General features: G+C 73.4%; 53 protein-coding genes and 1 riboswitch (1 of these 54 only partly in view). Of the genes, 16 read left to right on the top strand and 37 right to left on the bottom strand.

The annotated features are described in order from the left end of the window. The 4 genes in view from AB7F12_RS10420 to AB7F12_RS10405 are tightly spaced (at most 59 nt apart) and all read right to left on the bottom strand, a layout consistent with a single transcriptional unit that may run on beyond the window. On the bottom strand, window positions 1-323 hold the 5' portion of the coding sequence (locus AB7F12_RS10420; protein WP_428499774.1) for a MarR family transcriptional regulator. It extends 319 nt beyond the left edge of the window; only the first 323 of its 642 coding nucleotides appear in the window; it begins with the start codon at window positions 321-323; its stop codon lies off the left edge, out of view. A gap of 40 nt (window positions 324-363) precedes the next feature. Continuing rightward, a complete protein-coding gene (locus AB7F12_RS10415) occupies window positions 364-1,011 on the bottom strand; it encodes a histidine phosphatase family protein (protein WP_428499775.1) in 648 nt (215 codons plus the stop codon). Next, complete coding sequence (locus tag AB7F12_RS10410) at window positions 1,011-2,576, bottom strand: AMP-binding protein (protein WP_428517079.1); 1,566 nt, start codon at window positions 2,574-2,576, stop codon at window positions 1,011-1,013. The genes AB7F12_RS10415 and AB7F12_RS10410 overlap by 1 nt, the downstream gene beginning before the upstream one ends. 59 nt (window positions 2,577-2,635) lie before the next feature. Beyond that, the gene (locus AB7F12_RS10405) at window positions 2,636-3,442 is read right to left on the bottom strand and encodes an SDR family oxidoreductase (RefSeq protein WP_428499777.1); all 807 of its coding nucleotides are present in this window, start codon (window positions 3,440-3,442) and stop codon (window positions 2,636-2,638) included. A 171-nt stretch (window positions 3,443-3,613) separates the two neighbouring features. Between AB7F12_RS10405 and AB7F12_RS10400 the strand changes: the two genes are divergently transcribed. The 3 genes from AB7F12_RS10400 (at window position 3,614) to AB7F12_RS10390 (ending at window position 8,284) form a co-directional block, all read left to right on the top strand. Continuing rightward, window positions 3,614-4,843 (top strand): cytochrome P450, encoded by a 1,230-nt coding sequence (locus AB7F12_RS10400; protein ID WP_428499778.1) that lies wholly within the window; start codon window positions 3,614-3,616, stop codon window positions 4,841-4,843. A gap of 775 nt (window positions 4,844-5,618) precedes the next feature. Then, window positions 5,619-6,347 carry a TetR/AcrR family transcriptional regulator gene (locus tag AB7F12_RS10395; RefSeq protein ID WP_428499779.1) on the top strand — a complete coding sequence of 243 codons (729 nt, stop codon included), beginning with the start codon at window positions 5,619-5,621 and terminating at the stop codon, window positions 6,345-6,347. A 197-nt stretch (window positions 6,348-6,544) separates the two neighbouring features. Beyond that, window positions 6,545-8,284 carry a PEP-utilizing enzyme gene (locus tag AB7F12_RS10390; protein ID WP_428499780.1) on the top strand — a complete coding sequence of 580 codons (1,740 nt, stop codon included), beginning with the start codon at window positions 6,545-6,547 and terminating at the stop codon, window positions 8,282-8,284. A gap of 144 nt (window positions 8,285-8,428) precedes the next feature. Here the strand turns inward: AB7F12_RS10390 and AB7F12_RS10385 are convergent, their stop codons facing one another. Together AB7F12_RS10385 and AB7F12_RS10380 are read right to left on the bottom strand one after the other, a co-directional pair. Next, entirely contained in the window at window positions 8,429-9,271 is an 843-nt protein-coding gene (locus AB7F12_RS10385) for an SDR family oxidoreductase (protein WP_428499781.1), read from the bottom strand. 97 nt (window positions 9,272-9,368) lie between these two features. Continuing rightward, window positions 9,369-10,769 carry a 4-hydroxyphenylacetate 3-hydroxylase N-terminal domain-containing protein gene (locus tag AB7F12_RS10380; protein WP_428499782.1) on the bottom strand — a complete coding sequence of 467 codons (1,401 nt, stop codon included), beginning with the start codon at window positions 10,767-10,769 and terminating at the stop codon, window positions 9,369-9,371. Window positions 10,770-11,256: 487 nt separating this feature from the next. Continuing rightward, a riboswitch (SAM riboswitch) is annotated at window positions 11,257-11,351 on the top strand. A gap of 274 nt (window positions 11,352-11,625) precedes the next feature. Between AB7F12_RS10380 and AB7F12_RS10375 the strand changes: the two genes are divergently transcribed. The 3 genes from AB7F12_RS10375 to AB7F12_RS10365 are packed head-to-tail and all read left to right on the top strand — an operon-like array spanning window position 11,626 to window position 15,127. Next, window positions 11,626-12,585 (top strand): ABC transporter permease, encoded by a 960-nt coding sequence (locus AB7F12_RS10375; RefSeq protein WP_428499783.1) that lies wholly within the window; start codon window positions 11,626-11,628, stop codon window positions 12,583-12,585. Next, the gene (locus tag AB7F12_RS10370; protein ID WP_428499784.1) at window positions 12,582-13,472 is read left to right on the top strand and encodes an ABC transporter permease; all 891 of its coding nucleotides are present in this window, start codon (window positions 12,582-12,584) and stop codon (window positions 13,470-13,472) included. Before AB7F12_RS10375 ends, AB7F12_RS10370 begins: the two co-directional genes overlap by 4 nt. Next, the gene (locus tag AB7F12_RS10365; RefSeq protein WP_428517906.1) at window positions 13,469-15,127 is read left to right on the top strand and encodes a dipeptide ABC transporter ATP-binding protein; all 1,659 of its coding nucleotides are present in this window, start codon (window positions 13,469-13,471) and stop codon (window positions 15,125-15,127) included. The genes AB7F12_RS10370 and AB7F12_RS10365 overlap by 4 nt, the downstream gene beginning before the upstream one ends. 79 nt (window positions 15,128-15,206) lie before the next feature. Here the strand turns inward: AB7F12_RS10365 and AB7F12_RS10360 are convergent, their stop codons facing one another. From AB7F12_RS10360 to AB7F12_RS10315, 10 genes are all read right to left on the bottom strand, one after another. After that, window positions 15,207-15,884 carry a GNAT family N-acetyltransferase gene (locus AB7F12_RS10360; RefSeq protein WP_428499786.1) on the bottom strand — a complete coding sequence of 226 codons (678 nt, stop codon included), beginning with the start codon at window positions 15,882-15,884 and terminating at the stop codon, window positions 15,207-15,209. Window positions 15,885-16,072: 188 nt separating this feature from the next. After that, entirely contained in the window at window positions 16,073-16,843 is a 771-nt protein-coding gene (locus AB7F12_RS10355) for an SDR family NAD(P)-dependent oxidoreductase (protein ID WP_428499787.1), read from the bottom strand. Then, complete coding sequence (locus AB7F12_RS10350; protein WP_428499788.1) at window positions 16,836-17,081, bottom strand: hypothetical protein; 246 nt, start codon at window positions 17,079-17,081, stop codon at window positions 16,836-16,838. The genes AB7F12_RS10355 and AB7F12_RS10350 overlap by 8 nt, the downstream gene beginning before the upstream one ends. After that, complete coding sequence (locus AB7F12_RS10345; protein ID WP_428499789.1) at window positions 17,078-19,063, bottom strand: hydantoinase B/oxoprolinase family protein; 1,986 nt, start codon at window positions 19,061-19,063, stop codon at window positions 17,078-17,080. Before AB7F12_RS10345 ends, AB7F12_RS10350 begins: the two co-directional genes overlap by 4 nt. Then, complete coding sequence (locus AB7F12_RS10340; protein WP_428499790.1) at window positions 19,060-21,105, bottom strand: hydantoinase/oxoprolinase family protein; 2,046 nt, start codon at window positions 21,103-21,105, stop codon at window positions 19,060-19,062. The genes AB7F12_RS10345 and AB7F12_RS10340 overlap by 4 nt, the downstream gene beginning before the upstream one ends. Before the next feature lie 130 nt (window positions 21,106-21,235). Continuing rightward, complete coding sequence (locus tag AB7F12_RS10335; protein ID WP_428499791.1) at window positions 21,236-22,963, bottom strand: helix-turn-helix domain-containing protein; 1,728 nt, start codon at window positions 22,961-22,963, stop codon at window positions 21,236-21,238. A 70-nt stretch (window positions 22,964-23,033) separates the two neighbouring features. Further along, window positions 23,034-24,038 (bottom strand): PDR/VanB family oxidoreductase, encoded by a 1,005-nt coding sequence (locus tag AB7F12_RS10330; RefSeq protein ID WP_428499792.1) that lies wholly within the window; start codon window positions 24,036-24,038, stop codon window positions 23,034-23,036. Between the two features lie 71 nt (window positions 24,039-24,109). Continuing rightward, complete coding sequence (locus AB7F12_RS10325; RefSeq protein ID WP_428499793.1) at window positions 24,110-25,534, bottom strand: phenylacetate--CoA ligase family protein; 1,425 nt, start codon at window positions 25,532-25,534, stop codon at window positions 24,110-24,112. 42 nt (window positions 25,535-25,576) lie between these two features. Then, the gene (locus tag AB7F12_RS10320) at window positions 25,577-26,398 is read right to left on the bottom strand and encodes an SDR family NAD(P)-dependent oxidoreductase (RefSeq protein WP_428499794.1); all 822 of its coding nucleotides are present in this window, start codon (window positions 26,396-26,398) and stop codon (window positions 25,577-25,579) included. Window positions 26,399-26,642: 244 nt separating this feature from the next. Next, window positions 26,643-27,752, bottom strand: a complete 1,110-nt coding sequence (locus tag AB7F12_RS10315; protein WP_428517904.1) for an LLM class flavin-dependent oxidoreductase — start codon at window positions 27,750-27,752, stop codon at window positions 26,643-26,645. A gap of 325 nt (window positions 27,753-28,077) precedes the next feature. Between AB7F12_RS10315 and AB7F12_RS10310 the strand changes: the two genes are divergently transcribed. The 5 genes from AB7F12_RS10310 (at window position 28,078) to AB7F12_RS10290 (ending at window position 33,601) form a co-directional block, all read left to right on the top strand. Continuing rightward, window positions 28,078-28,365: a Zn-ribbon domain-containing OB-fold protein gene (locus AB7F12_RS10310; RefSeq protein WP_428502038.1), complete on the top strand. Its 288-nt coding sequence runs from the start codon at window positions 28,078-28,080 to the stop codon at window positions 28,363-28,365. Next, on the top strand, window positions 28,362-29,492 hold the full coding sequence (locus AB7F12_RS10305; RefSeq protein ID WP_428502039.1) for a thiolase family protein: 1,131 nt from the start codon (window positions 28,362-28,364) through the stop codon (window positions 29,490-29,492). Before AB7F12_RS10310 ends, AB7F12_RS10305 begins: the two co-directional genes overlap by 4 nt. Then, a complete protein-coding gene (locus tag AB7F12_RS10300) occupies window positions 29,489-30,733 on the top strand; it encodes a cytochrome P450 (RefSeq protein WP_428502040.1) in 1,245 nt (414 codons plus the stop codon). Before AB7F12_RS10305 ends, AB7F12_RS10300 begins: the two co-directional genes overlap by 4 nt. 194 nt (window positions 30,734-30,927) lie before the next feature. Then, window positions 30,928-31,563: a TetR/AcrR family transcriptional regulator gene (locus AB7F12_RS10295; RefSeq protein WP_428502041.1), complete on the top strand. Its 636-nt coding sequence runs from the start codon at window positions 30,928-30,930 to the stop codon at window positions 31,561-31,563. Between the two features lie 508 nt (window positions 31,564-32,071). Then, window positions 32,072-33,601, top strand: a complete 1,530-nt coding sequence (locus AB7F12_RS10290) for an alpha/beta hydrolase domain-containing protein (RefSeq protein ID WP_428516741.1) — start codon at window positions 32,072-32,074, stop codon at window positions 33,599-33,601. Between the two features lie 145 nt (window positions 33,602-33,746). Here the strand turns inward: AB7F12_RS10290 and AB7F12_RS10285 are convergent, their stop codons facing one another. After that, window positions 33,747-35,480: an IlvD/Edd family dehydratase gene (locus AB7F12_RS10285; protein WP_428502044.1), complete on the bottom strand. Its 1,734-nt coding sequence runs from the start codon at window positions 35,478-35,480 to the stop codon at window positions 33,747-33,749. 465 nt (window positions 35,481-35,945) lie between these two features. On the opposite strand from AB7F12_RS10285, the gene AB7F12_RS10280 reads away from it, so the two are divergent. Both AB7F12_RS10280 and AB7F12_RS10275 read left to right on the top strand, forming a co-directional pair. Further along, the gene (locus AB7F12_RS10280; protein WP_428502045.1) at window positions 35,946-36,305 is read left to right on the top strand and encodes a protocatechuate 3,4-dioxygenase; all 360 of its coding nucleotides are present in this window, start codon (window positions 35,946-35,948) and stop codon (window positions 36,303-36,305) included. Between the two features lie 8 nt (window positions 36,306-36,313). Continuing rightward, window positions 36,314-37,171, top strand: a complete 858-nt coding sequence (locus tag AB7F12_RS10275; protein WP_428502046.1) for a class III extradiol dioxygenase subunit beta — start codon at window positions 36,314-36,316, stop codon at window positions 37,169-37,171. 141 nt (window positions 37,172-37,312) lie between these two features. Here the strand turns inward: AB7F12_RS10275 and AB7F12_RS10270 are convergent, their stop codons facing one another. After that, window positions 37,313-37,690: a hypothetical protein gene (locus tag AB7F12_RS10270; RefSeq protein ID WP_428502047.1), complete on the bottom strand. Its 378-nt coding sequence runs from the start codon at window positions 37,688-37,690 to the stop codon at window positions 37,313-37,315. Between the two features lie 308 nt (window positions 37,691-37,998). Between AB7F12_RS10270 and AB7F12_RS10265 the strand changes: the two genes are divergently transcribed. Next, the gene (locus AB7F12_RS10265; protein WP_428502048.1) at window positions 37,999-38,814 is read left to right on the top strand and encodes a carbon-nitrogen hydrolase family protein; all 816 of its coding nucleotides are present in this window, start codon (window positions 37,999-38,001) and stop codon (window positions 38,812-38,814) included. Here the strand turns inward: AB7F12_RS10265 and add are convergent. From add to AB7F12_RS10245, 4 genes are read right to left on the bottom strand one after another with little or no spacing between them, the layout of a single operon-like run. Beyond that, on the bottom strand, window positions 38,787-39,800 hold the full coding sequence (add, locus tag AB7F12_RS10260; protein WP_428502049.1) for an adenosine deaminase: 1,014 nt from the start codon (window positions 39,798-39,800) through the stop codon (window positions 38,787-38,789). The genes AB7F12_RS10265 and add overlap by 28 nt on opposite strands. Next, window positions 39,797-40,495 (bottom strand): GntR family transcriptional regulator, encoded by a 699-nt coding sequence (locus AB7F12_RS10255; RefSeq protein ID WP_428502050.1) that lies wholly within the window; start codon window positions 40,493-40,495, stop codon window positions 39,797-39,799. Before AB7F12_RS10255 ends, add begins: the two co-directional genes overlap by 4 nt. Before the next feature lie 39 nt (window positions 40,496-40,534). After that, window positions 40,535-41,308, bottom strand: a complete 774-nt coding sequence (locus tag AB7F12_RS10250; RefSeq protein WP_428516743.1) for an MSCRAMM family protein — start codon at window positions 41,306-41,308, stop codon at window positions 40,535-40,537. Beyond that, window positions 41,305-43,038, bottom strand: a complete 1,734-nt coding sequence (locus AB7F12_RS10245; protein WP_428499659.1) for an MFS transporter — start codon at window positions 43,036-43,038, stop codon at window positions 41,305-41,307. The genes AB7F12_RS10250 and AB7F12_RS10245 overlap by 4 nt, the downstream gene beginning before the upstream one ends. Window positions 43,039-43,186: 148 nt before the next feature. On the opposite strand from AB7F12_RS10245, the gene AB7F12_RS10240 reads away from it, so the two are divergent. Beyond that, window positions 43,187-43,852 carry a TetR/AcrR family transcriptional regulator gene (locus AB7F12_RS10240; RefSeq protein WP_428499658.1) on the top strand — a complete coding sequence of 222 codons (666 nt, stop codon included), beginning with the start codon at window positions 43,187-43,189 and terminating at the stop codon, window positions 43,850-43,852. A 182-nt stretch (window positions 43,853-44,034) separates the two neighbouring features. Here the strand turns inward: AB7F12_RS10240 and AB7F12_RS10235 are convergent, their stop codons facing one another. The 10 genes from AB7F12_RS10235 to AB7F12_RS10190 all read right to left on the bottom strand — a co-directional run bounded on the left by AB7F12_RS10235 (window position 44,035) and on the right by AB7F12_RS10190 (window position 54,057). Further along, window positions 44,035-44,388 carry a Rieske (2Fe-2S) protein gene (locus tag AB7F12_RS10235; protein ID WP_428499657.1) on the bottom strand — a complete coding sequence of 118 codons (354 nt, stop codon included), beginning with the start codon at window positions 44,386-44,388 and terminating at the stop codon, window positions 44,035-44,037. Continuing rightward, entirely contained in the window at window positions 44,385-45,218 is an 834-nt protein-coding gene (locus AB7F12_RS10230) for a fumarylacetoacetate hydrolase family protein (protein ID WP_428499656.1), read from the bottom strand. Before AB7F12_RS10230 ends, AB7F12_RS10235 begins: the two co-directional genes overlap by 4 nt. Before the next feature lie 11 nt (window positions 45,219-45,229). Beyond that, a complete protein-coding gene (locus tag AB7F12_RS10225; protein WP_428499655.1) occupies window positions 45,230-46,513 on the bottom strand; it encodes a M24 family metallopeptidase in 1,284 nt (427 codons plus the stop codon). A 42-nt stretch (window positions 46,514-46,555) separates the two neighbouring features. Next, on the bottom strand, window positions 46,556-47,740 hold the full coding sequence (locus tag AB7F12_RS10220; RefSeq protein WP_428499654.1) for an amidohydrolase family protein: 1,185 nt from the start codon (window positions 47,738-47,740) through the stop codon (window positions 46,556-46,558). Between the two features lies 1 nt (window position 47,741). After that, on the bottom strand, window positions 47,742-48,641 hold the full coding sequence (locus AB7F12_RS10215; protein ID WP_428499653.1) for a TIGR03619 family F420-dependent LLM class oxidoreductase: 900 nt from the start codon (window positions 48,639-48,641) through the stop codon (window positions 47,742-47,744). After that, window positions 48,631-49,104, bottom strand: coding sequence for a VOC family protein (locus tag AB7F12_RS10210; protein ID WP_428499652.1), 474 nt, complete (start codon window positions 49,102-49,104; stop codon window positions 48,631-48,633). Before AB7F12_RS10210 ends, AB7F12_RS10215 begins: the two co-directional genes overlap by 11 nt. After that, a complete protein-coding gene (locus AB7F12_RS10205) occupies window positions 49,101-49,916 on the bottom strand; it encodes an ABC transporter ATP-binding protein (protein ID WP_428516745.1) in 816 nt (271 codons plus the stop codon). The genes AB7F12_RS10210 and AB7F12_RS10205 overlap by 4 nt, the downstream gene beginning before the upstream one ends. Before the next feature lie 92 nt (window positions 49,917-50,008). Then, a complete protein-coding gene (locus AB7F12_RS10200; RefSeq protein WP_428499650.1) occupies window positions 50,009-50,872 on the bottom strand; it encodes a branched-chain amino acid ABC transporter permease in 864 nt (287 codons plus the stop codon). Between the two features lie 19 nt (window positions 50,873-50,891). After that, on the bottom strand, window positions 50,892-52,121 hold the full coding sequence (locus AB7F12_RS10195; protein WP_428499649.1) for an ABC transporter substrate-binding protein: 1,230 nt from the start codon (window positions 52,119-52,121) through the stop codon (window positions 50,892-50,894). 67 nt (window positions 52,122-52,188) lie between these two features. Beyond that, window positions 52,189-54,057 carry an ABC transporter permease subunit gene (locus tag AB7F12_RS10190; RefSeq protein ID WP_428499648.1) on the bottom strand — a complete coding sequence of 623 codons (1,869 nt, stop codon included), beginning with the start codon at window positions 54,055-54,057 and terminating at the stop codon, window positions 52,189-52,191. Between the two features lie 218 nt (window positions 54,058-54,275). Here AB7F12_RS10190 and AB7F12_RS10185 point away from each other — a divergent pair, with 218 nt between their 5' ends. Beyond that, window positions 54,276-54,869, top strand: a complete 594-nt coding sequence (locus AB7F12_RS10185; RefSeq protein WP_428499647.1) for a TetR/AcrR family transcriptional regulator — start codon at window positions 54,276-54,278, stop codon at window positions 54,867-54,869. 123 nt (window positions 54,870-54,992) lie between these two features. On the opposite strand, the gene AB7F12_RS10180 is transcribed toward AB7F12_RS10185, so the two are convergent. The 5 genes from AB7F12_RS10180 to AB7F12_RS10160 are packed head-to-tail and all read right to left on the bottom strand — an operon-like array spanning window position 54,993 to window position 56,811. After that, window positions 54,993-55,241, bottom strand: a complete 249-nt coding sequence (locus AB7F12_RS10180) for a ferredoxin (protein ID WP_428499646.1) — start codon at window positions 55,239-55,241, stop codon at window positions 54,993-54,995. Beyond that, a complete protein-coding gene (locus AB7F12_RS10175; protein WP_428499645.1) occupies window positions 55,238-55,672 on the bottom strand; it encodes an NADH-ubiquinone oxidoreductase-F iron-sulfur binding region domain-containing protein in 435 nt (144 codons plus the stop codon). The genes AB7F12_RS10180 and AB7F12_RS10175 overlap by 4 nt, the downstream gene beginning before the upstream one ends. 29 nt (window positions 55,673-55,701) lie before the next feature. Continuing rightward, window positions 55,702-56,160, bottom strand: coding sequence for a hypothetical protein (locus AB7F12_RS10170; protein ID WP_428499644.1), 459 nt, complete (start codon window positions 56,158-56,160; stop codon window positions 55,702-55,704). After that, the gene (locus AB7F12_RS10165; RefSeq protein ID WP_428499643.1) at window positions 56,117-56,440 is read right to left on the bottom strand and encodes a hypothetical protein; all 324 of its coding nucleotides are present in this window, start codon (window positions 56,438-56,440) and stop codon (window positions 56,117-56,119) included. The genes AB7F12_RS10170 and AB7F12_RS10165 overlap by 44 nt, the downstream gene beginning before the upstream one ends. Then, window positions 56,437-56,811 (bottom strand): hypothetical protein, encoded by a 375-nt coding sequence (locus AB7F12_RS10160; RefSeq protein WP_428499642.1) that lies wholly within the window; start codon window positions 56,809-56,811, stop codon window positions 56,437-56,439. The genes AB7F12_RS10165 and AB7F12_RS10160 overlap by 4 nt, the downstream gene beginning before the upstream one ends. Between the last annotated feature and the right edge of the window lie 150 nt (window positions 56,812-56,961).

Below are 56,961 nucleotides of genomic sequence, written 5' to 3'. Positions count from 1 at the left end.
GCCTTGAACGGCTCGTTGAGCCGCAGGAACGCGGAGTCGGCCGCCTCGACGGCGGCGCGCGCGTCGTGGCGGGCCAGCTCGTCGGCCAGCAGCGCGGCGTGCGCGGAACGCCCCTCGGGGGTGAGCATCCACCCACTGATCCGCCCGCTGCGTTCGGCGGCGTGCCCGTCGACGGCCGCGGCGGCCAGCGTCGCGGTCACGGTGGCCCCGTCGAGCCCGGTCGCGCCCCCGACGCGGTCGGGCGCCGCGAACCCCATGAGGCGCAGCGCGTGCAGCACCCGCAGCCGGGAGTCGGTCGCCGTGGTCGTGTCGTCGGTGGTCACCGTCGGCTCCTCGTTCGTCGGGACGTGAAGGTGTCGCGCATCAGCCGTGCCCGCCGTCGCCGACGGGGTCCGGCTCGCCCGCCGCGGCGAGCTGCAGGTGGGTCGTCTCGTTCAGGGTCAGCAGCCGGCGACCGCGCGCGGACGCGACGACCCGGCACACCGACGTGTACTCCGGCTGGAAGAACATGCCGCGCGGCCTGCCCAGCACCCGCCCGAGGAACGAGTTGATCACACCACCGTGGCAGACCACCGCCACCGTCGTCGACCGGTGCCCGTCGATGATCTCGTCGAACACCGCGTCGACCCGGTGGGCGAACGCGTCCGGGTCGAAGGTGTGCGCACCCCACACGCCGGTCTCCAGCGCCCGCCACAGCGCGGCCTGCGACTCGCCGGACTCCGTGAGCTCGAGCGGCACGTAGCTCGGCGCGCCGTGGTCGAACTCGCGCAACCGGTCGTCGACGTGCAGCGGGACGACGAGGCGTGCCGTGATGGCCGCCGCGGTCTGGCGGGCGCGGCGCATCGGGCTGCTGTAGACGACGGCGGGTGCCGTGGCCGGCTGCGCGGCCAGGTAGGCGGCGAGCCGGTCGGCGTCGGCGCGGCCCCGCGGGGTCAGGTGCGGGTCGGCGCCGTCGCCGTCGGCCGCGTGCTGGCGGCGCGGCTGACCGTGCCGGATGAGCAGGAGGTCCATCACGTCGTCCGATCGCGCGGGGGTCGGGATGCGGTGCTCCCCGGCTCCGGCTCCGCAGGCCGGTAGCGCTCGCGGAGGGTCTGGAGCCGGATCTTCCCGGCGTCGCTGCGGGGGAGCGCATCCACGAGATCGACCGAGCGCGGGCACTTGAACCCCGCCAGCCGCTCCCGGCAGAACGTGACGAGCTCGTCGGCGAGCGCAGGCCCCGCGGCCGCCGGGTCCTCGGCGACGACGACGGCCTTCACCTGCTCGCCGAACTCCGGATCGGGGACGCCGAGGACGGCGACGTCGGCCACCGCCGGGTGGGTGACCAGCACGTCCTCGACCTCGCGCGGGTAGACGTTGACGCCGCCGGTGATGATCGTCTGCCCGCGGCGGCCGGTGAGGTGGAGGTAGCCGTCGTCGTCGAGGCGGCCGAGGTCGCCGACCGCGCCCCAGCCGGGGGTGGCGGCGAGGTCGGCCGATCCGTCGGCGGCGCGCACCGGGACCGCCGCGCCCGGTTTCGCGAACCACACCGTGCCGACCTCCCCCGCCGGGAGCAGCCGCCCCGCGTCGTCGGCGATGTGGACGGTCGACCCGACCGGGCGCCCGACCGAACCCGGGTGGGCGAGCCACTCGTGCGGCCCGATCGTGGTGCGCCCGTAGCCCTCGCTGGCGCCGTAGTACTCGTGGACGATGGGGCCCCACCAGTCGAGCATCGCGCGCTTGACCGCGGGCGGGCACGGGGCGGCGGCGTGCACGGCGACGCGGTGCGACGACAGGTCGTACCGGGCGCGCACCTCGGCGGGCAGCCGCAGCAGCCGCACGAACATCGTCGGCACCCACTGGCTGTGGGTGACCCGGTACTGCTCGATCGCGGCGAGCGCCGCCTCCGGGTCGAACCGCTCCATCAGGACGACGGTCCCGCCGAGCTGGTGCAGCGACTGCAGGAAGCCCAGCGGGCCGGCGTGGTAGGCGGGGCCGGGGACGAGCAGGACATTGCCGGTGTCGTCGAACTCCAGCGAGCGCATCAGCCCGGCGGAGCGGACCGGCACCTGCGCGGGGTGCACGTCGCTGGGCGGGACCCGGAACGGCTTGGGCCGGCCCGTCGTGCCGGAGCTGAACAGCAGCCGTCCACCCGCGGTCTCGACGAGCCCGCGATCGCGCGGGGTGGCGGCCAGCGCCTCGTCGTACCCGTCGTCGGTCACCAGCCACAGCACGGTGTCGGGCAGGCCCGCGTCGCGGGCGGCGCTGCGCAGCCCCACCAGCAGATCGGTCGACGTGACGATCACGCGCGGGTCCGCGTCCTGCAGGATCGGCACGAGCTCGGGACCGGTGAGGTGCCGGTTGGCCGCACCCAGGTAGAGGCCACTACGCCAGCACGCCCAGGTGATCTCGCCCCAGCGCACGTCGTTGCCCAGCACGACCAGGACCGTCTCGCCCGGGTCGACGCCGCGGGCACGCAGCAACGTCGCGAGCCGGGCGCTGCGGTCGTCGAGGTCGGCGTAGGTGCGGACCTCACCGCGGGTGGCCTCGATCATCGCCGGGCGCTGGGGAGCCAGCTCGGCCACGGTGCCGGGGTACACGCCACCTCCGGTGGTCGGGTCGGGGGGTTCGGGTCACGACAGAAGAAGCGACGAATGAGTCACAACGCCGGGAGGGGTGCGGCGGCGGCGCGCAATGCGGTCAGGCCGCCGTCGGCGCGCACGTCGGTACCGTCGAGCCACGACGCGTCGGGGGACAGCGCGAAGTCGACGATCGCGGCGATCTCCGCCGGCCGCGCGTGCCTGCCGACGAGCTCGCCCGCCACGTCCAGCGACGGCATCGTCGCCCGGAAGTCGGCGAGGATCGGCGTCTCCACCGGGCCGGGGCTGACGCTGAGCACCCGCACCCCGGCCGGGTGCAGCCGGGCGGCGAGCCGCATCGTGTAGTGGTGCACGAGCTGCTTGGACAGCTGGTAGGCGTCGGGGCCGTCCAGGCCCAGCGCGGCGAGGCCGGCGGCCAACGCGTCGTCGTCGAGACCGAGCAGGTGGGCGGCCTGCGCATCGGTGGCAGTGCCCCGGTAGCCGGCCATCGACGACAGCAGCACGATCGCGCCACCCGGACGGATCGACGGCGCGAGGGCCTCGGCGGACCGCCGCAGGCCCAGGACGTTGACGGCGTACACCGTGTGCGCGGGTGCGGTGCCGGGGACGCCCGCGACGGCGGCGAGCCCGTCGACGTCGCCCGCCGCGGTGACGGTGCCGATCGCGGCGGCGGTCGCGGCCGCGTCGGTCAGGTCGCAGCGCAGGGCCGCGACGCCGGGCGGCACGCCGTCGGTGTCACGGTCGACGCCTATCACCTCGTGCCCGGCGGCCACGAGCCGCGCGGCCAGTGCGGCACCGATGCCCGACGCGGCGCCGGTGACCACGAGCCGTCGCCGTGGCCCGGCGAAGGTGCTGTTCACGTCCATCGTCCCCGTCCCCGTCGGCGGTCCCCGTCCAGCTGCTGTCCGTCGTCACTCTTCCATCCGCCCCGTGAGATGTATAGGCTCAGTCGCAAAATAGGGGGCCTCGGTGTTCGACGGTTGCGGTGCCCCCGAACATTCTCGCGTGCAGCGCGCCCGAACGGACGGAGTCGGTGGATGGTCGCGACGAACACGTGCCCGGTGCCCCACCCCCAGGACGTCGACCTCCTCGACGTCGAGATCTTCGCCGCCGACCACGACGGCGAGGTGTTCCGGCGGCTGCGCGACGAAGCCCCGCTGTTCTGGAACGCGGGCCCCGGCGAGGGCGAAGGCTTCTGGTCGCTGACGCGCTACGCCGACGTCGAGGCCGCCGCCAAGGACGCGGCCCGCTTCGGCAACGCCGACGGCACCCAGATCCCCAGCCGCCGCGCCGAGGGCGACGGCCCGCGCCAGATCCACAACATGGACGCCCCCGACCACGGCCCCATGCGCCGGCTGCTGACCACGACCTTCGCCCCCCGCGCCGTCGAGAAGCTCGCCGGCCGCGTGGAGGAGGTCGCCGCGACGCTGCTCGACGAGGCCCTCGAGCTGGGCGAGTTCGACTTCGTCAAGGTCATCTCGTCCCGGCTGCCGCTGCTGGTGTTCGCGCCCATGCTGGGCGTGCCCGTCGAGGACGCCGACCTGCTGCTGCGCTGGACCAACGAGTCCAGCAGCGAGGACCCCGAGTACTCCGCCGGCCCCGAGACCGCGGCGCGCGCCCGCGAGGAGCTGTTCGCCTACTTCGGTGAGCTCACCGCACAGCGCCGCGGCTGCCCGCGCGACGACGTCGTCAGTACCCTCGTGCAGTCGCAGTTCCGCGGCGCCCCGATCACCCAGGACTGGCTCAACCCCTACTACATGGTGCTGACCGTCGCCGGGAACGAGACGACCCGCAACCTGCTCTCCGGCTCCGTCGACGCACTCGCCCGCCACGACCTGTGGCCGCGCCTACGCGCCGGCGACGACGCACTGCTGCGCAGCGGCATCGAGGAGATGATCCGCTGGACCTCGCCCGTCGTGCACATGCGGCGCACCGCGCTCGCCGACGTCGAGCTGCACGGCACCACCGTCCGCAAGGGGGAGAAGGTCGTCCTGTGGTTCGCCGCGGCCAACCGCGACGAACGCGCCTTCGACGCCCCCGACGAGTTCCGCCTCGACCGCACCCCCAACCGCCACCTCGGCTTCGGCGTCGGCCCACACTTCTGCCTCGGCGCGCACCTCGCCCGGATGGAGACGCGCGTGTTCTACGAACAGATGCTCGCCCGCGACATCCACGTCGAGGTCCTCGGTGAGCCGGACCGCCTGCGCAGCAACTGGTTCCGCGGCATCAAGCGGCTCCCGGTGCGGGTCACCCGGGGCCGCCGATGACGCGGCCGGCGGCGCGGCCCGGCGCGGACCTCGTCCGCGACCGCTCCGAGCACCTCGTCGGCGGCGACTGGGTGCGCTCGCGCGGCGAGCCGTCGCCATCGTCGACCCGGCCACCGGACAGGGCGTCGCACACGGCCCCGCCGGCACCGCCGCCGTCTGCCCGGGTGGGCCGCCACCCCGCTCGACGACCGCATCACTGTGGTCCGCCGCCTCGCCGCCGCCCTCGACGACCACGTCGACGCCCTCACCGGAGTGATCGCCACTGAGGTCGGCATGCCGCCCCACCTGGCCGTCCCGGCGCAGGTCGGACTCCGCGCGGCGGTCCTGCGCACCACCGCCGACCTCGACCGGGCGCGCGTGTCACCAGTGCGGCTGCCGGGCGCTGACGACCCCTCCGGTGCCGGTCGGGCCCGCGGACGTGTCACTAGAGCGGTGGCGGTGCGCTGCCGACACATCCGGTGGTGGTCGACCGCGCGGATATCCCTGGAGCGGTGCCGCGTGCCCTGGCGACACGCTCGGTGGGCGTCGTCCGCGACGTGTCAACAGCGTCGCTGTCGTGCTCTGACGACACGTCCGGCGGGGGTGGGCCCGCGGGCGTGTCATCAGCGCGGCGGCTGCGTTCTGACGACACGCTCGGCCGCGATGGCGCGGACGGCGCGGACGGGAGCGGTGGGGGGCCGGCTGCGGCCCGGCTCGGGGCGGGTGGGCCGCGTGGGCGGGCATCCGCGATATGGTGACGGTCGTTCACAAAGACGCGATCGACAGGGGGCGCGCCATGTCCGATGACGCCGCGTCGGTGCCCGCAGGTTCCGACGACGAACGCCGCCCGGTCCGTCGCGGGAAGAACGTCCGGGGCCTGCGGACCCGCCAGGAGCTGCTCGACGCCGCCCTGAGCTGTTTCTCCGAGTACGGCTATGCCCGCACCCGGATCTCCGACATCGTGTTCCGCGCCGGGGTGTCGCAGGGAAACTTCTACCGGCATTTCCAGAGCAAGAACGAGATCTTCCTCGAGGCGCTGCGGCCGAGCCTCGACGAGCTGCACGCCTCCACGGCCCGGGGTGGGATCGGCGACGGCGTCGACCTGGCCACGATGGTCGCGCTGACCACGTCGTACTTCACCTCCTACGCCCGCAACCGGCACATCCTCAGGGTCATGCGGGAGGCGGCCGCGACCAGCTCGGACGACGGGTTCGCGGAGCTGTGGCTGCGGCAGCGGGGCAGCTACGTGGAGCGGACGTCGCGCTGGCTGCGGCGGCTGCACCAGCAGGGGCGTCTCGCGGAGGCCGATTTCGAGCTGCTGGCCGACGTGCTGGGCTCGGCGATCGAGCAGACCGCCTACGTGCACATCGGCCTGCCGGCGGAGGCGCCGCGGCCGGAGCGGATCCACCAGCTCGCGGCGGCCGTCGCGCAGGTGTGGCACCGCTCGTTGCCGATCGTCGACGTCGACGCCCCCGTTCCGGTCGCGGACGCGGGCCGGGTCGGCGCCGGTCCCGCCGTCGGCTGAGCGCTGCCGTCGCGACCCGTTCGTCACCGCACGGCACCCGTGTGTGGCTTGACACACAGGGATGGGCACGCAATTATGTGACTCGCTCGTCGCAGAAACTGCTGAGGCAGCGCGCTCCGACGACTCGCGGGCCCCGTGCCCGCGCTCCTGGTACGTGCTCGATCCCCGAGCCTCAGTGACGAGGGAGACCGATTCCGGTGACCGATTGGCCGATCTTCGACCGCACCTCGACAACGTTCCCGCTCTACTCGCGGGCCAACGTGGGCGAGATCTTCCCCGACCCGATCTCCCCGCTGAACGCCTCCGCGGGGTTCCAGGCGAACCTCGAACCCGGATGGCGCGACGCGTTCGTCGCGTGCGGGGTCTGGGACCACGACCTGTACGACACCGCGGTCGACCGCAACATCCTCCCGGCGTTCGGCAGCTACCTCTACATCAACATGTCGCTGATGCGGCTGTTCGGCGTGCGGGTGCCCGGCATGGGCGCGGAGGCCGTCGACCTGCAGTACTTCGGTGACATGCCCGGCATCCCGTCCTACGAGAGCGAGAAGCGCGACTTCGACGACGACCCGGCCTTCTCGGCGAAGGCGGGCGTCTGGCTGATGCAGGACGTCCTGCTCGCCGAGGACCTCGCGGCCTACGACGCCGATCGCGCCGAGGTGCTCGCGATCCGGGGGGCACGCCCGGACATCGCCTCGCTCACCGACGCGGAGCTGGCCGATCGGATCACCGCGTTCGCCGATGTGCAGCGCCGGTTCTTCCAGCACCACATCGAGTCCAGTCTGAAGTCCGGTGTCGGGCTGGGCGCGATCGGCCAGCTGGCTGCGGCCATCGGCAAGCCGGAGCTGGGGCTGACGCTGGTCAGCGGGATCGGCGACGTCGACTCAGCGGGCCCGTCGAACGGCATGTGGGCGTTGAGCCGCACGGCCCGCCGTGGCGCGGTCGCGGCCCTGTTCGACCGTGGCGTCGCCGGGCTGTACGAGCGGATCACCGCGAGCAACGATCCCGACGTCGTCGCCTTCCGCGGCGCCCTCGACGAGTTCCTCGCCGAGTGGGACTTCCGTGGCCCGGCCGAGTGGGAGCTGCGGGCCTCGACGTGGTCGCTCCGGCCCGAGCTGGTGCTCCACACCGTGGACCGGATGCGCGGCGTCGGCGACGACGAGGCGCCGGCGGTGAAGAACGCCCAGCGCGCCGACGACCGCGAGGCCGCGACGAAGATCGTCCGCGAGATCGTGGCGGGAAACGCCGAGGCCGCGGGTCAGTTCGAGGTCGCGCTGCGTGCCGCCGCGCTGTGGCTGCGGGGCCGGGAGCGGTCGCGGACCACGTCGGCGATGCTGGTGCACGAGCTGCGTCTGCCCGCACTCGAGCTGGGCCGTCGCGGCGCTGCGGCCGGCCACCTCGACGACGAGAAGCAGATCTTCATGCTGTTCGCCGACGAGCTGCCCGCGTACCTGGCCGAGCCGGGGAAGTTCACCCAGGTCGTGCGCGACCGGGAGAAGACCTACCTGGAGCTGTTCGACTACGAGCCGCCGTTCGTCGTCGTCGGCGAGGCACCGCCGCTGTCGGAGTGGACGCGGCGTGCCGACAAGACGCACACCATCGCCGTGGCGGGGGAGACCATCCAGGGCGTCTCCGGCTGCACCGGGGTCACCCGCGGCCGGGCCCGGGTCCTGCGCGACCCGGACGACCCGTCGGCGCTGGAGCCGGGCGACATCCTGGTCGCGCCGATCACCGACCCGTCCTGGACGCCGCTGTTCGTCGCGGCCTCGGCCGTTGTCGTCGACGTCGGGGCCCCGTTCTCGCACGCGGCGATCGTCAGCCGCGAGCTGGGCATCCCGTGCGTGGTCTCGGCGACCGACGCGACCGGCCGCATCCCCGACGGCGCGATGATCGAGGTCGACGGCACCGCGGCGACCGTGACGATCGTCGAAGTCTGACCCGGTCGTCGCCGGGCCGACGTCGTGGCGGCCGCGACGAGGTCGAGTGCGTCCCGGGTCCGGCCCCGGCCGCGCCGGAACGCGTGCGCCGGTCCGGGGCGACCCGGCCCCGCCCGTCCGAGGCGGGGCGGGGCTACCGGGGGATCAGGAGGAGAGCTCGTCGACGAAGAAGTCCAGCTCGGGGTCGTCGCCGCCGCCGTAGCCGGAGAAGTCGGTGACGCCGGCCTCGCGCAGGACGTCGACGTCGAGGAACACCTCGCCGGTGCGGTCCTGCGGCAGGTCGAGCAGGGCCGTCGCGGCGTCGGCCATGATCCGTGGCTCCCGGCAGCGGGCGACGGTCTCGTCACCGCCGAGGAGGTTCTGCACCGCGGCGGTGCCGATCGCGGTCTCGGGCCACAGGCAGTTGGCGGCGATGCCGTCGGCGGCGAACTCGGCGGCCCAGCCCAGGGTCAGGATGGTCATGCCGATCTTGCTCAGCGCGTAGGCGGGGAACCTGCCCAGCCAGTGCGGGGCGGTGGTGACGGGCGGGGAGAGGGTGACGACCCGGGCCCGGTCCGACGCCCGCAGGTGCGGCAGCGCGGCCCGGAACAGCAGGAACGTGCCGCGGGAGTTGATGTCCTGCATGAGGTCGTATCGCTTGGGTGTCAGGTCGGCGGTGCCGGTGAGGTTGAGCGCCGAGGCGTTGTTGACGACGACGTCGATGCCGCCGAACCGGTCCACGGCCGCCGCGGCGGCACGCTCGACGTCGGCCTCCTCGCGGACGTCGCCGACGACGGCGAGGCCCGCACCGCCGGCGCGCTCGATCTCGTCGACGGCGGTGTGGACGGTGCCGGGCAGGCGCGGATCGGGGGTGTCGGTCTTGGCCAGGATCACGACGTTGGCGCCGCGGGCCGCCGCCGCGACGGCGATGGCGAGTCCGATGCCGCGGCTGCCGCCGGACATGAGGATGGTGCGCCCGGCGAGCGGGTCGGTGGATGTCGAGGTCACGACGTCGTCCTCTCGGGGGAAGTCCGCGCGGGGCTCGACGGGACGCCGGTTCCGATCGTGATCGGACCGGCCTCGGACCGGGCGCGGTGGAAGTCGGTCAGATGCCCGCGAGGCCGCGGACGTAGTCGATCGCCGGCGCCGCGTCGAAGGACCGCGCGATCTGCATCTTCTCCGCCTCCAGCGAACCTTCGGCGTGGGTGGCCAGCACGGACTGGTAGCCGCCGTAGTCGCGGGCGGTGATGTCGGCGACGAGGTTGAGGATGCGCAGCCGCTGCTCGGCGGGTACCGCGGCGGCGTAGTACTTCTCCAGCACGGGCCGGATGCCGGGGCTCTCCCAGTCCCGCACGCCCGGTCCGGTGGCGAGCAGCCCGCCCGCGAGGTCGACCAGTGTGGCTGCGGCCTCGTGGTAGCCGTGGGCGAAGGTGTACTTCGCGATGTTGACCGTGAGCGGGTCGGGCAGCCAGACCCCTTGGGCGCCTTCGCGGGCCCGCAGCGCGGCCAGCTCGGCGAGGCCGCGGACGGTCTCGGCCCAGGCGACGAGCCGCGCGATCTTGTCGCGGACGTGCCCGGCGCGGGTGATGCCGTTGGCGTCCGCGACGAGGTGGGCCGCGCCGACGAGCAGGTCGAGCAGCGGGAGCTTGTAGTTGATCGCGGTGAACCGGTGGTAGTCGACGAACGCGATCGCGAGCGGCCCGGCCAGCTCGGGGCGCCGGTCGAGGAAGACGCGGTCGCGGGGGATGCGGACGTCGTCGAACACGGTGAGCGACTCGAGCAGCTTGTGCCGTGAGGAGATGGGGAAGCCGAACCCGTCGCGTTCGCCCGCGAGGTAGGGGGAGACGTAGAGGTTCAGCCCGGGGGTGTCGACGGGCACGGCGAACGAGACGGCCCAGTCGGCGTCGCTGGGGCCCATCGCGCGGGTGGGCAGGACGACGATCTCGTCGGCGTTGGCGGAGAACGACGTGTGGGTCTTGGCGCCGCGTACGGTGATCGAGTCGGCGTCGCTGTCGACGATGCGCAGGTAGAGGTCGGGGTCGGCCTGCTGCGACGGGCCCAGCGACCGGTCGCCCTTCACGTCGGTCTGTGCGACGGCGAGGGCGAGGTCGTCGCGGCGGCAGCGGTCGAAGTAGGCGCGGGCGTGGGCGAGCCCGTCGCCCTCGGTGGCCCGCAGCAACGCGAACAGTGCGTCGGAGCCCACCTCCTTGAGCACGATCGTGCCGGCCCCGCGGCGCGACACCTCCTCGATGAGCGTGCCCCGCGCGCGCAGGTCGGCCGCGGTGCGGGGGAGGTGGTAGAAGGCGGAGTGGTCGCCGATCTCGGTGTCCTTGCGGACGGCGAGGTCGGGCAGGTCGGCGGCGATGGAGAAGCAGTGCGCGGAGTGGTCGACGGCGGCGCGCAGGTCGGGGTGCGTGGTGACGTCGGGGACCCGCTCGCCCTGGTAGTACACGCGCCTGCCGTCGACGAGACCGTCGCGGTACTCCTGGGCGGTGCGCAGGGACATGGTGCGGAACCTCCGGCTACGGAAACGAGTGGGGTGCGGAACGGCGGGGAACGACGGGCGAGCGGAACGAACGGCCGATCGGCCTGCCGGACCGTGTCCCGGCTCGACGGTCCCCGGTGCAGTGTGAACCCGTCAATGTGGCGCCGGTCTGCTGTTTAGGAAACGTGAACAAGCGCCGGTGGCGGGCCGGTGGTGCCCACGCACGCGGGAGGTCGGGCGCGGGGAGCGGCGCACGGCGCCGTCCCGGGGGGACCGGCTGCGTCCGGGAACCGGGGCGGCACGTGGCCGCGGCCACTCCCGGCGGGCCCGCGGCGTGGACGGGTCGGCCGGCCCGTCGGACACCCACGACGTCCACCTGCGGGAACGGTCCGTCGGGGTGGATGGACCGGACCGGTTCGCCGACCGTTCCACATCGCGGGAGCAGATGTCCGGATTGACAGGAGCCACCTGCCGCTCCGTACTGTCGAATCCCGGCGGGTGACCGTCGGAACCATCCAGAGCGGCCGAGAGACCTGGCTCGACGACGCCGCAGCAACCCCCCGCGACCGCGGGCGAGGGTGCTCATGCCGGGAACGATGGAGGCGGTCATGGGGGCCTACCGGGGCGCATACCGGCTGCACGTCGACCTGTTGCGGGTGACGAGCGCGGCCTGTCCGGCCTGAGCCGGACGACCGCCCCCTCCGCTCACCCTCCCGACCTCCTCGGCGCCGCACGACCGCGGCGCCGGGGACGTGCGGGCATGCCCGAAGGACACACCCCCGATGCGCTCGACCCCCCTCGCCGGTCACCGGCGCCGTTCCGGCGTCACCTTCGACGCGTCGTCGCGCAGCCAGCTCCACGACGCCTGGACGTCGCAGTGACCGTCCCACCCCTGGCCCGGTACCTCGGTCGCCGCGTCCTGCTGGCGGCCGGGGTGCTGTGGGCCACGTTCACGGTCTCGTTCGTGGTGCTCCACCTGCTGCCGGGCGACCCGGTGGCGACGATGGCGAGCGGCGGCCTGGAAGGTGAACCGGTCGGCCCGGCGCAGCTCGCCGAGCTGAGTGCCCGCTACGGGCTCGACGAGCCGTTCGCCGTGCAGTACCTGCACCGTCTCGGCGCGGCGCTGACCGGCGACTTCGGCACGTCGATCCAGAACGGCCAGGGCGTCGCGGCGGCGGTGACGCAGGCCCTGCCGCCGACGCTGGAGATCGCGGTGCTCGGCCTCGGGTTCGCGATCGTGTTCGGTGGCGCGCTGGCCCTGGTCGCCACGTACACGCGGCAGCGGTGGCTGCGGCAGCTCCTGCTCGCGCTGCCGTCGCTCGCGGTGTCGCTGCCGGTGTTCTGGGTCGGGCTGATGCTCGTGCAGATCGTGGCGTTCGGCTGGCGGCTGCTGCCGTCGGGTGGCGTCGCCGGTACGGGCTCGGCCATCCTGCCCGCGGTCACCCTCGGCATCGCGGCGGGCGCGCTCGTCGCCCAGGTGCTGGCCAAGAGCCTGACCCAGGCGCTCGACCAGCCCTACACGACGACCGCCCGGGCCAAGGGTGCCGACCCGGTCGCCGTCCACCTGCGCCACGCGCTGCCCAACGCGGCCGTGCCGGCGCTGACGGTGCTCGGCTTCGTCTCCGGCAACCTGCTCGCGGGCACGGTTGTCGTCGAGACGGTGTTCACCCGGCCCGGCCTGGGCCGGCTCACCGTCACCGCGGTGGGCGCCCAGGACATCCCGCTGGTGCAGGGGATCGTCGTGTTCGCCGCCCTGGTGTTCGTCCTGGTCAACCTGGCTGTCGACCTGGTCCACCCACTGCTCGACCCGAGGATCGCGACGGGGGTGCGCGCGTGAGCGAACTGCTCGTGCGGGAGGCGGCGGGGGCCGGGGCGCCGCCCGCACCGGCCCGCCCGTCAAGGGTCGGCCCCGGCCGGTTCCTGCTGCGCCGCCCCGGCCTCGCCGTGTCCGTGCTGATCGTGCTGACCGTGCTGGTGGCCGCGTTCGCGCCGCAGCTGCTCGCGCCGGGCGACCCGTCGGTGGGTGTCCCCGCGCACAAGCTGCGCCCGCCGGGGCCGGGGCACTGGTTCGGCACCGACCACCTCGGCCGCGACATCTGGACCCGCGTCGTGCACGGGGCGGCGCTGTCGTTGCAGGCCACGGTGATCGCCGTGGCGGTCGCGCTCGTCGCCGGGGGGCTGGTCGGGCTGCTGGCCGGGTTCGTCCGGGGCTGGGTCGACGAGGCACTCATGCGCGTCGTCGACGTCCTGATGGCGATCCCGGCGATCCTGCTGTCGCTGGCGCTGATCACCGCGCTCGGCTACGGGACGGTCAACGTCGCGATCGCGGTCGGCGTCGCGAGCGTCGCCGGCTTCGCCCGCGTCATGCGGACGGAGACGCTGCGCATCCGGCAGTCGGTGTACGTGGAGGCGGCGCGGGCCGTCGGGACCCGGTGGTACGTGACGCTGCGCCGCCACGTCCTGCCCAACGCCGCCGGACCCGTCGCCGTGCTCGCCGTCCTGGAGTTCGGCATGGCGATCCTCGCGATCTCGTCGCTGAGCTTCCTCGGCTTCGGCGCGCCCCCGCCCGCCCCGGAGTGGGGGTCGCTGATCGCGGAGGGCCGCAACTACCTCGCGACGTCGTGGTGGCTGTGCGCCATGCCCGGCCTGACGATCGCGGCGACCGTGCTGTCGGTCAACCGCGTCTCCCGGGCCCTCGACGGCGAGTGGGCGGCGGCCCGGTGACCGGCCCGTTGCTGAGGATCCGAGACCTCGAGGTCGCCTACCGGACCGGCGGGATCGACCTGCCCGCGCTGCGCGGGGTGTCGCTCGACGTCGCGCCCGGCGAGGTCGTCGCCGTCGTCGGCGAGTCGGGCTCCGGCAAGTCCACCCTCGCCCACGCCGTCGTCGGGCTGTTGCCGCCCAACGCCTCCGTCGGCGCCGGGAGCGTCACACTCGGTGGCGACGAGCTGCTCGGGCGCTCGGAGCGGACCATGCGCCCGATCCGGGGCGCCCGCATCGGGCTCGTCCCGCAGGACCCGACGGTCTCGCTCAACCCCGTGCAGCGTGTCGGAGGCCAGGTGGCCGAAGCGCTGCGCGTGCACGGCCTGGCCGGCCGCCGCAGTGCCCGCCTCGCCGCGATCGACCTGCTCGAACGCGCCGGGCTGCCCGACCCGCACGTGCGGGCGCGGCAGTACCCGCACGAGCTGTCGGGCGGTATGCGCCAGCGCGTGCTGATCGCCATCGCGATCGCCGCCGGGCCGGAGCTGCTCATCGCCGACGAGCCCACGAGTGCGCTCGACGCGACCGTCCAGAAACGGATCCTGGACCACGTCGAGGACCTGACCCGCGAGTCGGGCACCGCGGTCCTGCTGGTCACCCACGACCTCGGGGTGGCCGCCGACCGGGCCGACCGGATCGTGGTCATGTCCGGTGGGCGGCTCGTCGAGCAGGGCCCGACGGCTGCGGTCCTCGCCGCGCCGACCGACCCGTACACCCGGTCGCTGCTCGCCGCCGCGCCGGGCCTCGCCGCCGCCTCCGCGCCGCCGACGCCCGCGCGAACCGTCGGGCCCGCCCGCCGCGGGCCCACCGCCACCCCGCCGCTGGTGTCGGTCCGCGGCCTGGTGAAGGACTTCCCGCTGCCCCGCTCGGCCGGGCGCGGGGCGGTCCTGCGCGCCGTCGACGACGTCTCCTTCGACCTCGGCCGCGGCGAGACGCTCGCGCTCGTCGGCGAGTCGGGCTCGGGGAAGTCGACGACCGCGCGGCTCGTGCTGCGCCTCGCCGACCCCACCGCGGGCACCGCCAGCTTCGACGGCACCGACGTCACGACGCTGCGGGGAGAGGCGTGGCGTGCGTTGCGGCGCCGGGCCCAGCTCGTCCACCAGAACCCGTACGCCTCCCTCGACCCGCGCTTCACCATCGCCGAGGTCGTCGCGGAGCCGTTGCGCGCCTCCGCGGTCGGCTCCGCCGCCGAGCGCAGGGCCCGGGCCGCCGACCTCGTCGACCGGGTGGCGCTGCCGGGGTCGGTACTCGACCGCAGGCCCGCGGAGCTCTCCGGCGGGCAGCGCCAGCGCGTCGCCATCGCCCGCGCGCTCGCGCTCGAACCCGATCTCGTCGTGTGCCACGAGCCCGTCTCCGCGCTCGACGTGTCGGTGCAGGCCCAGGTCCTCGACCTGCTCGCGGAGCTGCAGACCGAACAGCAGCTCGCCTACCTGTTCATCTCCCACGACCTCGCCGTGGTGCGCCGCGTCGCCCACCGCGTCGGGGTCATGCGCGACGGGAAGCTCCTGGAGCTCGCACCCACCGAGGAGCTGTTCGCCTCGCCGCGCGCGGACTGCACACGTGAGCTGCTGGCCGCCGTCGCCGGCACCCGGGACCGGAGGGCGGGCCTCGCCCGATGACCGTCGCGCGGCCGGTGCTGGACCACCCGCGCCGCCCCGCCAGCGGGGCGCAACCGGTGCCGGACCGGGCCGGGTGCGCTCATCGGGCCGCCGGGGTCCGCACGGCCATGAACGTCGTGTGCCGACGCAGCCGGAACCCGATCGACAGGTAGAGCCGGATCGCGTTCTCGTTCGAGGCGGCCGCGTGCATCAACGGGATCTCGCCGCGCTCCCGGATGCCGTGGCCGACGGCCCGGACCAGCCGGGTCGCGAGGCCCTGCCCGCGGTGGTCGGGGTGGGTGCAGACCGCGCTGATCTCGGTCCATCCCGGCGGGTGCAGCCGTTCACCCGCCATGGCGACGAGCGCGCCGCCGCGTCGGATGCCCAGGTAGGTGCCCAGCTCCACCGTTCGAGCCGCGAACGGTCCCGGCTCGGTCAGCGCCACCAGCGCGAGCATCTCGTCGACGTCGGCGGCCCCGAGCCGGACGGCCTCGCCGTCGGGCGCGGTGACGAGCCCGTCGCCGACGAGCTGGACACCCGGGCCCGTCTCGAGCACCTGCCAGCCGAGCGGGACCTCGTCGGGCGCCCGGCCGAACAGGGCGAGCACGGCACCCGGCCCGGCGAGGGAGGCGAGGTCGGCCCAGTCGGCCGGGCCCGCCGCGTCCGGCAGCGCCGCGAACACCGACACGTCGGGCCGGTAGCGCAGCGCCGTCCCGTGCTCCTGCGCGAACCGGCGGTGCGGGCCGCTCAGCGAGGCGAAGGGGGCGTTGTCGAGCACCTGTTCCGCGGCGGGGTCCGCCGCGGGTCCGGGTCGTACGTCGGACGGGATCGTCGTCCCGCTCCTGCCAGGGGCCGCAGCCGTGCGCGCTCTCACGTGTCGCTCAACGACAGGCCCGGGGTGTTGATTTCCGAGGTGGGGATCGCATCGTTGCGCTCACGGTCACCCGGCCGGGTCCGCGGGCGCGGTCAGTACATGACCGCACCCGCCGAGACGTTGACGTCCTCGCCCGTGATGCCGGCCCCGGCGTCGGAGGCGAGGAACGCGCACGCCGCGGCCACCTCGTCGGCGGTGACGGCGCGGCGCATCGGCGAGATCGCCGTGAACGCCAGGCGGGCCTGCTCCTCGGAGACGCCGTCGCGGTCGGCGTTGCGCCGCACGAGGGTGTCGAGCCGCTCGCTGTCGACCGGGCCGGGGCAGACGCAGTTGGCCCGCACCCCCGACGGGCCGAGCTCGGTGGCCAGCGTGCGGACCAGCCCGATCAGTCCCAGCTTCGACGCCGCGTACGGCCCGCGACCGGCCATCGGGCGCTTGCCCGTCATCGACCCGACGGCGATCAGCGCCCCGGACCGGCGCTGTGTCAGCCCGGGCAGGAACGGGCGGAACGTCAGGAACACGCCGTCGAGGTTGGTCGCCAGGCAGTCGCGCCACTGCGCAGCGGTGACCTCGTGCAGCGGCGCGACCGGCCCCGGGACCCCCGCGTTCGCGACGACGGTGTGCACCACCCCGAGCCCGTCCGCGGCGGCCGCCACCGCGGCGACCGAGTCCTCGTCGGTCACCTCGCAGGCGACCGCCTCGACGGTGGCGCCGAGCGTGCGCAGCTCGTCGACGGTGGCGTCGAGCCGGCCGACTTCCCGCGCGGTCACGACGACCGCGAAACCGCTGCGCGCCAGGGCTCGGGCGGTGGCCCGGCCGATCCCGCCCGAGGCGCCGGTGACGACGGCGACGCGGTCAGCCACCGCTGTCGCGCAGGTGCGCGCTGAACGGGACGTAGGTGAACCCGAACGGGGTCGGGCTCGGCTCGCGGCGCAGCACGTGCAGGCACGCCGGGCAGCGCGCGACCAGGCACCAGCCCCGCAGGTCGAGCATCGGGTAGCCCTCGACGCCGTCGCCGCCGCACTCCGGGCACGTCTCGTGCAGCGGTGTCCGGGTCACCGACAGCGTCGGTTCCTCGGGCCGGCCGAACAGCATGGTCATCGCGTTCCCTCCCGTGCCGCGGCGGTGGCGGCCTCGTCGACCGCGAGCTCCTGCGGCGCCGTGGCCGGGTCCCCGGTGACGACGACACCGTAGTCGCGGCGCGCCCCGTCGACGGTGACGAAGCCGTCGCGGACGTCGCGCAGCACCGCGGCCGGGTCGCGCCGCAGCGGATCGCCCCAGCCGCCCGCGCCCGGGGTGCGGACGCGGACCATCGTGCCGGGGGTCGCGTCGATGTCGGACAGGCCGTTCACCCACGTCCCGGACTCGCGGTCGGTGGGGGAGTGCTCGTCGTCGAAGTACCCGCCGAGCGGCCGGAGCTGCGGAGTGTCGCCGTTGCCCGCGAGCCACACCCGCGCCACGTCCGTGCCGGGTGGCGGGTCGTCGGGGCGGCCGACCCACGCCGCGCCCGGGCGCCCGGGGTGCGCGCCGTCGGACCCCCACGGCAGCACCCGCAGGTGCAGCAGCAGCGGGTAGACGTCGGCGCGCGAGACGACCATCCGGTCGTAGACGACCGCCGCGCCGCCGCGGTGCTCGCCCGGGCCGCCCGAGTCGGCCGCGAACTCCTTGCGCAGCACCATGACCGGGTGGTCCTCCTCGATGGCCTCCGCGGACATCTCCATGAGGTTCTGCTGGCTCATCGACACGAAGTTCTCACCGTCGCCCTCGGCCGAGGCGCCGAACCCGCCGAGCGCGAACAGCGGCGCCACGAACAGCCGCCGGCCCGCCGCGTCGGGGTCGTCGACGACCGCCGGGATCGACTGCGTCGCCGCCGCCAGCTGCTCGGCCACCGCCGGTGGCATCCCGCGCCGCGGCCCCGCCGGCCCGGTCCCGACCGAACCGGTGATCAGCAGTCCCATGTTCGTGCCGTAGTGCCCACCGAACCCGGCCTCGGCCGGGGCGCCCGACAGGAACGCCTTGGTCACCGCGTTGAACACGGCCTCGGCCGCGTCGAAGTACATCGTCGTCGCGGCGGGCGGGCGGGCACTGACGAACGTCCCCTCCGGGATCACCACGCTCACGCAGCGGAACGCCCCGGAGTTGTTCGGGTTGTCGGGGTCGCACAGGAACTTCACCGCGGTGAACACACCGTTGATGGCGTCGAACACCGAGCAGTTGACCGAGGACGCCGCTTCCCGGCTCGTCCCGCTGAAGTCGACCTCCACCTCGTCGCCGCGCTTGCGCACCGTCGTGCGGATGACGTACGGCTCGTCGTTGTAGGCGTCGGCGTCGATGCCGTCCTCGCCGACGAAGTCGCCGTCGGGCAGCGCCCGCAGACCGTCGCGGGTCGAGCGGTCGGCGTAGTCGAGTGTGTAGGCCATCGCCTCGTGCAGCGTCTCGACCCCGTGCTGCTCGGCCAGCGCCAGCAGCCGCTGCTCGGCGAACGAGGCCGCGCTGTGCAGCGCCTGCAGGTCGGCCAGCATGTTCTGGGGCAGCCGGGAGTTGTCGAAGTACAGGTTGAAGCCCGGGACGAACGGCTTGTCGTCGCGGTACACCTGCACCCCGGAGATGACGACGCCCTCCTCGAACACGCTGCGCTTGCGCACCGAGTAGCCGCCCGCGGTCACCCCGCCCATGTCGACGAGGTGCGCCTTCACCGCGACCCCGCCGATCATCTCGTCGCCGACGAACACCGGCCGGAAGAACCCGTTGTCGTAGACGTGGTTGCCGCCCTTGAACGGGTTGTTGTAGGCGATGAGGTCGCCGGGGCGCAGGTTCTCGGCGCCGTACTCCCACACCAGGTTGCGCACCATGTAGGGCATGACGCCGGAGAAGTGGGCGAGGCTCTCGTTCATGGCGACGATGTCGAGGTCCAGCCGCGGTGGCGCGATCGGGCCGACGAGGGTCACGCAGAAGTCGAACGCGTCCCGGATGATGGGGGAGAAGCTGGACCGCAGGATGATCCGGCCCGCCTGGCGGACCGTCGCGTAGAAGGCGTTGCGGACGATCTCCAGCTCGACCGCATCGCTCGTGTGCTCGCTCATCGCGTCGCCTCCCAGGTGATCACCAGATGCCCCGACGGGCGGACCTCGGCGGTGTCGCCGTCGTCGAGGACCGTCGTGGCCGTCGGCTGCACGACGAGCGCCGGGCCGGCGACCCGCGCCCCCGCGCCCAATGTGGACCGTTGGACGATCGGTGTGTCGCGCCACGCCCCGTCACGGAAGATCCGCGCCGTAGCGGTGGGTGCGGCGGCCCCGCCGCCGCCCAGGGCGGGCGGATCGGGGGTGCCGAGCGCGACCGTCGCCGTCACCCGCGCCATCGTGGCCTTCACGTCGGCGTGTGCCACCGCATAACCCCAGGTCCGGCGGTGGGTGTCGTCGAAGTTGGTGCGCAGCAGAGCCATCGCGGGCGCGTCGAGCTCCCCCTCGGGCACCGGGACGCCCGGGGTCTCCCACGTCTGTCCCTGGTAGCGGCCGTCGAGCCAGCGCGTCACCTCGACGTCCTCGCGTTCGCCCAGGGTGCGGCGGGCGTCGTCGGACAGCCGGGCGTAGGCGTCGTCGAGCGCGCCCGCGGGCAGCGAGCCGAGCTCCTTCACCACCGGTTCGCCGACGTCGCAGCGCAGGTCGGCGAGCGCCAGCCCGTAGGCCGACTCCTCGCCCGGCTGCGGCGGCACCACCACCGACTCGCACCCCAGGGCCCGCCCGATCCGCGCCCCGAACACCGGGCCCGCCGAGCCGTAGACGTAGAGCGCGAACCGGCGCGGGTCGACACCGTTGTAGACCGACACCTCCCGCGCGGCCTCGACCATCGCCGCCGTCGCCACGTCGACGATCCCTTGCGCGACAGCCGGTGCGTCCAGACCCAGCGCCTCGCCGAGCGGGGCGACCGCGGCCGCCGCGGCGTCGGTGTCGAACGTCGCCGCCCCGCCCATGAACTGCGCCGGGGCCAGCACGCCCAGCACCGCGAGCGCGTCGGTCACCGTCGCGTCGGTGCCGCCGCGCCCGTAGCAGGCCGGGCCCGGGTCGGCGCCCGCGCTGTGCGGGCCCACCCGCAGCGCGCCCCGCGCGTCGACCCACGCCACCGAGCCGCCACCCGTGCCGATGCTGTGCACGTCCAGCGCCGGCAGGGCGATCACGACGTCGTGCTCCAGCTCCAGCTCCGTGGTCACCACCGGGGTCCCGTCGGCCACGATCGCGCAGTCGGCGCTGGTGCCGCCGATGTCGAGGGTGATCAGGTTGCCCGCCCCGATGCGCCCGCCGCCGCGCTGCGAGGAGATCACCCCGCCCGACGGGCCCGACTGCAGCGTGTACGCGGGGCGGTCGCGCGCCGTGGTCGCCGGCAGCACGCCGCCGTTGGACTGCATCAGCATCAGCGGGCCGCCGTAGCCCATCGCGGCCAGGCGCTGCTGCGCGCGGTCCAGGTAGCGCTGCACCAGCGGGCCGACGTAGGTGTTCACCGCCGCCGTCGAGAAGCGCGGGTACTCCTTGAAGCACGGGTGCACGCCCGTCGAGGTCCAGCACGGCAGGCCGGGTGCGACGTCGGCGACGATCCGGGCGGCCTGGCGTTCGTGCTTGTCGTCGGCGTAGGCGTTGACGAAGCACACCACGATCGCCTCGACGCCCTGCTCGACGAGGAACCGCACCTCGTGCTCGAGCCCGGCCTCGTCGAGCGGCACGACCTCGCGGCCGTCGCGGTCGATGCGCCCCTGCACCGTGCGCCGCAGGTGCCGCGGCGCGAACGGTCGCCGGGCGTCGCCGAACTCGCGCTGCCAGCGCGGGTTGAACTGGTCGCTGCCCGGTCGCTGGCCCCGGCCCATCGCGAGCACGTCGCGGAAGCCGTCGGTGGTGATCACCCCGATCCGGCAGCCGGTGCGCGTGAGCACCGCGTTGAGGCCGACGGTGCAGCCGTGCAGCACGAGGGAGATGTCCTCCATCGGGATGCCGAGCGCCTCGACACCGGCGACGAACCCGTCGGACTGGTCCGCGGGCGTCGTCGGGACCTTGCAGGTCCGCACCTCGCCGGTGTCCTCGTTCACCGCGACGCAGTCGGTGAACGTGCCGCCGACGTCGATCCCGATCCGGTACATGCCCGACCTCCCCGGTGACGCCCGCCCCGCTGCGGCGCGTCCGACCCCCACATCGTCGCGGCGGCGTGTGACCGGCGCCATGGACACAGGTCCAAACCAGGCGGCGATTGCTGTGTCCGCGACGTAACCGTCACGGCTCCCGGGTGGCGTCCTGGATCGCGCGGACCATGACCGCCACCCGCAGCTCGAAGACGTCGTCGCCACGCTGGGGATCCAGACCCGTCAGCTCCGCGACGCGACGCAGCCGGTAACCCACGGTGTGCGGGTGCACGTGCAGCGCCCGCGCGGCCGCACCGGTCGACCCGCCCGCGCCCAGCCACGCCCGCAGCGTCGCCACCAGCTCCGTCGACCGTTGCGCGTCGTGGTGCTCCAGCGGGCCCAGCCGCCGGTCGGCGAGGCGGCTCAGCCCCTCGGGCGTGCCCGTCTCCAGCAGCAGCGTCGCGACCCCGAGTTCCTCGATGTCGACGACCCGCGACCCCGCCAGCGCCGCCGCCGTGCGCAGCACCCGCCACGCCGCGGGGTAGTCGGCGGTGGCCTCCACGGCCCGCCCGACCACGGCCGCCGCACCGATCCTGCGCAGCGCCGTGACGACACCGGCCCGGTCGGCGTCCGGAACGAGCGCGACCGACGCTCCCGAGTCCTCACCGACGAGCGCGCCGGTGCCCAGCGTCCGCCGCACCGCGGCGGCGCTGTCGCCCGCGACCAGGACCACCGTGTGCGGCCGGCTCAGGTCGTGGCCCAGCGCGCGGGCCCGGTCGCGCAGGTCGACGTCGCGGCCCGCTCCCGTCACCAGGTCGACCGCGAGGTCGCGGGTGAGCCGCAGCGCGGTGTCGACGGCGTGGTCGCGCTTGTGCAGCTCCAACGCCACCAGCGGCGCGAAGCGCTCGATCACCGACCGGGCCAGGGGAGGGGCGTCGGAACCGGTGTCGGCGGCGCGCAGCACCCACAGCCGGGCGACGATCTCGTGGGCGACCGCCAGTGGGAGCACCCAGGCCTGGACACCGGGGCCGTCGATGCGGACCGCGGCCCCCTCCTCCGACCGCGCCCCCACACCGGCCGCGCTGTCGAGGCCCGGGCCGTCGCCCGCCTGGGCGAGCACCGACCCGTCGGCGCCCACCAGCACGACCCGCGCCGCGAGCGCCTCGCCCAGCGCGGCGAGCACCCCGTCCAGACCCGCGTCGTCGAGCAGCAGCCGCACCAGCCGCCGGTCCTGCGCCTCGGCCCACTCCCGTTGCGCCCGTTCGTGGTGCAGGCTCGCGACGGCCGTCGTCAGCTCGTCGTTGGTCTTCTCCAGCTCGGCGATCGTCGCCCGCTGCACGTCCTTGACCCGCGAGGCCCGCAGCACCGTCGCCACGTACTCGGCCATCAGCTCGGCCAGCGCGATCTCCGAACCGGTGAACCGGTGCGCGATCCGCGAGTAGCCGACCAGCACACCCGGGCACTCGTCACCGGCCTCGAGCGGAACGGCCAGGATCGTGCGGATCCCCTCCCGGTCGGCGGCCTCGCGCCACGGCCCGCCCAGGCCGGTGGCATCGGAGAGCACCACCGTCCGCCGCTCCCGCACCGCCTGGGCCGCGGGCACGTCGAACGCCGCGCCCGTCGGGTGGACCAGCAGGGGCCGCAGCGTGTCGAGGTCGTGGCGGTAGGTCTCGGTCAAGCCGTGCGACGCCCGCGCGACCAGCCGCTGCCCGTCCTCGTCGAGCAGCAGCACCGCGCACGAGTCGGCCCCGGTCAGGGCGCAGGTGTGGCGCGCGACGCGGCGCAGCAGCGTCGCCGGGGACTCGTCGGTGTTGAGGGCCCGCAGCACGTCGGCGGCGGCCTGCAGCCACTCGGTCCGGGAACCGTCCGGGTCGGCCACCGCCACCTCCGCGTCGTCGCGTCCTGTCGCGTCGTACCGCGGATTCTCCACGACGACGCGGCCGGCAGGCTCAGAGATCGAGGACGAGACGGGCGGACGCGGCCCGGGAGACACAGATCATCATCACCTCGCCCGCGGCCCGTTCCCCGTCGTCCAGGACGGAGTCGCGGTGCTCGGGGACGCCGTCGAGCACCGAGGTCTCGCACGTGCCGCACACTCCCTCGCGGCACGACGAGGCGACGACCACCCCGCCCACGGCCTCCACCGCGTCGAGGACCGACCGGCCCGGTGCGACGGTGACGGTGACGCCGGAGGCCCGGCACTCCACCTCGAACGCGGAGTCCGCCCCGTCGTCGGTGCCGGTGCGGGGGGTGAACCGCTCGGTGTGGACGGTCCCGGTGGGCCACCGGCCGGTGTGTGCGGCGACGGCGCTGAGCAGGCCCTCGGGCCCGCAGCAGTAGAGCAGGGTCCCCGGGGCGGCGCCGCCGAGGATCGTGGGGAGGTCGAGGAGGCCCTCCTCGTCCTGCGGGCGCAGCACCACGCGCGCGCCGTGGGCTGCCGCCAGCTGCTCGGCGAACGCCATCGTCGCGCGGCTGCGGCCGCCGTAGTGCAGGGTCCACGGCACGCCCGCGCGCTCGGCGGCGGCGAGCATCGGCAGGATCGGGGTGATCCCGATCCCGCCGGCGACGAACAGGTACCGCGGGGCGGGCCGCAGCCGGAAGTGGTTGCGGGGCCCGCGCAGCCGCACCCGGTCCCCGGCGGCGAGCTCGTGGACCCGGCGCGACCCGCCACGGCTCCCGGGCGCCCGGAGGACCGCGAACCGCCAGGTACGCAGGTCGTCGGGGGCACCGCAGAGCGAGTACTGCCGGACCAGGCCGGGACCCAGCACCACGTCGGTGTGCGCCCCCGCGGTCCACGCCGGCAGGAGCCCACCGCCCGCGGCGCGCACGGTCACGGCGACGGTGTCGTCGGCGACCCGGTCGACGCCGACGACGACCGCGTCGATGTCCTGCTCGCGTTCGGGTCCGGACCCCGGCGGGGCGAGGGGTGCCGCCGTGTCCTGGCGGGCCGTCACGGCCGGCCGGGCGCGACGACCCCGGCAGCGGCCGAGGGATGGATCATCACGGGAGCTCCTGTGCGCGACGGTCAGTGGCGGGGGCGCTCGTCGACGACCCGGCGTGCCTTGAACGTGGTCTCGGGCAGGGTGCCGGGTTCGAGGAGCTCGACGGGGACCTTGATGTTCACCGCGAGCCGCAGCGCGCTCTCCGCGCGGCGGACCAGCTCGAGGCGTCGGGTGCGGGCCGCGTCGGGGGAGAGGCCGGCGAGGGTGGTCGCGGTGTGGTGGGCGAGCTCGGTGTGCACGCTGATCTCGTCGAGCGCGCCGGGGCGCCGCACCCGGATCTGGAACTCCGGGCCGAGCTCGTCGAGGGTGCGCAGCGCGGTCTCGACCGCGGACGGGAAGATGTTCGCGCCGCGCACGACGAGCATGTCGTCGAGCCTGCCGAGGACGCCCTCGGGCATCCGGGGGTAGGTCCGCCCGCACGGGCACGGCTCGTCGTCGAGGTAGGTCTCGTCGCCCGGCGCGAAGCGGATCATCGGCTGGGACTCGCGCCACAGGTGGGTGTAGACGACCGCGCCGCGCTGGCCGACGGGCACCGGGGTGTTCAGGTCGCCCGCGCCGACGACCTCGACGTGCACCTCGTCGGTGATCAGGTGGGTGCCGGTGCCCGCGGTGCAGCCCACGCTGGTCTGGAACGGGTACATCTCCGAGGTCGAGCCGGCGTCGACCGCGGTGGCGCCCCAGCCCTCCTCGATGATCCGGCGGGTCCCGGGCAACGAGCCGCCGGGCTCACCGCCCACCAGCAGCGTGCGGACGGTGCTGTTGCGCAGGTCGATGCCCAGCTTCTCGGCCACCGACAGCAGGTGGATGCAGTAGGACGGGGTGGCGGTGAACACCGTCGAGCCGAGCCGGGTGATCAGCTCCAGATGCTTCTCGGAGTCGGTGACCCCCAGCGGGAAGACGGTCGCCCCGATGCGTTCCAGGCCCTGCAGGACACCCCAGCCGCCGAAGAAGAGCCCGAAGGGGAAACCGACCTGCGCCACGTCGTCGGGACGGATGCCCGCGCACCACTGGGCCATGGCGTGCACGTCCGCGGCGCGGTCCCAGTCCGCCCGGGAGACGGCGTACATCGTGGGCGTGCCGGACGTGCCGGACGAGCCGTGGATGCGCGCGATCCCCGACGAGCCGTCGGCCGCGGTGAAGTCCCTGGTGTAGCTGCCGAACGGGGGGTGTTCGACCTGGTCGGCGACCAGCATCTTCTTGGTGATGACGGGGACCTCGGTGGTGAAGTCCTCGAGGGTCCGCACCTGGTCGGGGTGGAACCCGTGCGCGTCGTAGTGCCGGCGGTAGAACGGCAGCTCGGCATAGGCGTAGCGCAGCTGGTGCTGCAGGCGCTCCAGGATCACCGCCTCCCGCGCGCGGGGGTCGCGGGTCTCGCGCTCCTCGTCCCAGAAACGGGGGAAGCCGCGGTCGTCCCGGGCGGCGGCGCGCGGCTCCGTGGCGCTGGTCATGGGAGCCCTCTCGTTCTCGTCTCGTGGGTGGGGAGCGGACCGTCAGCCGGGGCGGCTGACCAGGCCCTGGGCCTCGGCCACGTCCCAGTAGGAGTGCAGGCCGCGCACGTGCTGACCACCGTCGACGGGGATGAAGTGCCCGGTGACCCGTTGGGCGGCGGGCGACATCAGGAACATCGCGACGTCGGCGATGTCGGAGGCCTCCTGGTGCCGCGGGGGGCTGACCAGGGTGCGGTCGAGGAACTCCTGGCCGATCCGGCCGACCGTGAAGCCCGCGCCGAGCGGGGTGTTGACGGTGCCGGGCCCGATCGCGTTGACCCGGATCCCGTGCCGCCCCAGCTCACCCGCGCTGACCTGGGTGAACTGCATGACGCCGGCCTTGGCTGCGCAGTAGTGGCCCAGCCCGTCGGTGGCGGCGACGGCGTTGAGCGAGGAGATGTTGACGATGGTGCCACCCGCACCCGCCTCGACGGCCTGCCGGGCGAAGGCCTGGGTGCACAGGAAGGTCCCCTTGAGCAGGGTGTCGACGATCAGGTCCCACTCCTCCTCGGAGGTGTCCTGGATCAGCGACAGCGACGCCGTCCCGGCGTTGTTCACCAGGTGGTGCACGGTGCCGTAGCGCTCGGCCGCGACCCGGAAGGCCTCCTCGACGTCGGCGCGGACGCACACCGATCCCGCCACGAAGGTCAGCCGGTCGCCGCCGGCGAGCTCGGCCGCGGCGGCCTCGGCGTTCTCCGGCGAGATCTCCAGCACCACGACGTTGGTGCCCTTGTCGAGCAGGGCTGCGGTGATGGCCTTGCCGATCCCGCTGCCGCCGCCGGTGACGAGCGCCGTGCGGCCGGCGAAGACGTTCTCCTCGGACATGGTGGTTCCTCCTCGAACTGCTTGTGGGACGGTGCCGGTCGGGGGCGCCGTCTGCGGGGGGCGGGGGCGGTCCCGGACGGGGACGCGACGGGAGCGCCGCGCCCCGCGGGGCGCGGTCGTCGACCGGGGGAGCGCGTCCGGGCCGGCGGGCGCGCTCCCCCGGTCGACGGGGCGCCGCCGACCGGGGCCGCAGGCCGTGTGCCGCGGCCGGGCCGGTGCGGCGACGCCGGTCGTCGGTCGGGCCTCAGCCCTTGCCGAGCGCGACGTCGGCGAGGCGCTTGCGGCGGGCCAGGTTCTCCCGCGGGGTGAACGGCGGGGTGACGTAGCGGGCGAAGAGCTCCAGCGAGCGGTTCCACTTGTCGGTGGTGACCCAGTCCCTGGCGTTGATCAGGAAGGTGCCGAAGCCGCCGGTGCCCTCCTCGAGCTGCTTGATCTGGCGGATGCAGTCGTCGGGGCTGCCGATGATCCAGGGGATCTCCTCGGCCATCCACTCGAAGGTGAGATCGGCGTCGGCCATCGTCTCGTCCTTCTTCATGAGCGCACCCAGGCCGAGCCCCAGCAGGTACTCGTAGGAGCGCTTGACGCCCTCCCGGATCTCGTTCATGGCCTGGTTCTTGCTGTCGGAGACGTAGACCTCGCGGCTGATCCGCCAGTTCTGTCGCGCGACGGCGGGGTCGAGACCGGCCTCCTCGGCGGCGGTGGTGAGCGCCCTGCCGTGGGCCTGCAGGTCGGGCGCGTGCGGGTAGCCGAGGTTGTCGGTCGGGGCGAAGTACACCGACAGCGCCTTCCAGCCCTTCGAGCCGCAGCGCGCGTAGTTGTGCGTGCCCGTGAGGCCGGCGATGGAGAACGGCGGGACGTCCTGGTACGGCCCGACCTGCAGCTGCCGGTTCTCGTACTTCCAGTAGACGCCCTCGTAGTTGACGGGCTCCTCGGACGTCAGCAGCTCCCAGATGATCTCGAGCGCCTCGTTCGTGCGCGGGGCGGCCTCCGAGCGGTCGAGACCGAACAGCGCCTGGTCGGTCGGCAGCCCGCCGCCGCCGAAGCCGTACTCGAGCCGGCCGTGGGTGAGGTGGTCGAGGAACGCGAGCCGCTCCGCCACCTGGAACGGGTCCTGGTACGGCAGGTTGACGACGCCGGTGCCGAGCCGGATCCGGCTGGTCAGGCCGGCGGCCTTGGCGATCATGAACTCGGGCACGGGGACGTTCTCGAAGCCGCCCGTGTGGTGCTCACCGATCCAGTACTCGGAGAACCCGAGCTTCTCGGCCAGCACGATGTCGTCGATGTCCCGGTCGTAGGACAGCGTCCAGTTCTCGATCGGGGGGTGCTCGGGCATGGTGAACAAGCCGAACCGCATTGGTCGGGACCTCCTGGCCGCAGTCATCCGGCGTCGGCGGGGAGCGTTGCCAAACGCAGGGTCATTTATTGACGGGCACACAGTGACCGGCTTCACCGCTCGTGTCAAGTGGCCTCGCTACTACCTGCTGGACGGTGCGGTTGGTGGCCCCCGCCCAGCACGTAGGGTATTTGATAACTGACTTTTGGTTTGTTTATATGGACGGACCTCGACTCAGGGAGTGCACGTGCCCCTCACAGATGCCGTCGATCCGCGCCCCCGTTCCCGGCTCGATGCCGACGGGGAATGGCGCGTCCACGGCCTGCGGTGCCGACGCTGTGCAGCGGTGGCCGCCTACGCCTGGCCGAGCTGTCCGGCGTGCACCGAACCGGGAGAGCCCGCGGCGTTCGGGCCCGGCGGAACGGTGTGGAGCGCCACCGTCGTGCGGATCCCGGTTCCCGGCCGCACCCCCCCGTTCGCCCTGGCCTACGTCGACCTCGACGACGGGCCCCGGGTCCTGGCCCACGTGCCGGGCGCGCAGGCCGCGCCCGCCGTCGGCGCGCGGGCGCGGCTGGTCGCCCCGACCGACTCGGGCGACCTGGCGGTCGAGCTGCTCGCGGCGGTGGCCTCGTGAGTGCCGTCGCCGTCCACGGTGTCGGGACCTCGCACTTCGGCCGCCAGCCCGACCGGGACTTCATCGCGCTCGCGCACGACGCGGTCCGCGAGGCCATGGCCGACGCGCAGACGGACTCCGTCGACGCCGTGTGGGTCGGCACGGTCTTCGGCCCGGCCGGGCTGGCCCAGCGCACGTTGCGGGCACTGGGCATCACCGGCATCCCCGTCATCACCGTCGAGAACGCCTGCGCGAGCGGCACCACCGCCTTCGCCGAGGCCCACGAGGCGGTCCGCTCCGGCCGCTACGGGCGGGTCCTGGCACTCGGCCTCGAACAGATGAGCACCGCGTTCTCCGGCGCCATCACCCCCGAGCCGACCGACCCGGAGCAGAGCTCCGGGCTGGCGCTGCCCGCGCTGTACGCGATGAGTGCCGCGCGCTACCTGCACCTGGGTGCCGTCACCCTCGAACAGCTCGCCGCCGTGTCGGTGAAGAACCACGCGCACGCACTGCACAACCCCCGCGCGCAGTACTCGGGCCGCTACACGGTGGCGGAGGTGCTCGGCTCGAAGATGATCTCCGACCCGCTGACGCTCCTGCAGTGCTGCCCGACCTCCGACGGCGCCGCGGCGGCCGTTCTCGCGCCCGCGACCGGCGGCGCCCGGGAGGTCGCCGTGCGCGGGGTGGCCATGCGCAGCGGACGTCCGTGGAACCAGGACTCGCCCCACGTCTGGGGCTACGACATCGTCCGGGACACCGCCGCCGACGCGCTGGCCGCGGCCGGCCTCGACACGGTCACCGACGTCGACGTCGTCGAGGTGCACGACGCCTTCACCATCGGCGAGATCGTCACCACCGAGGCGCTCGGGCTCGTCGGCGAGGGCGAGGGCGGCAAGGCCGCGGCGGAGGGGGTGACGGCGCTGGGTGGCCGGCACCCGGTCAACCCGTCGGGCGGGCTGCTGTCGCGGGGCCACCCGCTCGGCGCGACCGGGCTCGCCCAGATCGCCGAGATCGTGTGGCAGCTGCGCGGCGAGGCCGGTGGCCGACAGGTCGAGGCCGCCCGCATCGGGCTCGTCGAGACCATGGGCGGCGGAGTGTCCGTCCTCGACGGGAACGCCTGCGTCGTCGCCGTCCTGGAGGGCCCGTGAGCACGTCCGGGATCGACCTCGACCGGGTCGACCTGCTCGGCCCGGAGGCGGTCGCCGACCCGTACCCCGTGCTGGCCGCCCTGCGTGAACACGATCCGGTGCACTGGAGCGAGAAGTACCGCTCCTGGTTCATCACCCGCTTCGACGACGTGACCGCGGCCCTGCGCGACACCCGGTTCTCCTCCGACCGGATCTCCCCGTACCGCCGCGCGAAGCTCGACGGCCCCGACGCCGACCCCGCACTGCGCGCGGCGTTCGGGGTCCTCGAGGAGTGGATGGTCTTCAAGGACCCGCCGGACCACACCCGCCTGCGCAAGCTGCTCAGTCGCGGGTTCACCCCGCGGGCGGTCGGCCGGATCCGCGGGCGGATCGACGAGCTCGCCGACGAGCTGCTCGACGCGGCGACGAGCTCCGGCTCCGGCCGGGTCGACCTGGTCCGGGACTACGCCTACCCGCTGACCGCGTCGGTGATCGCGGAGATGCTCGGTGTGCCGCGCCGGGACCAGGACGACTTCAAACGGTGGTCCGACCAGATCACGGGCCTGGTGTTCGGCGGCATGGGTGACGCCGACCGGCACGCCGTCGGCGCAAGCGGGATGGCCGAGCTCACCGCGTACCTGTCCGACCTCGTCGCCGGGCACGAGCGGGAACCGGCCGACGACCTGTTGTCCGCGCTCATCGCGGCCCGCGACGAGCACGACTCGCTCAGTCACGAGGAGGTCATCTCCACCGGTGTCCTGCTGCTGTTCGCGGGGCACGAGACGACGACGAACCTCATCGCCAGCGGTGTCCTGGCGCTGCTGCGCCATCCCGGGCAACGGGCACTGCTCGACGCCGATCCGGGTCTGCTCAACGGTGCGATAGAGGAGGTCGTGCGGTTCGACGGGCCGGCCAAGACCGTCGCCCGGGTGATGGCCGAGGACGTGGAGATGGGTGGGCGCACCCTGCGGCGCGGCCAGCGGGTGTTCCTCAGCCCGTCGGCGGCCAACCGGGACCCGGCGGTCTTCGACGACCCCGACACGTTCGACATCACCCGCAGGCAGGGCCGCCAGCTCGGCTTCGGTGTCGGCCTGCACTACTGCCTCGGGGCGCCGCTGGCCAGGCTGGAGGCCTCCGTCGCCATCCCACGGGCGCTCGAGAGGCTGCCGTCGTTGCGGTTCGACGAGGACCAGCTGCACTGGGCGCCGGTACTGCTCTCGCGCGGGATGGAGAGCTTCCCCGTCCGCTACGACGTCGGGTGAGGCGGACCGGTCGCCGGCGCACGTGCGCGGGCGGGTCGGCGAGCACCACCTGCGGCGGAGGTCCGGACCTGGTCGCGCGGCCGCGCGCGTGACCGGTCGCGGGGCCGGGTCCGGTCCCGCGGCACCGAGAGATCGAACCGGCCGGGGGCCGACGTCGCGGTCGGCTCCCGGCCGCCCACCGGGAGGGGATGACGATGCCACGACCGAGCCGCTGGCCGGATCTGGTGCGGGCCGCGGGGGAGGAGTTCCGGGAGCACGGCTACGACAGCGCGACCCTGGAGAGCATCGGCGCCCGCGTCGGCATCCTGAAGGGAAGCGTCTACAACTACGTGGGCAGCAAGGAGGAGCTCCTGCTCGCCGTCGTGGAACAGCCGGCGCGGGCGCTGCTGGCGGAGCTCGACCGGCTGCGCGCGGACACCGGTAGCAGCGTCGCGATGCGACTGCGCGAGCTGATCCGCACCCAGGTGCGGATCTTCGCCGACTACCACCCGGCGGCGTTCGTGTACCTGCAGCACGTCGGGAAGGTCCGGTCACCGGCCTTCGCGGAGTTCGCCGAGATGGACCGCCGCTACATCTCGGCGATCGAGTCGCTGCTCGCCGAGGGGGTCGGCAACCGGGAGTTCTCGTTCGCGGGCCAGCCCGCCGTCGCCGCCAGGGCGATCGTCGGCATGCTCGACTGGATGCAGCACTGGTTCGTCCCGCAGAACCCGCAGGCCGACGCCCAGCTGGCGGACGAGCTCTTCGCGCTCGCCCTCGGCGGTCTGTTCGCCGCGGGCGGGGTCCACGGCCTGGCGAAGGGGACCCCGAACGCGGTGTCAGCCCGGGTCTGAGGGCCGGGCGCGGCGACGGGCGGGCCGCGGCGTCGACGTCGGGCGGCGGCTCGCCCGGGGGTGCGTGCCGAACGCGCGGGGCGGGCGCGCGGGCCCGTCTGGTCGGCGACGAGGGTCACACGTCGCCCGCGATAAACAAACCGACGGTCGTTTCTGTGTCACGGCGAGGGCGCCAGACCTGCCATTATCTATCTGTTTGCTGCGTGATGTCGTGTTCAGCGGACCTGTCGATGGCTGACATGCTCTTGATTCTTGACCAAAGGTTTGCTTACATCCGCTCATCGACGAGCCTCGGAGGAGGCGCATCCTTCGCGGCGTCGTCCCGGCCGACGGTGAGCGGGCCGCGGACCAGCTGCTGACCTGTGTGTCCGGGCTGGTGGGACCGCGCCGTGTGCGACCTCCGAACCGCTCATCGATCCTTCGTCACGGTCCCGGACCGCGACGACCCCGAACTCCTCCCCGGCGTCCCCCGCGCCGGGGAGTGTCGACGTCGACACCCGGAGGCACCATGTCCCGAACTCTCCGCCGGCTGCTCAGGCCGGCTGTGGCCGCGACGGCCGCCATCGCCGTCCTGACCGGCTGCTCGACCGGCTCGCCGGCCTCCGACCCGGCGCCCCCGCCCCCACTGCGGTCGGAGGTGACCGAGGTCCGCGTCACCGGGACCGAGGACCTCACCGACGGGACCCGGCGGGTGCACGGCGTGCTGACCGGAGCGGTCGACGCCGGCGAGGACGTCGTCGGACTGGCCGCGCAGCCCGCCGGCGGCGACGGTCGCATCGGCTACGAGGCCGAGTTCGAGGTGCTGATGCCCGCCGGTGGCGCGAGCGCCGTCCTCGTCGACGTGGAGAACCGGGGCAACCCCACCACGCTCGGCTTCCTCACCGACCAGCCCGCGCTGGTCACCGCGGGCGGCCCCCCGTCGAAGACGACCCACCCCGGCGAGATGGGCAACGGGTTCCTCCGCACCGCGAAGCTGGCCTACGCACGGGTGCAGTGGCAGACCGGGATCGCGGCAGGCGTCCCCGCCACGGCACAGGGGATCGGGCTGGTCACGGTCCGCGACTTCGGCCGGATGCTGCGTGCCGGACGCCCCGAACTGGCCACCGCCGGTGTCGAGCCGTTCCGCACCACGGTCCTCTCCGGGCTCAGCCAGTCGTCCTGGGCGGCGACGTCCTTCCTGGCCGAGGGGTTCAACGCCGACCCGGCCACCCGCGCCGGCGTCTTCGACGGCGCGTTCCTCGTCAGCGCCGCCGGCAACTGGCTCGCCGTGAACCGGATGGCCGACGACGGCCAGCCGCAGCAGCCGTACGTGCGTCCCAACGGCGTCCCGATGACCTACGCGGCGATGCTCCGCCGCCCCGACAGCGACCCCGTGGTGGTCGACGTCGTCAAGTACACCGACTACTTCCGGCTGCGTGCCTCGGTCTCGCTGACCGAGCCGATCCCCGACCGGGTGCGCCGCTACGACCTGCCCGCCGCGCACGCCCCCGAGTCCGCCGTGCCGCCCGGCTACGCGTTCGACAAGCTCGGCTGCAACGGCGGCACGCCCGTCCCGCTCAACCCGATCGACGACCGTCCCTACCTGCGCGGGCTGCTGACCGGCCTGCTGACCGACCTGGACGAGAAGTCGTTCGGCACCGCGCTGCCGCCCTCGGCGGTGTTCGAGCTGGAGCCGGGTCCGGCCACCGGCCCGCTGGTGAACCCGCTGCCCGGGACCGAGGTGCGGGTGCCCCGCGTCGACCAGCACCAGAACCCGGTCGGTGGGGTCCGGCTCGCCGAGGTCGAGCACGCGGTCGCGCGCGCCGAGCCCCCGGTGCTCACCCCGGTCTCGACCGCCGACATCGCCGCGATCTGCGGCAACTTCGGTGGCTGGGCGCCGATCCCGACCGCGCAGCTGCAGGAGCAGTACCGCGATGCGGCCGGCTACCAGGCCGCGGTCGACCCGACGGTCCAGCGACTCGCCGACGACGGGTTCCTCCTGCCCACCGAGGTCCAGGCCGTGCGGACGACGGTGGCAGGCGCCTACCCCGCGCGCTGACCCCGCGCGCTGACCGCGCGCGGTGACCCGGGCGGTCCCCGGCGGGAGCTCCGCCGGGGACCGGCCGGTGGACCGCAGCCGCCGGGCCCCGCGCCGGCGCGCACGTCGGAAGCGGGTCGCGGCCGGCGACGTCGGATGCCGCGGTTCAGTGCGAGTCGCGGCCGACGTCCGACCCACTGGAGCCGACGAGGAAATCCAGGTCGGCACCGGTGTCGGCCTGCCGGACGTGGTCGACGTAGAGCCGTTCCCAGCCTCGACGGGGGTTTGCGAAAGCGGCCTCCGTCGCGGGATCGGGGCGGCGGGTGGCGAGCTCGCCCGCGGGGACGTCGAGGTCCAGACGCCGCGCCGGCACGTCGAGGACGATCACGTCGCCGGTCCGGACCAGCCCGAGCGGCCCGCCCGCCGCGGCCTCGGGGGCGACGTGCAGCACGGCGGTGCCGTAGGCGGTGCCGCTCATCCGCCCGTCGCACACCCGCACCATGTCGCGCACACCGCGGGCCAGCAGCTTCGGCGGCAACGGCAGGTTCGCCACCTCCGGCATCCCCGGGTAGCCCCTGGGGCCGCAGCCGCGCAGCACCAGCACGGAGTTCTCGTCGACGTCGAGGTCCGGGTCGTCGACGCGGGCGTCGAAGTCCTCGATCGAGTCGAACACGACCGCCCGGCCCCTGTGCCGCAGCAGGTGCGGCGACGCCGCGGCCGGCTTCACGACGGCGCCGTCGGGGGCGAGGCTGCCGCGCAGCACCGCGATCCCGCCCTCGGCGACCACCGGGTCGTCCCGCGTCCGCACGACCTCGGGATCCCAGATCGTGGCGTCGTCGAGGCCGTCGACGAGCGGCGTGCCGATGACGGTGAGCGCGGCCGGGTCGAGCAGGTCGCGGACCTCGCGCAGCACGGCCCGCAGCCCACCGGCGCGGTGCAGGTCCTCCATCAGGAAGCGGCCGGCGGGTGCCACGTCGACGAGCATCGGCACGCGCGACCCGATGCGGTCGACGTCGTCGAGGGTGAGCTCGACCCCGACCCGCCCGGCGATCGCGAGCAGGTGCACGACGGCGTTGGTCGACCCGCCGACCGCGGCCAGCGCGACGATCGCGTTGTGGAACGACGCCCTGGTCAGGAACGTACTGGGCCTGCGGTCGGCGGCCACCATCTCCACCGCGAGCCGCCCTGTCAGGTGCGCGGACTCCAGCAGCCTGCTGTCGGGTGCGGGCGTCCCCGCCACCCCGGGCACGACGGTGCCGAGGGCCTCGGCGACCAGCGCCATCGTCGACGCCGTGCCCATCGTGTTGCAGTGCCCGCGGCTGCGGATCATCGACGACTCGGAGCGGGTGAAGTCGTCGGCGGACAGGGTGCCGGCGCGGACCTCCTCCGACAGCCGCCACACGTCGGTCCCGCAGCCCAACGGCTTGCCCCGGAACGTGCCGGTGAGCATCGGCCCGCCCGGCACGACGACGGCGGGCAGGTCGACCGACGCGGCTGCCATCAGCAGCGACGGGATCGTCTTGTCGCAGCCGCCGAGCAGCACGACGCCGTCGATCGGGTTGGCGCGCAACATCTCCTCGGTCGCCATCGCGGCCATGTTGCGCCACAGCATCGCGGTGGGACGCACGAGCGTCTCGCCCAGGGACACCACCGGCAGCTCGAGCGGCGTCCCGCCCGCGGCGTGCACACCGTCGCGGACCGACGCGGCGACCTCGGTGAGGTGCCGGTTGCACGGCGTCAGGTCGGACGCGGTGTTGGCGATCGCGATCTGCGGGCGCCCGGTGAACGCGTCACCCGGTGCGCCGCGGCGCATCCAGGCGCGGTGGATGTAGGCGTTGCGGTCGTCGCCGGAGTACCACTCGGCACTGCGCAGTGCGGGTGCGCGCTCGGTCGAGCTCATCGATCCCCCGTGGTGGCGTGGCCTCGGGACCCCGCGGGAGCGACGGCCACGACGCCGCCCGCCCGGCATCGTGTCCACGCCGGGCGCGCGGCGTCAACGCGGAGGCAGCGTGCCGCGGCTCTTACCGGTCCGGCCCGTGGTCGCCACCCGGAGCCGGGGTCGTGAGCGGCAATAGTCGCTATGACGACTATTGCCGCTCACAGGTTTACCCCGACGCCGCGGTGCGCCAGCCTGGAAGCGCCACACGTCGCGGGTGCTCCGGACGGGACGGCCCGATGGCGGGACCACCACGGGTCGTTTGACGTACCCGACCAGCGCGGGGGTATGTCATTTGTCGCGCAGCACAAGGGTCGGGCGCGTGATGGCCCAGGGCCGCGGCGGGAATTACGGTCGGGGGACGACGGGCGCCGGTGCCCGCTGTCGGACCTGTCGACGGAGCGCCGGCCCGAGCTTGGGAGCGGCCAGATGACGAGCCGGATCAGTCCGGACCTGCCGGGGACCTACGTGTTCGACGGCCCCACGAGCCGGCGGGGGTTCCCCATGAACAAGCTGTTCATGTCGCTGCGCACCGAGGCGGCCCGCACGGACTTCCTCGCCGACGAGCCCGGCTACTGCGCGCGGTTCGGCCTCACCGACGACCAGACGACGGCGGTGCTCGCCCGCGACTGGCAGGCGATGCTCGACCTGGGCGGCAGCATCTTCTACATCTACAAGCTCGCGATGATGGACGGGCACTCCATGCAGTACCTCGGCGGCGTGTTCACCGGCATGTCCGAGGCCGAGTTCAAGGCCGCGATGCTCGCGGGAGGGCGTACCGATGTGTGAGGTGGCCGATGTCTGAGGTGATCTGGGGGCTGGCGACGTCGCACGTCCCGTCGATCGGGGCCGCGATGGACCGCGGCATGACGGCCGACCCGGTGTGGGCGCCGCTGTTCGAGGGCTACGCCCCGGCCCGGAAGTGGCTGGCGGACAACACCCCCGACGTCGCGATCCTGATCTACAACGACCACGCCAACGGCATCGACCTCGACATCGTGCCGACGTTCGCCCTCGGCACCGCCGAGCGCTACCAGGTGGCCGACGAGGGGTTCGGGCGCCGCCCGGTGCCCGACGTCGTCGGCTCCCCGGAGCTGTCGTTCCACCTGCTGCAGAACCTGATGGACGACGGGTTCGACCTCACCGTCTTCCAGGAGCTCGACGTCGACCACGGGTTCACCGTGCCGCTGTCGGTGTGGACGCCCGAGCCCGGCGACGCCTGGCCGTGCCCGGTGGTGCCGCTGCTGGTCAACGTCATCCAGTACCCGCAGCCCACCGCGGCCCGCTGCTACGCCCTCGGAAAGGCGCTGGGCAGGGCCATCGCGTCGTTCGACGGTGCGCGGACCGTCGGCATCCTCGGCACCGGCGGCATGTCGCACCAGCTCGCGGGTGCCCGGGCCGGGTTCATCAACCCCGGGTTCGACGCCATGTTCCTCGACGCCATCGAGAACGACCCGGAGAAGCTGGCCGCCCTCACGCGCGAGGACTTCATCCGCGAGGCGGGCTCGGAGGGCATCGAGCTGATCATGTGGCTGGTGATGCGGGGAGCGATGAACGCGCAGGTCCGCAAGGTGCACAGCGCCTACCACGTGCCCGCGTCCAACACCGCCGCCGGGCTGGCGCTGTTCGACAACCGCACGGCCGGGCCCGCATGACCGGGTGAGCGGCGGCCGGGCCCGCGACTCGGACGTCGCGGACCGGTCCGGTCGTCCGCCTGGTCCGCCGGTCCCCTCGGCCCCCGGCACGGGCCAGGAGGGGACGGCGTACCGGAGCCGCCGACGGCGTCCGGTCGGGGGTCACTCGCGCCATTCCCGGATCAGCCACGTGCACACCTCGGCCTCGCTCATCTCCGGGAACGAGTTCCGGAAGGCCGCCAGGGCGTGCATGGCCTCCTCGCGGTCCAGCCCGCGCGTCGCCGCCGTCTCGACGTACTCCCGTTGCAGGGCGGTGGGTCTGCCGCCGCCCGCGCCGCGGCCCGGGAGCCCGTCGCGCCACCGCTCGATCTCGTCCACCCTGTCCTCCGCCCAGCCGGGAGCCCCGTCGATCTCGACGTCCGGTTCCGGGAAGGGATGGGCCGATCCCCCGGGGTGGCGCCCGCGCCACTTGTGGACGGCGTGCCGGCTCACCCCGAGCGCCTCGGCCACGCCGATCACCCCGAGGTAGCGCCGCGTCATGCGCGCACGATCTCACGTCCGAACATCGTCTCTGTCGTGGACAACGTAGGCGTTGCGGTGAATCGTCGTCAACAGCAGAGACGAGGAAGCGCCCGGCCGCGACGCTCCTCCGGGCGCTCGACGACGGGCCCGCCGCCCAGGGGTCGTGCTGCCGTGCGGGTACTTCGTGCCCGAGGAGTGTCCCGACGACGTCGCCGCCGCGATCCTGGCGCTGTTCGCGGCCTGAGCTCCGCGCGCAACCTCACGGTCGCCTCCCCGGCCCGGGACAGCAATGAGGTTGCGGGCGAGGCGGGTTAGGGTCGGCCGTGATGCGCATCGCCCTCGCCCAGATCGCCGCCACCACCGACCCCGCGGCCAACCTCGACCTCGTCCGCGACGGGGTGCGCCGCGCCGCCGACGCGGGCGCCCGGATCGTCGCGTTCCCCGAGGCGACGATGTGTCGTTTCGGGATCCCGCTCGGCCCCGTCGCCGAGCCGCTCGACGGCCCGTGGGCCACCGCCGTGCGTGAGGCGGCCGCGGGCGCCGGGATCACCGTCGTCGCCGGGATGTTCACCCCCGCCGACGGCCGCGTCCGCAACACCCTGCTCGTCACCGGCGGCGGGGTCGAGGCCTCTTACGACAAGATCCACCTCTACGACGCGTTCGGGTTCGCCGAGTCCGACACCGTCGCGGCGGGGGACACCCCGGTCACCGTGGCTGTCGACGGCGCCACGATCGGCCTCGCCACCTGCTACGACGTCCGGTTCCCCGCGCTGTTCCAGCGGCTCGCCGCCGAGGGCGCCGACGCCGTCGTGCTCCCGGCGTCGTGGGGCGCGGGGGAGGGCAAGCTCGCGCAGTGGGAGCTGCTCGTGCGCGCCCGCGCGCTCGACTCCGGCACGTTCGTCGCCGCGTGCGGGCAGGCCGACCCGACGACGGTCGGCGGGGAGCACGGGAAGGCGCCGACCGGGGTCGGGCACAGCCTCGTCGCCGGCCCGAACGGCGCGGTCCTCGGCGCGCTGGGTGCCGAGCCCGGGCTGCTCGTCGTCGACATCGATCTCGACGCGGCCGTCCCGGTGCGGACCGCGACCGGGGTGCTCGCCAACGCCCGCGACCCGCGTCAGGGGGCCTCGGCGTCGTTCGGCTGAGACGCCTCGAACGCGTCGACGGCCGCGATCCCGGCCGCGACGTCGTCCGCCGGGGCGAACGACGCCGTGAAACTGTTGCGGGCCAACGCGGCCAGCTGTCGCGTCGACAGTCCGAGCGCGGCGTAGTTGTCGGCGACGTACCCGCCGAAGTACGGCGGGTCGTCGGAGTTGACCGTCGCGACCACACCCGCCTCGTGCAGCGCCATGACCGGGTAGCCGTCGAGGGTGTCGACGACGCGCAGCCGCAGGTTCGACAGCGGGCACATCGTGAGCGGCACGCCCTCGTCGCGCAGCCGGGCCACGAGCGCCGGGTCGGCGGCGGCGGTGTAGCCGTGGTCGATGCGCTCCACGCCGGCGTCGAGGGCCTCGCGCACGTAGTCGGCGGGACCTTCCTCGCCGGCATGGCAGGCCAGCCGGTAGCCGCGGCCGCGGGCGTCGGCGAAGAACCGGGCGAACTTCGACGGCGGGTTGCCCACCTCCGCACCACCCAGCCCGACCCCGAGCAGGGACTCCCGCCACGGCGCCATCACGTCGAGCAGTTCCAGCGCCTCGGCCTGCGTGCGGTGGCGCTGCGCGATGACGAGCACCGCGCCGTCGACGCCGAGATCGGTGCGGGCGTCGGCGACCGCGTCGAGCACACCGCCCAGGACGTCGTCGACGGGGACGCGGCCGAGGAACGGCTGCGGGCTCACGAACATCTCCGCCCGGCGCACCCCCTGCGCGGCGGCCCGGCGCAGGTAGGCGGCGGTGAGCTCGTGGAAGTCGGCGCGCGTGTGCAGGACGGTGCAGCCCAGGTAGTACAGCTGCAGGAACTCCGCGAGACCGGAGTAGGAGTACGCGGCGCGCACCTCGTCGGCGGTGTACCACGGCAGCGCGACCCCGTTGCGCGCCGCGAGCCTCATCAGGTCCTCGGGCTCCAGGGTGCCCTCGAGGTGGACGTGCAGCTCCGCCTTGGGCAGCGCCGCCGCGATGTCGGTGACCGTCACCCGGTGCCCACCGCGCTGCCCGAGGCGGCCGCGTTGTCGATGTGGCGCTCGCACACCGCGACCGCGGCGGCGGTGTCGCCCGCCGCCAGCGCCGCGACGAGCGCCCCCAGCTCGGCCGCCGACTCCGCGGGTCGCCCCGGCCGCGACAGCGACCGCGCCCGCAACAACCGCACCCGCGCCTGCAACTGCCCCAGCAGCGTCCGGATCGCGGAACTCCCGGCGCCGTCGAGCAACGCCGCATAGAAGTCGTCCTTGGCGCGCAACAGGTCCAGGATCTCGTCGGGCCGGTCGCGCGCCACGTCGGCGAACGCCTGGTGCGCCGTGGCCAGCGCCGCGTGGTCGGCGGGTGAGGCGTGGGCGACGAACCGCCGCGCCGCCAGACCCTCCAACGTCGCGCGCACCTCGTAGAGCTCCGCGGCCTCTGCCGGGCCGGGCACGTCGACGACCGCGCCCCGCTGCGGGACGATCCGCACCAGCCCCTCGCCCTCGAGGCTGCGCAGCACCTCCCGGATCGTCGCCCGCGAGACACCGCTGACCTCCATCAGCTCGCGCTCCACGAGCCGCTGCTCCGGTGCGAGCCGGAACTCCAGGATCGCGCGCCGCAGGGCATCGGTGATCTGCTCGCGCAGGGGTGCTGCGATGCGCCGTCCGCCGACCGGGCCCAGCACGTCGGCGGGCAGGCCGGCAGGGCTCATCCCGTCACCGTACTTCACCGGGCACGTCCCGCAGCAGGATCAGGACAGGACGAGGTCCGGCGGCTCCTCGTGGGGGCCGACCGCCACCGTCGCGACCGCGGCGCGGGTGTCCGACCGCAACGTGTACACCCCGGCCGGGACGGCGCCGAAGCGGTAGCCGCCGTCGCCGCCGGTCGTCGTCGCAGCCACCGCGCGGCCGGTCGGGTCGAGCAGCACCAGCCCCAGCCCGGCCGCCGGTCCCGGCCCGGACACGGTGCCCGCCAACGATCCCCGGGTCCGGACGGGCAGGTCGACGACCTGGTCGCTGCCGTCGGGGCCGGCGTCGCGGTCGATGCCGCGGGCGACCGGGTCGGCCCCCGGCGCGGCCACCACCAGCGTGATCGCCGCGCCCACCCCGCCGAGCCGGTACGTGCCGTCGGGATCGGACATCGTCGTCGCGACGACGTCACCGCCCGCGTCGAGCGCCACCACCGTCGCGGCCGCCACCGGGGCGCCGGTGTCGGGATCGCGGACCACCCCACGCACCCCGGCGATCGGCTCGAGTGCGACCGCCAGCGGCATCGTCGGCTGCCCGGCCGCCACCCGCACCGTGAGGGCCCGGGGCCGGTGCCCGCAATGGTGCGCGATCAGCACGTACCGGCCGGGCGCGACGGCGTCGAACCCGAAGTGGCCCCCGGGGGTCTGCGCGATCCGCCCGACCTGCGTGCCCGCACCGTCGGTCAAGGTGAGGACGGCGTCGCCGAGCGGGGTGTCTCCGGAACGGACGACGCCCGTCACCGCGCCCGCGACCGGGCCGTCGTCCCGCGCGCTCATGACTGCTCCCGGGCGGCGAGCACCGGTGCGGGCGGTGGTGCGCCGGGCAGGGCGATGTCGTGGCGGGTCTCGGCGGCCCGGACCGTGACGGTCTCGTGCACCGCGGGCAGCCGCGTCGCCACCAGCGTGAGCGGCTCGGCGGGAACGCCGGCGAGGCGGTAGCGGCCGTCGGCGCCGGTGCGTGTCGAACCGACGACGCTGCCGTCCGCCGCGTACGCGGTCACGGTGACCACGCCCGGGCCCGGCGGGCCGACGACGCACCCGTCCAGGGTGCGCGAGGCCCAGCGCGGAGCGTCGGGAGGCGGGGGGACCTGCGCGATGACCGGTTCGACGGCGGCGGGGCGGGCCGCCCGGCGCGGCAGGAACATCGCGACCGCGAACGCCACGACCGCGGCGCCTGCTCCGACGACCAGCACCACCCGGAAGGCGTTCTGGGTCGGCAGCGCCACCGGTCCGAGTGCCATCGTCATGTGCGCGAGGATCACCCCGGCGACGGCACTGGCCACCGACGTGCCGATCGAGCGCATGAGCGTGTTGACGCTGTTGGCCGACGCCGTCTCCGACACGTCGACCGCGCCCATGATCAGCGCGGGCATCGCGCCGTAGCCGATCCCGATGCCGGCGCCGATGACGATCGACACGAGTACGAAGTGCCACACCTGCGACATCAGCAGGATCGTCAGGACGTACCCGGCCGCGACGACCAGCGCGGAGACCATCAGCGTCGTCCGCGGGCCGTAGGTGCGTGAGAGCTTCGCCGACAGCGGCGCCGTCGCGATCATGACCAGGCCGCTGGGCGCCATGATGAGCCCGACGTCGAGCATGCTCAGTCCCAGGCCGAACCCGGTCGCCGGGGGCAGCTGCATGAGCTGCGGCAGGACCAGCGACATCGCGAACATCGCGAAGCCGAACACGGCCGAGGCGATGTTGGTGAGCAGCACCTGCGTGCGGGTGAACGTGCGCAGGTCGACCAGCGGCGACGGCGTGCGCAACTCCCAGAACGCCCACGCCACGAACACGACGGCCGCGCCCGCGAACAGGCCCAGGGTCGGGCCGCTCGCCCAGCCCCAGTCCCCGCCCTTGGAGATCGCGAGCAGCAGCGCCATGAGTGCGACCGAGAGCCCGAGCGCGCCGACCAGGTCGAACCTGCCCCCCGCGCGCAGCGGCGACTCCGGGACCAGCACCAGCACGAGCACCAGCGCCACCGTGCCCAACCCGCCGGAGACCCAGAACAGCACGTGCCAGCTGGCCTCCTCGGCGATCAGCGCCGCCAGCGGGAGGCCCAGCGCGCCACCGATGCCGAGCGAGGCGCTCATCATCGCGACCGCCGAGCCGAGCCGCTCGGACGGCAGCTCGTCGCGCATGATGCTGATGCCCAGCGGGATCACGGCGGCGGACAGGCCCTGCAGGGTCCGGCCGATGATCGCGGGCAGCAGGCTGTCGGCCAGCGCGGTGACCACCGAACCGGCGACGAGCACGACCAGGCTGACCAGCAGCATGCGGCGCTTGCCGAACATGTCGCCGAGGCGGCCGACCGTCGGGGTGGCGACGGCGGCGGCGAGCAGCGTCGCGGTGATCACCCAGGCCGTGTCGGCGCTGGACGCGTTCAGCAGCGTGGGCAGCTGGGGGACCAGCGGGATGATCACCGTCTGCATCAGTGCCACGACGATGCCGGCGAACGAGAGGACGGCGACGACGGCGTTCGGGCGGACGGTGCGGCGTGCGGTCACGGGCGTGCTCCGGGGGCGGCAGTTCAATCAGCTGATTGAGAGAAGGCTGTCATCGGCGGCGCGTCCTGTCAGCGCCCCATGAGTTAAATCACCTGGTTGACTCAATCCGGGCACGCGGGTTCACTGGACCCACGACGTGGAGGTGCTCATGACGGTGAACAGCCCGGGGAGGGCGCCCGCCCGCTCCGGGCGCGCCGACGCCACCCGGGAGGCCATCCTCGCCACCGCCGAACGGCTCTTCGCCGAACACGGCGTCGTCGCCGTCTCCAACCGCCAGATAAGCGAAGCCGCCGGCCAGGGCAACACCGCCGCCGTCGGCTACCACTTCGGCACCAAGGAAGACCTGGTGCGCGCCATCGTCCGCAGACACACCGCCGACGTCGACCGGCTGCGCGAGGACCGGGTCGCCGCCGTCGCCGGCTCGACCGACGTCCGCGACTGGGTCGGCTGCCTGGTCCGGCCCATGACCGACCACCTCGACGCCCTCGGCAGCCCGACCTGGTTCGCCCGCTTCGCCGCGCAGGTCACGACCGACCCCGTCCTGCGCGAGAAGGTCGCCGAGGAGTCACTCGGCTCGGCCTCGCTACGACACGCCCTCGACGGGCTGGAGGCGTGCCTGCCGACGATGCCCGCCGCCGTCCGTGCCGAACGCGGCTCCATGGTCCGCCAGCTGATGATGCACGTCCCGGCCGAACGCGAACGGGCGCTCGCCGACGGCACCGCGACCCCGCGGGCGTCCTGGCACGACGCCGCGACCGGGCTCGTCGACGCCGTGACCGGAATCTGGCTGGCCCCGATCACCCCGACCCCCTGAGTGGGCTGGGGTTGCCCAGGGACCGAGCGCAACCTCACGGTCGTGGTTGCGCGGCCGAACAGCAGTGAGGTTGCGCGTGAGTTGTCGGGCGCAACCTCACGGTCCTAGCGGCGGGGCTGGAGAGCACTGAGGTTGCGCGCGAGTGTTCGGGAACGAACCGTGGTGCCCCACCCAGGCTGTGGTCAGACGAGGACGTAGACGTTGGCGTCCGCACGGATCTCGACGGGGTAGCTGCGGGCGCGAACTGCCGGGTCGGCCGAGGACGACCCGTCCCGGATGTCGAACTCCCAGTGGTGCCACGGGCAGATGACGACGGTCGGCCGCTCTTCGTACCGGAACTCCTGCGGAGGCCCGGGCGCCATCACCCCACGCGTCTCGCCCTCGCAGAGCGGTGCGCCCATGTGGGGGCAGTAGTTCCGTAGCGCGCGCAGCACGCCGTCGACGTTGAAGACCGCGATCGACCGCCCGCCCGCGTCGACGATCCTCCGGTCGCCGGGGAGCAGCTCGTCGGCCGGCCCGACCAGGTACCCGGTCACACGAACTCCGTGCGGATCTCGCCGAGCCCGTCGATCGCGCAGCGGACGACATCCCCCGGAGCGAGGTAGACGGGCGGGTCGAGGCTGTGGCCGATACCGCCCGGCGTGCCCGACAGGACGACGTCGCCCGGCCGCAGCGTCAGCCCGCGCGAGACGTAGGCGACGAGCGCCGCGGGGGAGAAGATCATGTCCGCGGCGGCCTCCTCCTGCCGGAGGTCGTCGCCGACCCAGCACCGCAGACGGGACGTACTGATGTCGAATCCCTGGTCCGCGACCGTGACGGGCCCCAGGGGAAGGAACCCGTCGAGTCCCTTCGCCTTGATCCAGTCGACCCACCCGCCTTCGACGACCTGGAAGTCACGGGCACTGACGTCGTTCGCGACGGCGAACCCGCCGATGGCGGCGGCGGCCTCGGCCTCCGAGGCGTCGCGGACGCGGCTGCCGACGACGATCGCCAGTTCGACCTCGTAGTCGATCATCTCGCTGACCGCGTGCGGCAGGGCGAGCGTCGAGAGGGGCGGGGCGACCGACGACGCGTTCTTGGGGAAGCAGAACGGCTCGCTCGGCAGCGCGGCCCCGAGCTCGGCGAGGTGGGAGTGGAAGTTGAGTCCGGCGGCGACGACGGTCGCGCCCGGGTCCAGACAGGACGTCACGAGGTCGTCACCGGTGCCGAGCGCGCCGGCGGTCGCGAGCTGTGCCCGTACGACGTCAGGGGCACCGAGTACGGCGCCGATCGTCGACACCCCGTCGACAGGTGTCCAGCCCGTGCTCGCGTCGAGGCGGGCGGCCAGGCGGTTCCCGGCCCCGTCCCGGACGTATGCGATCTGCATCGTCGACCCCCTCAGCCGCCGTGCTCGAACGGTGCGTTGTCCCAGGAGAACAACCGGTCCGCCCCGCCGGTGTGGACGTGCATGATGTCCTCGATGAAGTAGCGTTCGCCGACGTCACCCGGGTACTGGATGTGCGCGGAGAGGACCATGCCCGACTCCAGCGTCCAGTCGCTGCGACCCGGCACGACCTCCATGTCGATGTGCTCGAGCCCGAGGCCGTGGAAGAACACGGTCGAGGTGTCCGCCCGCGGCAGGTCGCGGTTCATGACGTCGAGACCGACCTCCTGGAGCCGGCTCATCGACGCCCCCGGCACCGCGGCATCGCGGATCGCGTCGAGAGCATCGCTGCAGGCCTTGCCGACGCGGGCCTGCGCCGTGGTCGGGTCGCCGCCGACGAACCAGGTCTTCCCGCCGTCCCACGCGTAGTTGCGCCACGACCCGTGGCAGTCGAACATCATGTTCATGCCGCGTTCGATGACGAAGTCGGTGATGCCGTCGTCGGTGTAGAAGGCGGGGTTCCCGTCCGGCGGGTTGGAGAAGATGATCGCGCCGCCGTCGTGGACCCAGCCCCCCGCTTCGAGGGCGTTGCAGTTGTAGCGGTGGTTGAGCTCCTGCCAGGTCACGCCCGGCTGCCACTCGGCGAGGGTCCGTTCGAGCGCGATCTCGTTGATCCGCGACGAGTGCCGCATGATGTCGATCTCGGCGGGCGTCTTGACCTGCCGGATGTACTTCGCCGTGCTGAAGGCGTCGACGATCTCGGCGCTTCCGGTGTCGAGGATCGCCGCGACCCGCGGGTTGTCGAAACCGACCCTGCCGCGGTCGAGCTTCAGGTCGCGGACAGCGCCCTGCAATGCGGCGGGGAAGTCGGGTGCGTAGTTCGCGAGCGACGCCCTGCCCCACTCGGTCGCCAGCACCGTGTCGGGGACGAAGCGCGCGAAGCCGGCGGCGTCGGCGGGGAAGGCCAGCGGCAGCATGACGTTGGCGTACGGCCGGACGTCGGGGACCCAGGTCGGGCGGGCGAGCAGCGTGCCCAGGTCGAAATCGGGCATGACCAGGATCGGGTGCTCGGGATCGTGACGCGAGAACACGAAGGCGCCCAACGGGTTGTCCTCGTGGTGCGCCGTCGTCGACTTGCCGCCGTACGTCGTGAAGTAGAAGACGTTGGGACGGCAGTAGGAGACCAGGCCGTCGAGGTCGCGTTCGGCCAGCACGGCGACCATGCGGTCGACGTCGCACAGCCGGTTCGGCAGGGCCGGTGCCGGCGGGAGGTTCGTCAGTCGGTCGAGAGCAACCACGGGATCGGTACTCCTTCGTTCACGGGCGGACGGGCCGGGCTCTCAGCTGAGCCGGAAGAACTCGGACGGGAGGTCGTGGGTCAGTGACCGGCGCATCTCGCGGGGGACGCGCCGGTACGCCATCTGCGGGGCGTCGGCGTCCCAGTGCGGGTAGTCGGAGCTGAACATGACGCACCGGTCGGCCCTGGCGAGCCGCATCATGGTTCCGAGGTCCGCCGGGTCCGGGGGCTCATAGATCGGTTGGGTCGTGAACCGCACGTGGTCGAGGACGTACTCGCTCGGTGGCCGTCGCAGCCACGGGCACTCGTCCCGAAGGCCCTTCCAGTCCTTGTCCAGGCGCCACAGGACGTGGGGCAGCCACGCCCAGCCGGCTTCGATCAGGCCGAACCGCAGTGTCGGGAACCGCTCGAAGACCCCGGAGACGACGAGGCTGATGAGGTGCCTCATGTAGACCTGCGGAATCGACGTGTGGAACTCGAGGTAGTACTCGGGCTTGCCGACGGCGATCATCGCGCTGTTGGTCCCGGAGCTCTCGCCACCGGGGTGCGTCACGACCGGCAGCCCGTATTCGAGCGCCGCTTCGTAGATCGGGTGGTAGTGGCGGTGGCCGAACGCCATTCCGTTGTCGGTGCCCGGGATGTACACCGCCGCGACCGAGGCGTTGCGACCCCAGCGATGGACCTCCGCGACGGCGAGCGCGGGGTCCTGCGGCGGGACCACCAGGGCGATCCGGAACCGCGGGTCCTCGCGGCACCACACGTCCTCGAGCCAGAGGTTGTGCGCCGACGCGACCGCGGCGGCCATCTCCGGCTCGGGGATGCCGCCCAGGCCGAGGACGCTGCCGCCGATCAGCAGCGCGCCGCCGAGGTCGTGCCGGTCGAGGTGGTCGGTCACGACGAACCGCGGGTCGGACCCGGGCGGGCCGCCGTCGGGCGGCATGGCGTCGAGTCGCATCGTGCCGCCGGGGTTGGTGTAGTTGACACCGGGCAGCCGCATCTCCGCGCCGGGGACCTGGACGACGTTGTCCCCGCGCATCACCCGTGCGGCGCTCCCGGGGGGCGCGTCGAGCAGGCCCATGCGCTTACGCATGGCGGTGCTCTCCACATAGGGGGCGAGGTCGCGGATCCCGTTGCGGAAGTTGGGGTGGACGTCGGAGTCGAATGCGCCGGACAGGAACCCCGATCTCGGCGGCGCGGTCTGCTCCGCGGCGTCGGTGTCGATCGTCATCTCATCGGGCTCCGATCCGGTCGGTGATCTCCTGAAGGCGCGTCGTCGTGTCGGACGGTGTCGTCCACGGCGGCTCGACGACGATCTCGTCGACGTCGCGCGACGCGATGCCGTCGACCATGGTCAGCAGCTCGTCACGGTCGGTGCGGTCGTACTGGACGATCCGCACGGTGCGGGTGAACGGTGGTCCCGTCCGCTCCTTCGTCAGCCGGGCGAGGGTGTCGAGCTGCTCGTCCAGCCGGTCAAGGTACGGCGTCCAGCTCATCGCGATGCCGAGCCAGCCGTCGCCGACGCGGGCGGCCCGGCGCAGCGCAGCCGCGGCGTTCCCCCCGAGCAGCACCGGGATGTACGCGATGGGAACCGGGTGCAGGTGGACCCGGTTCCCGGGCCCGGACGTCAGGCTCCCGGTCCACGCGTCACGCAGCGTCGCGACACCGCGCTCGAGCCGGTCGGCCCGGGACGCGTAGTCGTACCCGAGCGCATCGAACTCCTCACGCAGCCAGCCGGCACCGAGGCCGAGCACGAAGCGACCTCCGGTGAGCCGGTCGATCGTCGCCGCCATCTTCGCCACCTCGACCGGGTGTCGTTGCGGGAGCACGAGCACCGCGGTGCCGACCCGGAGCGGCCCAGCGACGGCAGCGGCGGCCGCGCAGCAGGTCAGCGCCTCGAACCACGGAGTCGTCACAGTGCGGATCCGGTCGACCTGCCGGTCGGCCGAGGGCGAGTACGGGTGCACCGGCGACGCGTGCTCGGCGACCACGAGGTGGTCGGTGAACCACAGCCCCGTGGCGCCACCCGATCCGACGGCGTCCACCACCGCCGCCATCGGCTCCCGCAGCAGGAGGTCCCCACCGTTGGGCACGACGCAGCCCAGCCGGGGGCCGTGTGGGTCACCCGTCACGACGGCTGTCCACCTGCACGAGGTTGCCATCGGGATCCCTGAAGATCACCGTGCGGATGAGGTGCCCGGAGCACTCGCCCCAGCTGGCACTGTCCTCCCACGTGGGTCCGTGGACGATCGTCACGCCGGCCCCGGGGGCGGCGGCGACGAGCGCGTCGAGCCCGTCCGCCCAGAAAGCGACGTGGTGGAACCCGGCGTCGAACAGGTTGCGGGGTCCGCCCTCGGCCTCGTGGTCGAGCTGCTGGTCCAGTACGAGGAACGACGCGTCGTCATGGTCGGCGAGCCGCAGGTACACGGCCCGACGCCCCGACTGGGCGGAGCCGTCGCCCCGCTCGCGCCCACGCCGCTCGTGCTGGTCGAGGCTGACCGTCAGGCCGAGGAAGTCCCGGTAGAACCGCAGTGCCGACGCCATGTCCCGCACCCCGACGGCGATGTGGGAGACCGCTCGGATGTTCGCGCTCATGAATGGTCCCCCGGTGCGATCCGGTCCACGAGGCCTTCGCTCGCGTGCCCGATGAAGGTGTCGACGACGGCACGGTCCGCCAGGACCTCGGTGGTCGCGCCGCGGGCGATGACCCGGCCCGCTGCCAGCGCGACCATCGAGGTGGCGAGCGAGCTCACGAACTCGACGTCGTGGTCGACCACCACGATCGACCGGTCCGAGCCCTCGACGAGCATCCGGATCAGGTCCGCGATCATGGCGCGATCCCCGGACGCGACACCGGACGTCGGCTCGTCGAGCAGGAGCAACGTCGGTCCGGCGATGACGGCCCGCACGATGTCGGCGATCTTGCGGACACCGTAGGGGCAGTGCTTCAACGGGACCCCGACGTAGTCGACGACCCCGGCCCGCTCGGCCCAGCCCCGGACGATCTCGCGGGCGGCCCGCTCCGCCCGTCTGCTCGAGCGCAGCGACAGCAACGCAGGAGCCAGCCCGACAGCCCAGTCCGTCTCCAGGCCCAGCATCATGTACTCGCCGGCGGTCAGCTCCTGCAGGCTGCCGATGTTCTGGAAAGAGCGGCCGACGCCGAGCCTCGCGACGCCCTCGGGGGAGAGGTGGCTCGTGCTCATCCCGCTGATCAGGGCCTCGCCCTCGGACGGCTGGTAGTAACCGGACGCGACGTTGAGCAGGCTGCTCTTGCCCGACCCGTTCGAGCCGATCAGGCCCACGATCTCGCCGAGCCCGACCTCCATGCGGACGTTGTCCAGCACCGTGAGGTCGCCGAACCGGACCGTCACGTCGCGGACGTCGAGCAGGGTCGTCGGCCCGCGCACGTCGCCTCCTCCCGCAGCGTTGCCCATGGCGTCGTCCACCGGGTCGTCCCTCACAGGATCGTCTCTCACAGGCTCATCTCTCACGGGGCCGCTCACAGGCGCTGCGCCGTCCGCCGCCCGAACAACCCGAACGGCAGCACGAGCAGCACCGCGAGCATGAACAGGTAGACGACCGAGCCGCCCAGCACGCCGCCGAGCAGGTAGTTCGCGACTGTGAAGATCGCCGCGAGGATCACCGAACCGATCAGCGAGCCCGGGATGCTCTTGAGACCCCCGAGCACTGCCGCCGGGAAGGCGAGGAGACCGATGTCGGCCAGGGAGAACGTCACGCTGCTCGTCTGGGCGAACACCACGCCGGCGATCGCGGCCGTCGCCCCGGCGATGATCCACGCGAGACCCGAGAGCCGGTGCACCCGCATCCCCGAGTACACCGCCAGCGTCTCGTTGTGGGCCAGCGCCCTCATCCGTAAGCCCGGCACCGTCCGGAAGATCAGCAACGTCAGGACCCCGACGACGCCGACCGCGATACCGAGCGATATCAGGCTGCTCCACGGCAGCCGTCCCGTCGCTACAGCGAGGACCGCGCTCGTCGGCGGGGAGATGCTGCGCGCCTGCGTGCTCCAGATGATGTCGATGACCTGCGTGATGATCAGCGCGACGAGGAAGGACATGACGACCTTCTCGAACTCGGACTTGCCGAGCATGAATCGCATCGTCGTCACGTAGATGACGAGGCCCATGACCGACACGACCCCGACCGTGACCGCGAGCCCGCCCCAGTAGCCGAGCGCCGGCTGGACCGTCGACATGATGTAGGCCCCGAACATCAGCAGGTGACCCTGCGCGAAGCTCAGGACACCCGTCGACCGGTACAGCACCACGAGCCCGACGTTGACCAGCCCGAAGATCGCCGCCAGCAGGACGATGTTCGCGACGAGGTCGACGGCTACGCGCACGGCCGCGCTCCCGTCGCCGTCACACCTTCACCTCGAGCTCGACCGCGTCCCCCGCGTAGGCCAGGTTTCCGGCCGCCGTGTCCCACTTCGCGAACTGCACGACGCCGATGCCGCTGTGGTCCTGGTCGGAGTAGGCGACGGGCCCGAACGCCAGGCCGTCGAGCGGCGAGCTGAACGTCCCGATGGTGGTTCGGAACTTCTCCGGAGCACACGGGAAGCCGCACTTCGCGAACACCTCGGCCGCGAGGATGCCCTGGATGTAGCCCACCTCGACACCCTGCTCCATGGGGTTCACACCGTTGGCCTGCAGATCCTCGAGGAAGGTCTTGCTGCCCGGGGTGGTGCCGAGGATGTTGACCGTCGCGAGCACGACGTAGCCGGTGTGGCCGAGGCCGGCGACCTCCTTGAGCACCTCCGGGCCGCCGCCGAACGAGTAGTTCGCCCACGGCATCGACATGTCCAGGCCGCTGGTCGACGCGACCTTCACGGCGGCGATCACGTCGGTGGGGATCAGCCCTGAGACGATCGCGTCGACGTTCGCCGACTGGATCGCGCTCATGACCGGGCCCATCGCGCCCTGCCCGACCGGCGGGCTCTCGACCGTGACGAGCTCGATTCCGACCTTGGCGGCGTAGGCCTTCGTGGCTTCCAACGCCTCGGTGCTCGACGGGGTGGCGTAGTAGATCGCGGCGACGCGCGGCTTGGCGGGAACCTTCCCCTGGCCCGCGAGCGACATGATGTACGCGAGCTGAGCCGGACCCTGGAGGTTCTGGTTGGCGCTCGAGCTGAACACCGACGGGTTGGGCGGCTGGATGAAGCTGCCGGGCGTGCCGGCGTCGATGAGCGCCATCTTGTCCCGCTCCGCGAGCGGCACGACCACCGGTGTCTGTTGGCTGGACACGAGGCCGGCGATCGCCGACACGTTGGCACTGGTGACGAGCTCTCGGTAGACCGATGTGATCCGCGCGGTGTTGGAACCGTCGTCGCGGATCACGAGCTCGATCTTGTGCCCGTTCACGCCGCCGCGGCGGTTGATCCCGTCCACGGCCGCCTGCAGGCCCTTGCTCGCCGGGGTGCTCGCGGCCCGCGCGATCCCGGAGAGGTCGAACTGGCCGCCGAGGACGAACGGAGCGCCCGCGTCGGCCGCAGCACCACCGCCACTGCCGGAGCCGCAGCTCGCCGCGATCAGCCCGACCGCGATCGCCGCGCATGTCAGCCTGCCGGCTCTGCGGATGCGCATTCCCAGCATCAACGACCTCCTTGTGGTCTCGCCGTTCTCGACGGACGAGATGTTCCGATCGGATGGGAACAACGGTTCAGCGCCGTGACACCGGCGGTGTGGGGTCGGCCAGGCGGCCGAGGTACACGCTCTCGATGCGGCGCATGAGCTGCGCATCCGCAGCGCTCTCGTGCAGCGCCCGCCCGCCGTCCATCAGCACGACACTGTCGGTGGCTGCGATCGCGAGTCGTGGGTCCTGTTCCGCGATCAGCAGCCCCCGGGCGAACTCGGTGCTCACACGGCGCAGCACCGGCGCCAGCGACGAGATCACGACCGGGGACAGGCCGAGCGACGCCTCGTCGATCACGACGAGCTCGGCCGATCGTGCGATCGCGGCGGCCAGGGCGAGCTGTTGGCGCTCACCACCGCTGAGGTGACCCGCGGAGCTCCGCAGACGACCGGCGAGCGCGGGGAAGATCTCGAGGAGGTCCTCGATCGAGGTGGTCGACCCGGTCCGGCCCGCGCGTGGAGCGAGAGCCTCCCGTAGATGCTCCTCGACGGTCAGCTCGTCGAACACCTTGCCCTCCGCGGGGACGAACACGACTCCCAGGGCGCACCGCTCGGTGATCGACAGTGACGTCAGATCGGTCGGTCTCGACGTCGAGGGCGGGGTCCAGGTGACCGTGCCGGAGGTGATCCGGCCGCCGCTGCCGGGAGGGAAGCCGACGATCGCGAACAGCAGGCTCGACTTGCCTGCGCCGTTGCGGCCGATCACTGCGGTGGCGGACCCGTCGGCGAGCTTCATGGACACGTCGACGACGGCCTGCTCGCCGGCGGCATAGGTCACCGACACGTCGCGGACCGCGAGCATGGCGGGATCGGTCGTGACCTCGGGGCTCGGCACCCGACCGCCGGCAGGCCGCTCCTCCCGACGGCGTCGACGGAGGGCGGCGAGGAGGCGGTGCGGCCCGTCGAGCAGGACGACGATCCCGATGAGCGCGAACACGATCAGCTCGATCGCGAGCAGGTTGTCGCTCACGAAACCGGAGGCGTTGCCGCTGCCGAAGAACGTGTTGATCAGCGGCGGGACCGCACTGATGATGACGGCCCCGACGATCGCGCCGGGCAACGAGCCGATCCGGCCGAGCACGATCATCACAATGAAGTTCACGCTGTCCAGCAGGGTCACCGAGTCGTACGACGCGCTTCCGATGAAGTAGGCCAGCATGGCTCCCGCGACGAAGTGGATCGCAGTCGTCGTCGCGAACGCGGTACCGATGTACGCCTGGACCCGGACTCCCGCGACCCGTGCCGCGTCCGGGTGCTCCTTCAACAGGATCCAGGCCCGTCCGATCCGGGTCGTCCGCAGGTAGCGGAAGTACTCGTAGACCCCGAACAACACGATCGCGCAGACCGGGAACCACCGGCTGGGGCTGTCGAGTTCGAATCCGAGGATCGACGCGTACGGAAGGGTGAACCCGGCGTAGGCTTTCTCGACGGTCTGGACGTAGTTGCCGACGTTGGTGATCAGGTAGAAGATCGCCAACGTGCTCAGCAGCAGGTAGATGCCTCCGAGCCGGCGGGCCGGCAGGGCCGCGAGGAGTCCGAAACCGAAGCCAGCCACCAGGACCAGGACGAGGACCAGCAGGAACGGGAGCCCGGCCCACGTTCCCAGCAGCGCCGCGCAGTACCCACCTGCGACCAGCAGGCCCGCACTCATGATCGAGGGCTGACCGGCCCAGCCCATGAGGACCGTCAGTGCGACGGCGCACATCGCGTAGACCATGACCGTGATCGCGATCGATTGCTGATGCTCGCCCGAGATCAGGAAGATCACCGCGAGAACCACCGCTGCGAGCGCGAGGCGTCGCGGGAACGTCGAGGTCCACCGCCGGAACCGGCCACCGGATACTGGTCGGGCGATCGGTGCGTCGTCCTCGGCCGGCGTCGTCGCTGTGCGTCGCATGCTTCCGTCAGCACCTTCCGTCGCGGCTCGGCTCTGGGCGCGATGTGGAATGAGGGCCGCACGGATCGACTCGTCAACCGCGGCCCGTCGGGCACCGGTCGGTCGCCGGGAACGAGGCGGAGCGAGCCGGTGGTGGACGGTCATTCCGGTGATACGTAACACAAGCTAGACGAGACGAGACGTTCCGTCTAGATGTCGCTCTGCGTATAGTCGAGCCGGTGACGACGACCGGGGCCGAACGGACCCAGCGCCGCAGCGAGCGCTCACGGCGCGCGATTCTGGACTCCACCTACGAGCTGCTCGACGAGGTGGGCTACCAAGCTCTGACGATCGAGGCGATCGCGGCGCGCGCCAAGGTCGGCAAACAGACGATCTACCGTTGGTGGGGGTCGAAGTCCGCCGTCGTGCTCGATGTCTTCCTCGAGCGGAGCAGCACCGCCGTCCCACCCGACGGCCCCACCCTCGACGTGACGCTCAAACGGAGGGCAGAGCGCTTCATCGAGGTTTTCCACCGCACCCCCCTCGGGCGGAACCTCGGCGTACTCCTCGGTGAGGCGCAGGCCGACGACGAGCTCCGCGCAGTCCTCGTCGACCAGTGGTTCGGGCCACGTCGTGAGTCGATCAGGGTCACGCTCGTCGAGGCGCAGCGATCCGGCGAGCTCCGCGCGGACCTCGATGTCGACACCATCATCGACGCGATCTACGGCCCGCTCTGGTACCGCATGGTGTTCGCGCACGCCCACGTCGACGTCGCGTTCGCCCACGAGATCGTCGACGCGGTGCTCAGCGGGGTGCGGCCCCGGACCTCATGAGCCGTCCGGTCGACGGTTCCGGACACAGCGCCAGAGCCCGGCAGCGCGTGATCGCCCCAGCCTTCGGCACCTGCCACGCGCCGGTTCGACGATGCGTGCGCCGGCCGAGGACGGCGCGCAACCTCACGGTCGTCGCGGGGCAGGCTCGGCAGCAATGGCGTTGCGCGCGGGGGTCGGGCTCGGGTTCGTCAGGCGCAGGGCGAGGGCGGGGCACGCCGTCACCGCGGCGGCCGCGGCCCGGCGCAGCCGGCGGGGGACGGGGCCGGTGACGACGGGGTAGCCCCACTCGTCGAGGTCGACGACCTCGGGCAGGATGTCGGCGCAGAGGCCGTGGCCGTCGCAGGTGACCGTGTCGACGACAAGGTGCGTCACCGGGCACCCCGTCCGACCGGGAACAGCGACGGCCCGCCCGCGGCCCGGCACGGCAGCCCGCTCAGGTGCAGGGCGACGTCCTCGGCGAACACGTGCAGTGCGCTGGCGGCCAGACGCACGGCGCCGTCGGGGTGGGCGCAGGCGCCGCGACCGTCGATGACGCCGAGCCGCCCGGTGAGCCGGGCGTAGGCGGCCGGCGCCCCGGCCCGGCCGTCGACGATCTCGGCGAGGTACCCGGCGATCGCGGGCAGACGGAAGCGGCAGGGCCCGCACTGGCGTGCCGACTCCCGCGCCAGGTAGCGCAGCAGGTGCAGCGTCAGGGTGGGGCCGCGGGCGCCCGCCTGCAGGGCGAGCAGGACGCCGGCGCCCAGGGTGGCCCCGGCGGCGCGGATGGCGTCGTGGCCGACGGGGAGCCCGAGGTGGTCGGGCACCGGCAGCCAGGTGCCGCCGTATCCGCCGGTCAGGACTGCGCCGACCTGCTCGGACGGCCCGCCGGCGAGGTCGAGCGCCCTGCCAGCGGCGTCCCGGTGGGCACCTCGACGACGCCGGGCCGGGTCACGGCGCCACCGACCGTCAACAGCATGGTGGGTGGGGTGGTGGGGCCGTGGCGGGCGACGAGGGCGATCCGGGCGAGGGTCTCCACGTTGGCGACGAACGTCGGGCGGCAGGCGACGCCGCGTTCGGCGGGGCGGGGCGGGCTCGTGGTCGGGAGGGCGGGGCCGCCGCCGAGGAACCGGACGAGCGCGGTCTCCTGGCTCGCGACGTACCGCTCGGGCACCTCCACGACCTCGACGGCGACGGGGTCGCGGCGGGCGACGACGGCGCGCAGTGCGGCAGCCGCAGGCGCGCCCGCGCCGACACAGAGGACGACGCGGTTACCACCGAGGGCGAGGGCGGACAGCGCGGCTCCGTCGACCACCAGGTGCGGGGCACCGGGCCAGCAGGGTCGCGTCCTTGTGGCTCGCGGGCTCGCCCTCGCACCCGTTGGCGACGACGACGGGTCGCCCGCGCCGCCTCCCGGCGCGGTGCAGGACGGCACGCAACTTGGCGGCGGTCGGGAAGCCATCGCCGCCGTGGCCGCGCAGGCCCGCGGCGTCGACGGCGTCGACCAGCCCGTCGACGCCCGGCAGCGGGAGGCGGCGGTCGGGGTGGTCGAGCAACCGCGACGACGCCGCGGCGGTGGTGAGTACGGCGGTCACGGTCGGCCTCGTGCGGTGAGGGGAGCGGGTTCGGTGCCGCGGGTGCCGCGCCACACCAGCGCCGCGGCGGCGATGGCGACGCAGCCTAGGGTCACGCCGAGGACCCAGCCGGTCGTCGAGTCGGTGCCGACGCCGAGCCCGTGGATCACCGCCAGCGGCCAGGCGAGGTAGGCGGCCCAGTGCACGGCGCGCCAGGTCCGCAGCCCCACGCGGGCGCGCAGCAGGCTGGTGACGACCAGGGCGATGATCAGGTCGGTCAGGGCCGTCGCCGAGACCGCGGTCCAGGCCGTCGTCCGGCGGACCCGCCGCAGCACACGGTCGCGGCGGCCGGCCCGGTCGGTGCCGCCGGTCGGTGTCGGAGCGTTCGTCATGGCGTCGAGGATGGGCACGCACCCTGGGAACGGGCTGTGTGCCGCCCATGAAGCGGATGTTGCCCGCAGGAGCACGGAGGCGTCGAGATGTCGCCGGTGAGCCACCGGACCCGGTCTCGGCGTCGCGGTGGCCGAGGTCGCCCATCCCGG

The organism is Pseudonocardia sp. (assembly GCF_050250275.1).
Taxonomy (GTDB): domain Bacteria; phylum Actinomycetota; class Actinomycetes; order Mycobacteriales; family Pseudonocardiaceae; genus Pseudonocardia.
Note: the sequence above shows the minus strand (reverse complement) of the source record. Positions and strands in the feature narration are given on the sequence as shown.

Coding starts and splice junctions, on each gene's coding strand:
- AB7F12_RS10415 (WP_428499775.1), bottom strand. CDS start 1,011: ATGGACCTCCTGCTCATCCGGCACGGTCAGCCGCGCCGCCAGCACGCG.
- AB7F12_RS10405 (WP_428499777.1), bottom strand. CDS start 3,442: ATGGACGTGAACAGCACCTTCGCCGGGCCACGGCGACGGCTCGTGGTC.
- AB7F12_RS10400 (WP_428499778.1), top strand. CDS start 3,614: ATGGTCGCGACGAACACGTGCCCGGTGCCCCACCCCCAGGACGTCGAC.
- AB7F12_RS10395 (WP_428499779.1), top strand. CDS start 5,619: ATGTCCGATGACGCCGCGTCGGTGCCCGCAGGTTCCGACGACGAACGC.
- AB7F12_RS10380 (WP_428499782.1), bottom strand. CDS start 10,769: ATGTCCCTGCGCACCGCCCAGGAGTACCGCGACGGTCTCGTCGACGGC.
- AB7F12_RS10350 (WP_428499788.1), bottom strand. CDS start 17,081: ATGACCATGCTGTTCGGCCGGCCCGAGGAACCGACGCTGTCGGTGACC.
- AB7F12_RS10345 (WP_428499789.1), bottom strand. CDS start 19,063: ATGAGCGAGCACACGAGCGATGCGGTCGAGCTGGAGATCGTCCGCAAC.
- AB7F12_RS10340 (WP_428499790.1), bottom strand. CDS start 21,105: ATGTACCGGATCGGGATCGACGTCGGCGGCACGTTCACCGACTGCGTC.
- AB7F12_RS10325 (WP_428499793.1), bottom strand. CDS start 25,534: ATGACCAGCGCCACGGAGCCGCGCGCCGCCGCCCGGGACGACCGCGGC.
- AB7F12_RS10320 (WP_428499794.1), bottom strand. CDS start 26,398: ATGTCCGAGGAGAACGTCTTCGCCGGCCGCACGGCGCTCGTCACCGGC.
- AB7F12_RS10315 (WP_428517904.1), bottom strand. CDS start 27,752: ATGCGGTTCGGCTTGTTCACCATGCCCGAGCACCCCCCGATCGAGAAC.
- AB7F12_RS10295 (WP_428502041.1), top strand. CDS start 30,928: ATGCCACGACCGAGCCGCTGGCCGGATCTGGTGCGGGCCGCGGGGGAG.
- AB7F12_RS10290 (WP_428516741.1), top strand. CDS start 32,072: ATGTCCCGAACTCTCCGCCGGCTGCTCAGGCCGGCTGTGGCCGCGACG.
- AB7F12_RS10285 (WP_428502044.1), bottom strand. CDS start 35,480: ATGAGCTCGACCGAGCGCGCACCCGCACTGCGCAGTGCCGAGTGGTAC.
- AB7F12_RS10280 (WP_428502045.1), top strand. CDS start 35,946: ATGACGAGCCGGATCAGTCCGGACCTGCCGGGGACCTACGTGTTCGAC.
- AB7F12_RS10275 (WP_428502046.1), top strand. CDS start 36,314: ATGTCTGAGGTGATCTGGGGGCTGGCGACGTCGCACGTCCCGTCGATC.
- AB7F12_RS10270 (WP_428502047.1), bottom strand. CDS start 37,690: ATGACGCGGCGCTACCTCGGGGTGATCGGCGTGGCCGAGGCGCTCGGG.
- AB7F12_RS10265 (WP_428502048.1), top strand. CDS start 37,999: ATGCGCATCGCCCTCGCCCAGATCGCCGCCACCACCGACCCCGCGGCC.
- AB7F12_RS10255 (WP_428502050.1), bottom strand. CDS start 40,495: ATGAGCCCTGCCGGCCTGCCCGCCGACGTGCTGGGCCCGGTCGGCGGA.
- AB7F12_RS10250 (WP_428516743.1), bottom strand. CDS start 41,308: ATGAGCGCGCGGGACGACGGCCCGGTCGCGGGCGCGGTGACGGGCGTC.
- AB7F12_RS10240 (WP_428499658.1), top strand. CDS start 43,187: ATGACGGTGAACAGCCCGGGGAGGGCGCCCGCCCGCTCCGGGCGCGCC.
- AB7F12_RS10230 (WP_428499656.1), bottom strand. CDS start 45,218: ATGCAGATCGCATACGTCCGGGACGGGGCCGGGAACCGCCTGGCCGCC.
- AB7F12_RS10220 (WP_428499654.1), bottom strand. CDS start 47,740: ATGACGATCGACACCGACGCCGCGGAGCAGACCGCGCCGCCGAGATCG.
- AB7F12_RS10210 (WP_428499652.1), bottom strand. CDS start 49,104: ATGAGCGCGAACATCCGAGCGGTCTCCCACATCGCCGTCGGGGTGCGG.
- AB7F12_RS10195 (WP_428499649.1), bottom strand. CDS start 52,121: ATGCTGGGAATGCGCATCCGCAGAGCCGGCAGGCTGACATGCGCGGCG.
- AB7F12_RS10190 (WP_428499648.1), bottom strand. CDS start 54,057: ATGCGACGCACAGCGACGACGCCGGCCGAGGACGACGCACCGATCGCC.
- AB7F12_RS10160 (WP_428499642.1), bottom strand. CDS start 56,811: ATGACGAACGCTCCGACACCGACCGGCGGCACCGACCGGGCCGGCCGC.